Origin of the sequence: Wolbachia endosymbiont (group B) of Philonthus cognatus, from assembly GCF_947179345.1 — a bacterium.
GTDB lineage: Bacteria > Pseudomonadota > Alphaproteobacteria > Rickettsiales > Anaplasmataceae > Wolbachia.
The window spans coordinates 173,014-230,684 of the sequence record NZ_CAMXBG010000001.1 but is presented as its reverse complement, the minus strand read 5'-3'; the positions used below and the strand labels follow the sequence as shown (position 1 = coordinate 230,684).

General features: G+C 33.8%; 44 protein-coding genes, 1 tRNA gene, 1 other RNA gene and 2 pseudogenes (1 of these 48 running past the window's edge). 20 read left to right on the top strand and 28 right to left on the bottom strand.

Going from position 1 to position 57,671, the window contains the following annotated elements:
• Nucleotides 1-262 precede the first annotated feature (262 nt).
• Nucleotides 263-1,036, bottom strand: coding sequence for a uracil-DNA glycosylase (locus tag ONG78_RS01000; RefSeq protein WP_264377472.1), 774 nt, complete (start codon nucleotides 1,034-1,036; stop codon nucleotides 263-265).
• On the bottom strand, nucleotides 1,026-1,565 hold the full coding sequence (def, locus tag ONG78_RS00995; protein ID WP_264377471.1) for a peptide deformylase: 540 nt from the start codon (nucleotides 1,563-1,565) through the stop codon (nucleotides 1,026-1,028). Before def ends, ONG78_RS01000 begins: the two co-directional genes overlap by 11 nt.
• A 137-nt stretch (nucleotides 1,566-1,702) precedes the next feature.
• On the opposite strand from def, the gene ftsA reads away from it, so the two are divergent.
• Nucleotides 1,703-2,941: a cell division protein FtsA gene (ftsA, locus tag ONG78_RS00990; RefSeq protein WP_010403853.1), complete on the top strand. Its 1,239-nt coding sequence runs from the start codon at nucleotides 1,703-1,705 to the stop codon at nucleotides 2,939-2,941.
• A 285-nt stretch (nucleotides 2,942-3,226) separates the two neighbouring features.
• Nucleotides 3,227-4,128 (top strand): annotated as a pseudogene (locus ONG78_RS08075) (IS5 family transposase).
• 149 nt (nucleotides 4,129-4,277) lie between these two features.
• Here ONG78_RS08075 and ONG78_RS00975 read toward each other — a convergent pair.
• The 9 genes from ONG78_RS00975 to ONG78_RS00935 all read right to left on the bottom strand — a co-directional run bounded on the left by ONG78_RS00975 (nucleotide 4,278) and on the right by ONG78_RS00935 (nucleotide 12,722).
• Nucleotides 4,278-4,829, bottom strand: a complete 552-nt coding sequence (locus ONG78_RS00975) for a 5-formyltetrahydrofolate cyclo-ligase (RefSeq protein ID WP_010403418.1) — start codon at nucleotides 4,827-4,829, stop codon at nucleotides 4,278-4,280.
• Nucleotides 4,813-5,442: a ferredoxin reductase domain-containing protein gene (locus tag ONG78_RS00970; protein WP_264377469.1), complete on the bottom strand. Its 630-nt coding sequence runs from the start codon at nucleotides 5,440-5,442 to the stop codon at nucleotides 4,813-4,815. Before ONG78_RS00970 ends, ONG78_RS00975 begins: the two co-directional genes overlap by 17 nt.
• Before the next feature lie 33 nt (nucleotides 5,443-5,475).
• Nucleotides 5,476-6,603, bottom strand: a complete 1,128-nt coding sequence (locus ONG78_RS00965) for a SurA N-terminal domain-containing protein (RefSeq protein WP_264377468.1) — start codon at nucleotides 6,601-6,603, stop codon at nucleotides 5,476-5,478.
• A gap of 118 nt (nucleotides 6,604-6,721) precedes the next feature.
• Nucleotides 6,722-6,812 (bottom strand) — tRNA-Ser (locus ONG78_RS00960).
• Nucleotides 6,813-6,910: 98 nt separating this feature from the next.
• Complete coding sequence (gene ppa, locus ONG78_RS00955; protein ID WP_264377467.1) at nucleotides 6,911-7,417, bottom strand: inorganic diphosphatase; 507 nt, start codon at nucleotides 7,415-7,417, stop codon at nucleotides 6,911-6,913.
• A gap of 59 nt (nucleotides 7,418-7,476) precedes the next feature.
• Nucleotides 7,477-8,769 carry a WD1261 family protein gene (locus tag ONG78_RS00950; RefSeq protein ID WP_264377466.1) on the bottom strand — a complete coding sequence of 431 codons (1,293 nt, stop codon included), beginning with the start codon at nucleotides 8,767-8,769 and terminating at the stop codon, nucleotides 7,477-7,479.
• Between the two features lie 112 nt (nucleotides 8,770-8,881).
• On the bottom strand, nucleotides 8,882-9,988 hold the full coding sequence (gene mnmA / locus ONG78_RS00945; RefSeq protein ID WP_264377465.1) for a tRNA 2-thiouridine(34) synthase MnmA: 1,107 nt from the start codon (nucleotides 9,986-9,988) through the stop codon (nucleotides 8,882-8,884).
• 227 nt (nucleotides 9,989-10,215) lie between these two features.
• Entirely contained in the window at nucleotides 10,216-11,283 is a 1,068-nt protein-coding gene (locus tag ONG78_RS00940) for a rod shape-determining protein (protein ID WP_019236777.1), read from the bottom strand.
• Nucleotides 11,284-11,303: 20 nt separating this feature from the next.
• Complete coding sequence (locus ONG78_RS00935) at nucleotides 11,304-12,722, bottom strand: gluzincin family metallopeptidase (RefSeq protein WP_264375088.1); 1,419 nt, start codon at nucleotides 12,720-12,722, stop codon at nucleotides 11,304-11,306.
• A 274-nt stretch (nucleotides 12,723-12,996) separates the two neighbouring features.
• Here ONG78_RS00935 and ONG78_RS00930 point away from each other — a divergent pair, with 274 nt between their 5' ends.
• From ONG78_RS00930 to ftsH, 3 genes are all read left to right on the top strand, one after another.
• A complete protein-coding gene (locus tag ONG78_RS00930) occupies nucleotides 12,997-13,476 on the top strand; it encodes an OmpA family protein (protein ID WP_007302208.1) in 480 nt (159 codons plus the stop codon).
• Nucleotides 13,477-13,618: 142 nt separating this feature from the next.
• The gene (gene tilS / locus ONG78_RS00925; protein WP_264377464.1) at nucleotides 13,619-14,911 is read left to right on the top strand and encodes a tRNA lysidine(34) synthetase TilS; all 1,293 of its coding nucleotides are present in this window, start codon (nucleotides 13,619-13,621) and stop codon (nucleotides 14,909-14,911) included.
• A gap of 12 nt (nucleotides 14,912-14,923) precedes the next feature.
• Complete coding sequence (ftsH, locus tag ONG78_RS00920; RefSeq protein WP_264377463.1) at nucleotides 14,924-16,753, top strand: ATP-dependent zinc metalloprotease FtsH; 1,830 nt, start codon at nucleotides 14,924-14,926, stop codon at nucleotides 16,751-16,753.
• Between the two features lie 124 nt (nucleotides 16,754-16,877).
• Here ftsH and ONG78_RS00915 read toward each other — a convergent pair whose 3' ends face one another.
• Entirely contained in the window at nucleotides 16,878-17,738 is an 861-nt protein-coding gene (locus tag ONG78_RS00915; protein ID WP_264377462.1) for a hypothetical protein, read from the bottom strand.
• A 236-nt stretch (nucleotides 17,739-17,974) separates the two neighbouring features.
• Here ONG78_RS00915 and ONG78_RS00910 point away from each other — a divergent pair, with 236 nt between their 5' ends.
• From ONG78_RS00910 to ONG78_RS00900, 3 genes are all read left to right on the top strand, one after another.
• Nucleotides 17,975-18,469, top strand: coding sequence for a WBM0748 family T4SS-associated protein (locus ONG78_RS00910; RefSeq protein WP_149168710.1), 495 nt, complete (start codon nucleotides 17,975-17,977; stop codon nucleotides 18,467-18,469).
• 284 nt (nucleotides 18,470-18,753) lie between these two features.
• Entirely contained in the window at nucleotides 18,754-20,016 is a 1,263-nt protein-coding gene (locus tag ONG78_RS00905; RefSeq protein ID WP_007302203.1) for a pyruvate dehydrogenase complex dihydrolipoamide acetyltransferase, read from the top strand.
• Nucleotides 20,017-20,073: 57 nt separating this feature from the next.
• Nucleotides 20,074-20,835 (top strand): hypothetical protein, encoded by a 762-nt coding sequence (locus tag ONG78_RS00900; protein ID WP_264377461.1) that lies wholly within the window; start codon nucleotides 20,074-20,076, stop codon nucleotides 20,833-20,835.
• Between the two features lie 99 nt (nucleotides 20,836-20,934).
• On the opposite strand, the gene ONG78_RS00895 is transcribed toward ONG78_RS00900, so the two are convergent.
• The 5 genes from ONG78_RS00895 to ONG78_RS00875 form a co-directional block, all read right to left on the bottom strand.
• A complete protein-coding gene (locus ONG78_RS00895; protein WP_264377460.1) occupies nucleotides 20,935-22,680 on the bottom strand; it encodes a type I secretion system permease/ATPase in 1,746 nt (581 codons plus the stop codon).
• 294 nt (nucleotides 22,681-22,974) lie between these two features.
• The gene (locus ONG78_RS00890; protein ID WP_264377459.1) at nucleotides 22,975-26,598 is read right to left on the bottom strand and encodes an ankyrin repeat domain-containing protein; all 3,624 of its coding nucleotides are present in this window, start codon (nucleotides 26,596-26,598) and stop codon (nucleotides 22,975-22,977) included.
• Nucleotides 26,599-26,716: 118 nt separating this feature from the next.
• Nucleotides 26,717-27,727: a tRNA (adenosine(37)-N6)-threonylcarbamoyltransferase complex transferase subunit TsaD gene (gene tsaD, locus ONG78_RS00885; RefSeq protein ID WP_264375081.1), complete on the bottom strand. Its 1,011-nt coding sequence runs from the start codon at nucleotides 27,725-27,727 to the stop codon at nucleotides 26,717-26,719.
• A 71-nt stretch (nucleotides 27,728-27,798) separates the two neighbouring features.
• The gene (locus tag ONG78_RS00880; RefSeq protein ID WP_010403278.1) at nucleotides 27,799-28,536 is read right to left on the bottom strand and encodes a WD_0702 family putative metalloprotease; all 738 of its coding nucleotides are present in this window, start codon (nucleotides 28,534-28,536) and stop codon (nucleotides 27,799-27,801) included.
• A gap of 176 nt (nucleotides 28,537-28,712) precedes the next feature.
• On the bottom strand, nucleotides 28,713-30,140 hold the full coding sequence (locus ONG78_RS00875) for a sensor histidine kinase (protein WP_010403276.1): 1,428 nt from the start codon (nucleotides 30,138-30,140) through the stop codon (nucleotides 28,713-28,715).
• Nucleotides 30,141-30,204: 64 nt separating this feature from the next.
• Here ONG78_RS00875 and ONG78_RS00870 point away from each other — a divergent pair, with 64 nt between their 5' ends.
• Nucleotides 30,205-31,374 carry an aspartate aminotransferase family protein gene (locus ONG78_RS00870; RefSeq protein ID WP_264375080.1) on the top strand — a complete coding sequence of 390 codons (1,170 nt, stop codon included), beginning with the start codon at nucleotides 30,205-30,207 and terminating at the stop codon, nucleotides 31,372-31,374.
• Here ONG78_RS00870 and ONG78_RS00865 read toward each other — a convergent pair.
• Together ONG78_RS00865 and ONG78_RS00860 are read right to left on the bottom strand one after the other, a co-directional pair.
• The gene (locus tag ONG78_RS00865; protein WP_264377458.1) at nucleotides 31,371-34,139 is read right to left on the bottom strand and encodes a hypothetical protein; all 2,769 of its coding nucleotides are present in this window, start codon (nucleotides 34,137-34,139) and stop codon (nucleotides 31,371-31,373) included. The genes ONG78_RS00870 and ONG78_RS00865 overlap by 4 nt on opposite strands.
• Before the next feature lie 63 nt (nucleotides 34,140-34,202).
• Nucleotides 34,203-35,021, bottom strand: coding sequence for a DEAD/DEAH box helicase (locus ONG78_RS00860; RefSeq protein ID WP_264377457.1), 819 nt, complete (start codon nucleotides 35,019-35,021; stop codon nucleotides 34,203-34,205).
• Between the two features lie 97 nt (nucleotides 35,022-35,118).
• Here ONG78_RS00860 and rimM point away from each other — a divergent pair, with 97 nt between their 5' ends.
• Genes rimM through ONG78_RS00845 form a run of 3 tightly spaced genes read left to right on the top strand, consistent with a single transcriptional unit; the run spans nucleotide 35,119 to nucleotide 36,938 of the window.
• Nucleotides 35,119-35,619, top strand: a complete 501-nt coding sequence (rimM, locus tag ONG78_RS00855; protein ID WP_264375077.1) for a ribosome maturation factor RimM — start codon at nucleotides 35,119-35,121, stop codon at nucleotides 35,617-35,619.
• 59 nt (nucleotides 35,620-35,678) lie between these two features.
• Nucleotides 35,679-36,245, top strand: coding sequence for an elongation factor P (gene efp, locus ONG78_RS00850; protein ID WP_010403241.1), 567 nt, complete (start codon nucleotides 35,679-35,681; stop codon nucleotides 36,243-36,245).
• Entirely contained in the window at nucleotides 36,246-36,938 is a 693-nt protein-coding gene (locus ONG78_RS00845; RefSeq protein ID WP_007302192.1) for an inositol monophosphatase family protein, read from the top strand. It begins immediately after the preceding gene.
• 321 nt (nucleotides 36,939-37,259) lie between these two features.
• Here the strand turns inward: ONG78_RS00845 and hemA are convergent, their stop codons facing one another.
• From hemA to ONG78_RS00800, 9 genes are all read right to left on the bottom strand, one after another.
• Complete coding sequence (gene hemA / locus ONG78_RS00840; RefSeq protein WP_264377551.1) at nucleotides 37,260-38,456, bottom strand: 5-aminolevulinate synthase; 1,197 nt, start codon at nucleotides 38,454-38,456, stop codon at nucleotides 37,260-37,262.
• Nucleotides 38,457-38,520: 64 nt separating this feature from the next.
• Nucleotides 38,521-39,516, bottom strand: coding sequence for an ankyrin repeat domain-containing protein (locus ONG78_RS00835; protein ID WP_264377550.1), 996 nt, complete (start codon nucleotides 39,514-39,516; stop codon nucleotides 38,521-38,523).
• 325 nt (nucleotides 39,517-39,841) lie between these two features.
• Nucleotides 39,842-40,786 carry an IS110 family RNA-guided transposase gene (locus ONG78_RS00830; RefSeq protein ID WP_264377456.1) on the bottom strand — a complete coding sequence of 315 codons (945 nt, stop codon included), beginning with the start codon at nucleotides 40,784-40,786 and terminating at the stop codon, nucleotides 39,842-39,844.
• A gap of 204 nt (nucleotides 40,787-40,990) precedes the next feature.
• Entirely contained in the window at nucleotides 40,991-41,740 is a 750-nt protein-coding gene (locus ONG78_RS00825) for a hypothetical protein (protein WP_264377455.1), read from the bottom strand.
• Nucleotides 41,741-41,889: 149 nt separating this feature from the next.
• Nucleotides 41,890-45,042, bottom strand: coding sequence for an ankyrin repeat domain-containing protein (locus ONG78_RS00820; protein WP_264377454.1), 3,153 nt, complete (start codon nucleotides 45,040-45,042; stop codon nucleotides 41,890-41,892).
• Between the two features lie 38 nt (nucleotides 45,043-45,080).
• Nucleotides 45,081-46,985 (bottom strand): molecular chaperone HtpG, encoded by a 1,905-nt coding sequence (htpG, locus tag ONG78_RS00815; protein ID WP_264377453.1) that lies wholly within the window; start codon nucleotides 46,983-46,985, stop codon nucleotides 45,081-45,083.
• Between the two features lie 150 nt (nucleotides 46,986-47,135).
• Nucleotides 47,136-48,338 carry a KAP family P-loop NTPase fold protein gene (locus tag ONG78_RS00810; RefSeq protein WP_264377452.1) on the bottom strand — a complete coding sequence of 401 codons (1,203 nt, stop codon included), beginning with the start codon at nucleotides 48,336-48,338 and terminating at the stop codon, nucleotides 47,136-47,138.
• Nucleotides 48,339-48,341: 3 nt separating this feature from the next.
• Nucleotides 48,342-48,941: a recombination mediator RecR gene (gene recR / locus ONG78_RS00805; RefSeq protein ID WP_264375250.1), complete on the bottom strand. Its 600-nt coding sequence runs from the start codon at nucleotides 48,939-48,941 to the stop codon at nucleotides 48,342-48,344.
• 133 nt (nucleotides 48,942-49,074) lie between these two features.
• Nucleotides 49,075-50,466, bottom strand: a complete 1,392-nt coding sequence (locus tag ONG78_RS00800) for an ankyrin repeat domain-containing protein (RefSeq protein WP_264377451.1) — start codon at nucleotides 50,464-50,466, stop codon at nucleotides 49,075-49,077.
• Between the two features lie 594 nt (nucleotides 50,467-51,060).
• On the opposite strand from ONG78_RS00800, the pseudogene ONG78_RS08070 reads away from it, so the two are divergent.
• From ONG78_RS08070 to dnaN, 8 genes and pseudogenes are all read left to right on the top strand, one after another.
• Nucleotides 51,061-51,970 (top strand): annotated as a pseudogene (locus tag ONG78_RS08070) (transposase).
• 184 nt (nucleotides 51,971-52,154) lie between these two features.
• Nucleotides 52,155-52,253, top strand: an RNA gene (gene ffs, locus ONG78_RS00785) — signal recognition particle sRNA small type.
• A gap of 16 nt (nucleotides 52,254-52,269) precedes the next feature.
• The gene (gene dnaX, locus ONG78_RS00780) at nucleotides 52,270-53,853 is read left to right on the top strand and encodes a DNA polymerase III subunit gamma/tau (RefSeq protein ID WP_264377448.1); all 1,584 of its coding nucleotides are present in this window, start codon (nucleotides 52,270-52,272) and stop codon (nucleotides 53,851-53,853) included.
• 21 nt (nucleotides 53,854-53,874) lie between these two features.
• A complete protein-coding gene (locus ONG78_RS00775; protein ID WP_006013488.1) occupies nucleotides 53,875-54,189 on the top strand; it encodes a YbaB/EbfC family nucleoid-associated protein in 315 nt (104 codons plus the stop codon).
• Nucleotides 54,190-54,525: 336 nt separating this feature from the next.
• Nucleotides 54,526-55,206: a P44/Msp2 family outer membrane protein gene (locus ONG78_RS00770; protein WP_010407060.1), complete on the top strand. Its 681-nt coding sequence runs from the start codon at nucleotides 54,526-54,528 to the stop codon at nucleotides 55,204-55,206.
• Between the two features lie 291 nt (nucleotides 55,207-55,497).
• Nucleotides 55,498-56,391, top strand: a complete 894-nt coding sequence (locus ONG78_RS00765) for an RNA polymerase factor sigma-32 (protein WP_012481951.1) — start codon at nucleotides 55,498-55,500, stop codon at nucleotides 56,389-56,391.
• On the top strand, nucleotides 56,384-56,881 hold the full coding sequence (locus ONG78_RS00760) for an invasion associated locus B family protein (protein ID WP_019078627.1): 498 nt from the start codon (nucleotides 56,384-56,386) through the stop codon (nucleotides 56,879-56,881). Before ONG78_RS00765 ends, ONG78_RS00760 begins: the two co-directional genes overlap by 8 nt.
• Before the next feature lie 111 nt (nucleotides 56,882-56,992).
• A protein-coding gene (gene dnaN / locus ONG78_RS00755; protein WP_264377447.1) for a DNA polymerase III subunit beta crosses the window boundary here: on the top strand, nucleotides 56,993-57,671 show its 5' portion. The gene runs 473 nt beyond the window's last position; only the first 679 of its 1,152 coding nucleotides appear in the window; its start codon is at nucleotides 56,993-56,995; its stop codon lies beyond the right edge, outside the window.

Sequence of the window (57,671 nt, the reverse complement as noted above, 5' to 3'; positions counted from 1 at the left end):
ATCTTCAGTCTGTGCAGATAAAACGACAAAAAGCTCAATATACTTGATGTTTAATTTTTTGCACTATGTGCACTCTATGTCTTTATAAAACTTTTACCCACATAAGCTAAAATGCGCTTATCAAAGCATTTAATACAATGAAAAACGCCAATTAAAAAAATAGGTAGTAGCTGATAGATTTTCTTTTGCCTTTTTCTCTGTTTAGTAAATTTTTCAATATTTAATGCAATTAGCCGGTACTAAGATGATAACGAGTAGTAAGCTAAACATCCGTGTGGTTATTAGTATTATCAAGATATTCTCTAATCTTCTTTAAATCTTCCCAAGCTAAGCGTTTTTGTGCTGGTTGACGAAGTAGATAGGCTGGATGAAATATAGCGGCTGTGGTAATTGCATGAGATAAATATTGGTTAGTATAAGTATGAAATTTGCCACGCAAGTTCGATATAGTCTTTGTGTTATCAAGAAGGCTATAACATGCAATTCCTCCAACTAAAATTAGAATCTGCGGTAAAACAAGAGCAATATGCTTCTCAACAAATGGTCTGCACATATCAAGCTCTAGATCAGTTGGTTTTCTATTACCTGGTGGACGCCAAAACACGGTGTTGCTTATATATACCTTAGTGCGGTCCAGATTAATTGCACCGAGCATCTTATCGAGCAGCATTCCGCTTGCACCACAAAATGGTATGCCTTTCAGGTCTTCATTTGCTCCTGGTGCTTCACCAACAAGCATGATTTTTGCATTTGGATTACCATCGGAAAAAACAGTATTAGTTGCAGTTTTTTTTATTTCACAACCCTCAAATGACTTAACTGCACTTCTTAGTTCATCTACACTACCACATTCACTTGCAAGCTTCCTTGCTTCAATGATCCAGTCACTTGGGAACATGGCTTTTTTCTGCTCGATGACAGAAGACTGTGCAGCTCTCTCATTTTCCACTTTTTTTTCCTCTTCACCTTCAGTTAGCGTGCAGTCAACACCCACTTCATGATAGAACTTCAACAATTCTAGATCTTCATTGTTCATAGTGCCTCTTAACCTTTTGAGCTTTTTTCATAGCCATATCGTACTTCAATTTAGACAAATGTCTAACGTATAATATACCATTTAAATGATCTAACTCATGCTGAATACACCTTGCAAGCCAACCACTAGCTTTTAGCGTCTGTTCTTCGTTATTTAAATTTTTATATTTCACAGTTAAATATTTTGGACGCTTAATTTCATGGCTTTGCTCTGGAATTGAAAGGCACCCTTCTTTGAGAATTACTTGTTCACCCGATAATTCTGTAATTTCAGGGTTAATCATACAAAACTTGCCAACTGAGTCATACCCTGCTAGCTCATCTCCAACCTTTTCTGGCTGAACGTCCATGATAAAAATTCTCTTCAGCACTCCAACTTGTACTGCAGCAAGACCAAGACCTTCTGCATCGTACATAGTTTCGAACATGTCGTTTACTAATTCTTTAATTTTATCGGTTATATCTATTACTTCACTGGCACGTGTAGTTAACCTTTCATCAGGGGCAATTACAATTGGCAATTTAGACATAAAATTAAAATTTTATGTTTTATTTTTTCCTTTGTACAGTATTTTGGGTATATTAAAATGTTGCTGTATTTTTAATAGAAATATAAATTATTAAAGGAAGCTACAATTTTAATGGAATTGTGTCATAAGGTCAACTAATGTACTCTGCAGTAATAATAAAACCAAAGCGAAATGTTTTTGCCGTTTTAGACGTAGGTACAACAAAAATTATCTGTCTCATTGTTAAGATCAATAGCAACTTCAGCTATAAAATAATAGGAACGGGTTATAAAAGTGCAGAAGGTATAAGCGGTGGATCAATAACTGATGCAAAGCATGCAAGTTACTCTATTTCATCAACTATAGGTTTAGCTGAGCAAGTATCAGAAGAGACTATAGACCAGATATATGTGAATGTAGCCGGATGTGGAGTCTCATCTTTTAACGTATATAACGAAATTATTGCAGCTAATCACGAAATTTCAGACCGAGATATAAAACGTGTAGTCTTTCAGACGTTTGAGAAATATATCGAAGAAAATGTTATCATTCACAATATACCACTGAAATATCACTTGGATGACATGACTGATATAAAAGAGGTTGGTGGATTGTACGGAAAAAGACTATCTGCTGATGTTAATGTCGTCACTGCTTCGCGTCCAGCGCTTACCAACATTGAAAATTGTATAACTAATAATAGCGGGATAAGTATGGCTGGTTGTATTGCTTCCGCATATTCTGCAGGCCTTGCCTGTCTAAGTGAAGATGAAAAAGAGCTAGGAACTGCCATTGTTGACATAGGGGGTGGGTGTACTGCAATTGGAATTTTTAAGAGAGGGAAGCTTATATACACAAGCAGCATTCCAATTGGCGGCATTCACATCACTCGAGATATAGCTTATGGACTATGCACAAGTATAGAGCATGCTGAACGCATAAAAATACTATACGGTAGCACTGTCGTAACTTCAATAGATGAGAACGAATATATTACACTGCAAAACAGTGAAAATGATGAACCGACTCGAGTACCCAAGTCCGAACTTATTGACATCATAAGACCTAGAGTTGAGGAGATATTTGAACTGGTAAGAGAACAATTTCAAGAACAAAAAGATCCAATCAATAAAGTAGTGCTCACAGGTGGAACCAGTCAACTCACAAGCATGAAAGAGATTGCAAGCTATATATTCAACAAACAAGTCCGCATTGGATGCCCTGAGTCTCTCAGTGGCCTTGATGGCGAGTATGATAAAAATCCCGTATTTTCTGCTGCCATAGGCTCTATCAAGCTAATAGTTGACACTTTTTATAAAAATAACTCTGGAATGCTCGGTCAAGATGGTAAAATGAGTAAATTGTATAATTGGGTTAAATCGAAAGTCACGGTTTGATTTTACCAAATAAAGTTTTGATATCCGTCAAAGGAAGTATAAAGAAAATTATTTCAAGATTGATAAATTGATTCGTGATCATACACCTGAAATTATGCGCTCCCATGGAATGATTGTTTATGATATGGTAATGGAAAAAGATGAATATGCTGAACGTCTCATTCTATGATAAAAGATAAAACAGGCTGGATCCCAGTGGGCTTTGTTGAATCGCTCAAGTGAAAAGAACTGGCAGTTACTGACAAAATTCATTATAAATAGCCATTTAACTGTTGAAGAAAAAATATGCCACAAAAAATGAGAGTCAGTAACTGCCATGAATATAACAAATTTCTCCAAGAAAGAGGAAGCATTTTTTGTTATATCAATGACGCCATAGAAAATTGGTACGAGAATTGTCCAAAAATGCAGGGCGGCAACTATATTTATAGTGATAAAGTTGTGATTTTGGTGCATATAATCGTTAATCTTTTTAGAATTGGCTTAAGACAAACGGTAGGGTTTGTAAAAGGATATCTGCAACAAATAGGAAAAAATTTGCAGCTATTCACAAGCATCAAAAAAAACTTAATATTAAGATAAATGATTGCAGAAAATAATATAGAAGATATCGAAATTGCTATAGACAGTACAGGAATTAGTATATACAACAACACACAGCAAGGAAAATAGCACTGACAGAGTGGCTATGAGCAAACGAGAAAATTGCACGTAATGTTGAATATAAACAACAAAAAAGCCATAGCTGTAAAATACAGTAACGGTGTCTACTCTGATCACTTGTGATTTGCTAAAAGAAGTTGATTTTCAGCATGCCATAAAAGCACTATATGCAGATAGAGCATGTGATAGGCACAAGTTTTATAAGTTGTGTAACGAATATGATATAAAGACAAAAATTCCACCAATAAACAATGCAGCAGAACATCCAGAAATAGATTATATGTCTGACAGGAATGCTGCTATTAGGTTAATAAAATTATACGGTGAAGATGGCATGAAAGAATGGAAAAAGAAGTAAATTATGGGAAAAGATCTTATATTGAAGGTTTTTTCTCAAGATTAAAGCAAATATTCGGATTTAGTTTTAGGAATAAATCTGAGATAAATCGAGAAAAAGAACTAAATGCTATTTGCTTAATAAATTCACTGATATTGGTATGGCTAAATTTGAGATAGTTACATGAATTTAACATAAATCACCATCTCATAAAGTGTGATGCAATAAAGCCATCCCAGTGTCAGCTACTCGGATGACAAGAAAGGGAGTACAGGTTTCAATATTTGCATGCATCTGAACAGATAAGCAATTACTATCAGAAAGAGGGAGACTATGCTACTCCTTTCTATCCACTTTTTTGAGCAATCCACTTCTACATCTAACACACATCTCAGTGATTATAATATCCAATTTTTGATCATGTTTTTCTACAGGTAAATTTTTACAATATTGCTTCTCATAGGCTACACCTATAAATATTTTTCCAAGTGGCCGTAATTTTTTTATCATTTCATCATACCAACCACCGCCAAAACCTAACCTATTAAAATGATCATCAAAAGCAACAATAGGGGTAATGATTGTGTCGGGAATTATATCTTCATCTGCTTTATTCCATTCCTCAAATTTTAATAACTTATTTTTATTAGGAATTGCTACTTTATATCCTAAATCGAGTAAATGATGCATCAAAGGCACAACATTAATTTCTCCGTCTGTTGGAATGTACGCTGCTATTGTTTTACCTTTAACGCAACTTAAGTTTTTGTTAAAGAGATTAATAAGAGAATTTGCTGCATAACTAGAATAACTTTCATCAACATCTTTTCTTATGGTTCTATATTGCTTCCTTAGTTCCTCTTTGTGCTGTTTAGTGTCTTTGAACATGTTCTATCCATTTTGCAGTGAGCTTTTCTTGTAAACTATTTTGCTTCAAGCGCTCACTTAAAAAATCAAAGTCAACAAGCTCCATATCCTGGTCTTGATTATTGCAACTATAAACAAAACTTATTTCTCCTGTTTCCTTATTTATGTGTTGCTGAATACATTGAGCGCAGATTTCTTTCATCATGCACTGCATAGGAGAGTTAACTGATGATATTGCTATGTGTTTTGGTTTTAGATATGGCTTTAAAATTGTTTTTCTAGCTTCATTTATAGCTTTCATCATTTTATCAGAACCAATAGTGATGATTTTATCTATAGTGTTTAAACTAATAGTAATTTTACCTAACTTTCCTTGCTGATATGAGATTATTGCATCAACTATATTACCATGAAAGGATTTATCCTGTTCTCTGCTTGTTTCTATCAATCCTTCTTCACATGCCCAAATTACTGCACTTGATGCACGTTCTATCAGTGCTCGTTTAAATACATCACTTAATTTTTTATAGCCAGCGAAATATAAAACCTTATGATTGTTTTCAAGACATGCCTTCCCTATCGAAAATAACACTGCATTTCCAACTCCACCGCCAATGAGCATTATATTCTTCATAAACTTTTTATGGAGTAGAAAACCTCTCTAACTTCAATTAAACTGATAACTAACAGCTGCATTTTTACGCATATTATCCAATAACAGGTTGCTTTGTATCATAATCTTTTGTTGATACATTTCCTGTTTGATTGCTTCTATATCCATTGCATTATTTTTGATATCACATAACATCATCAACTTTGCAGTGCTATTTTCTCTTAATTCTACTATTTCATTCATATTTGTTTTACTAAATAAAATCTGTAAATCAGGATTTAAATTTCGCATTTTTATTTCAAACTCTTTTACGCTTGGCAACTTGAAATCATCTGCTAACTTGTCAAAATTTAAACAACTGACCTTTTGCTCCTTAAAACTAGAGAGTAAACTTTCTGAACCTTCAACTACAACCTGTTTCAGTTTTAAAGTACTTTTCAGCATTGTATGATTAAGCTGTACTTTATCTATGACTTTTATAACAGAGTAACCTTCGCTTAAACTAACCGGACCTGCTACATCACTGATTTCTAATCCTTCCAAAACGTCCTTGAGTTTACCTTTTAGCTGACTTAAATTAACGGTTGCTTTGCTCATCTTTATTGAAGATTCTGGATTATTACTGCTACGTAATTGTTTTATTAAATCTTCAGCCATCTTCTGATCAGGAATTACAAACTCCTGAAATGTAATAAGGTAGTCAGGTTTCTCTTTTTGTTTTCTTACATCGTCCACTTCTTTATCGCTGATATTGACAAGTGGCACAATTCCTACTTCAATAATCTTGTTCCACAGTAGCTGACACTTTACTTGTTTTTTTAGGGTATTGAGATCTATATTATGCTTTTTTACGTATTGATCAACTTCATCAGCCTCAAGTTTTAAACTTTGAGTTAAGAATAACGTGACAGCATTATTTAACTCCTCGTTACTCAATTCTATATTCATCTTCTGTGCTTCGCTGACAATGATAATTTCGTCTATTAACTGTCTTAGAATTTGAGATTTTACCTCTTTTTGATTAATCTTCTGAGTGCCAAGCAATGAATTTATGAAGTTTATACGTCTTTCGATATCTAAATTTGAAATTGGCTCACCATTTACATCTGCAACAATTTCAATCTCAGTTGCAAGTAACCTAAGCGGCAGCATTATTAATATCAAAATTAGTATTTTATGCATATAAAATTATTTAGCTAATAACTAATTCTATAATAAATACTGAATAAACGCTAGCTAACTTTTTAATAATTAAAAAAGAGGATGAAATTACTGTAATGAATACCTAAACAATAATATACGGAAGGAGAGGGATTCGAACCCTCGATACGACTTTTCAATCGTATAACGGTTTAGCAAACCGCCGCCTTCAGCCGCTCGGCCACCCTTCCAAATTATTACTATAATATCAAGACCTTTACTGCCTGTCTAATGCTTTTAACCGCAACATAAAAAACAACAATATTTTTCTGAGCAGCTCTAATGCAAACTAATTTCTACTTTTTTCAATGATTTTTTTTGCTTCTTCTACATCAGCCCATTCTCCAACTGTCACTGTTTTTCCCTTTTCTAGATCTTTATAATGAGAAAAGAAATGAACAATTTTATCTAATAGATTTTTAGGTAAGTCAGAATAGTTCTTTATATTGTCATAATAGCTGTCAACACTGGAAATGGGCACCGCTAATATCTTTTCATCCTCTCCTTTTTCATCTTTAGTGAGTAATGCACCTACTGGACGCACCGATATCAAAACTCCAGGCGCTAAAGGAAATTGAGTTAGTACCAAAATATCCACAGGATCACCATCACCTGAACAGGTGTTTGGTACAAATCCATAATTGCAAGGATAAGTCATTGAAGTAGACAAAAATCTGTCAACTTGTAATAATCCGAGCTCTTTATTAAATTCATACTTTACAGGCTCAGCATTTGCGCCTATTTCAATTACCACATTCACCGCATTTGGTCCCGCTGTTATTTTACTTAAATCCATGGATTACCTCTTAACTTAAGAATAAGCATTATACAATATGTGCTTTTAAGTTGCCACATTTATGTAGTTCTGAGCTTATTTGCATGGAGCGGTTCTAATTTTTTCTTCCGCACATCATCGACTGTTGAAAGTGGTGGTTCCTGTGGTGGTTTCAATAATTGAGATAAGGCATATATTACCACAATAGTCAGCACTGCAGCAATTATTAGATTAGTTTGTGGATTCATTGAGTTAAACAATTTTTGTTCCATAAGGAAATAGTCAGCAGCATATAATCCAACAGATAATATAAACATGCCTAAAGCTAATTTACAAAATGTGTTTTTATGATTTTTGTTTTTTTTGTTATTGATAGTAGAGTTTAGTCTGCATTCACTTTGTGGCACTGAGTAATACGTATTCTCAGGGTTTGTTACTAATTGTTCAAATGCATCACTATTTTGGTTTTTTAGTAGTTGCTCTAGAGTACGTTTGATATTTTTAGGATATAGAGAATCTTGACTGTCTTGCTCTCTTGCAGCTGTAAATGTCCCGTTCAATTCACTTATACCTCTATAATTAAGTGTATACTTGGTGAATCCATTTCTATACGGTAACTCAATTTTTCTTAATACGTTTATTAACTGTAAGATGTAACTGTAATACAGTGGTGTGTTGATTACTCTAGCTTTCTCATTAATATATTGATTGAGTGATAAAATATCTCCATTTCCAGTACATGTAGAAAATATACCATAACTAGAAAATAGTAATGCTATGTCTTTATCTATTTTTATACTGTGAATCGAGTAATAATGATTTATTACCTCTTTACATAAGCTAAACTCTTTATCAAATTCATTTGCATAGCTTATTTTGAGTAACTTTTTAACATTATTGAGTACTTGTTTCTCAAAGTCATCATTATTGTTAAATAGAGCTTCACCTTTCGGATTTGCTAGAATATTAAAAAGCTTTAGTTTTTTTTGATCTTCTGTCAATTCTACTTGATCTACAATTTCCCTTAGCAGTTTCTTCGAAGTGTCACAAAGAGTAGGTATTTTTTTACTTTCAACTGCAGCATATATTTTATCAATTACTTCTTGAGTATTGAACTGAGCATTTTCTGCAAGAACTCTATAAGCTTGAACATAAATTAAAAACAATCCTTGTAGACTAAATTTTAAGTTAAAATATTTATCTAATGGCTCTTGTTCTTTTTTATTAATGAATTCGAATAGACCTATATGATTTCTGCAATCCATGCAATGATGTAAGTCAGCATGTTGAAAACTGCCCAAACGAATAAATGCGGCTTCTAGTAAATTGCCCTTACCAACAATTTTTATTAACTCTTCAACTTCTTTAACCATCCCTCTAGTCCACAATATAATAATTATCTTTATAGTATAAAGAATATAGGATAAAACAGCAATAAATTTTATTGTATGTTTACATTCTGCATTAAAAAATTAAACCACCAAGTTAGGAGCATATCCAACCTCCACCTATAACTTGTTCGCCCTTATATGCTACACAGGCTTGACCTGGACTGATGCCAAAGTAATCGTCGTTTAAAATTACACAGGCTTTGTTCTTTTCGTCAGTTGAATATATTGTCGCTAAGCTTCCTGCATGTGATGACCTAAGCTTCACAGTTACTTCCATGCCTTCTTTTGGTTGTTCTAACCAATTTAACTCTTTGACCAATATCTTTTTTTGCATTAGAGCATTGATCGGGCCTACTACAACTTCATTATTTTCTGTATTAATTTTTATCACGTAAAGAGGCTCATTGTGTGCGATGCAGAGGCCTCTTCTCTGTCCCACTGTAAAATTTACTATGCCGCTGTGCTCACCTAGCACTTTTCCATGAATATCTACTATTTTACCTTTCTGTACAGATTGTGGAGCTAATTTAGCTATTGTTTTACTATAGCTTTCGGAAACAAAGCATATATCTTGACTATCCGGCTTTTCAGAGATTTGTAAGCTAAAATATTTTGCTAATTTTCTTATATCACTTTTATAGAACTCACCTAGTGGAAATCGCAAAAGCTTTAACTGCTCCTCAGTTGTAGCAAACAAAAAATAACTTTGATCTTTACTTTTATCAATACTTCTGCACAACTTTACCTCACCATTTTCTTCTAATCTTCTTACGTAATGTCCTGTTACGAGCACATCCGCACCAAGATTTTTTGTGACTTGCAATAGATCACGGAATTTTACTGTTTGGTTACATCTTACACATGGTATGGGGGTTTCCCCACGCATATAGGTATTTGCAAAATCCTCTATTACTTCCTTTTTGAATATTTCCTCGTAGTTTAAAATATAGTGGGGAAAGCCAACACTTTCAGCCACGTATTTGGCATCATAAATATCCTGTCCAGCGCAGCATGCACCCTTTCTCGCATTACCATCACTGCCATAGAGCTGAAGAGTCACACCTATCACTTCGTACCCAAGGTTATACAGCAGTGCTGCAGCAACGGAGCTATCAACTCCCCCGGACATTGCAACAATAGCCTTAGTTTGATGCGGAGCTTTATCTTTTAATAAAGGTTCAATTTCAAATTCTTTTAGCATATAATTTATAAACACAAACCTGGTGTCAAGCACTGGAATCGAGTTTCTATTACACAATTTCATCGAAACAGCGTACTTATTTGTAGTCAAGTTCCAGTGTCAAGCGCTGGGATGACACCCCTTCCTGCTGGAAGTTGCCTTTAAATTACTTGGTGCGTGGCACTGGGATCTCATTTATATTACATAATTCCATCAAAACAATTCGATAAACTGCCTTCAAAAACAATTTAATCTTGCTTGAATAAAACATGGCCAAAATAGTCCATGTTTTCAAGTACTTTTCCGCTACCCAGGGCAACACAACAAAGTGGATCATCTGCAACACGAACTGGTAATTTTGTTGTTTCACTAATAACTTTACTCAAGTTGCGCAATAACCCACCTCCACCAGATAAAATTATTCCTCTATCAACTATATCAGAAGAAAGTTCAGGTGGAGTACTCTCCAGTGCAGTTCTAATAGCAGAAATTATCTGATGTACAGGCTCTATTAGGCTCTCTGCAACTTGATATTCTGATAAAAGCATTTCTTTTGGCATACCACTCACTAAATCCCTGCCTTTAATTATCATTCCCTCTTTGTTGTTTTCAACTGGCAGACTGGCTGAACCGACGTTTTTCTTAATTTTTTCAGCAGTTGTTTCGCCAATCAATAACTTATGATTTTCACGAATGTATGACTTTATTGCCTCATCCATAATATCGCCACCTACTCTGGCAGAACGTGAATAAACAATTCCACCTAAAGAAATAATTGCAACTTCAGTTGTACCACCTCCTATGTCAACAATCATAGAACCTTCAGGTTCGGTAACTGGAAGTCCAGCCCCAATTGCTGCAGCCATTGGTTCTTCAATTAAGAATACTTCATTTGCACCAGCACTTTCTGCTGCATCTTGTATAGCACGCCTTTCAACTGGGGTAGATCCAGATGGAACACATATGATAATACTAGGCTTATTAACAGTGAATCTTGTGTTTGCGCTGCGTATGAAATATTTTAACATTTCTTCCGCGCTTTTAAAATCAGCAATAACTCCGTCTTTCAAGGGCCTTATCGCTTCTATTTCTCCAGGTGTTTTTCCGAGCATCATCTTAGCTTTTTTGCCAAAAGCATAAGGAACGTAACTTCCTTTTTCTTTTACTCTTGCTACAACTGAGGGTTCATCAAGCACTATCCCCTGATTTTTCTGATAAACTAAAGTATTTGCAGTACCAAGATCTATAGCAATATCGCTAGCAAATAAACCTTTGAAAGTAAAAAAATTTCTGATTAAATTCTGAACAAAACTCATACACAACTCAAGAAAACCATTTATTGAGACAAATTATACTTTTCAGATAAGTAACTAGTGTAGCACTCAATATCTAAATCCCTACCTGTTACCTTTTTTAGCTGTTCCAAAAAGCCATAATTTGCACTATATACATTTTTAGAGAACCAATCGATAAGTAAACTGAAATCTCCTTTTACTATAGAATCTAAAAATTCGTAATGATTTTTCTTAATGAAAGAAAAAAACTGCACAGCAGCGATTAACGCTATGACTTTAATAGGAAAGTAGCCTATAACACCACTTATCCAATACTCATCTTGAAAATAAGTGTCTAGCTCATTTTTAGCTTTTACTGAAATCTTGTAATGCTTCATACCTTCCAACCATTTATCGTGTAGATCTTTAACTTCTAACGTACCATTTATTAGATCTTGTTCTAATTTAGTTCTTAGCATAATGTGAGCCAATAAACTAAATTCATCCGCATTCTTCAAAAAAGATGAAAGATTTACTTTATTGAAAATCAAATACAAATTTTCAACACTACTATTAATTTTGCCTTTTGTAGAAAGTTTCTCCTTTATGTGTGGTTGAATGAACTCAATAAATTCTCTGGATGTTCCAATGATCCTTTCCATGAATAACCCTTGAGTTTCATACATAATATGTTTTGTAATTGAGCTCTTTATAGAATTTTGCGCTAAACATTTTTGATGAATTGCATAACCAGTATGCCGTAAAAGTAAAAATAAACCATAACAAAGGTCAGATTCATCATAATCGATAGAATCGTAATAAGAAATGGAAATCTCATTTGGTGTAACACTCATTTGCTGTAAGAATAAGGAACCAAGTTCAATCTGTCTCTGAACCGTAACTTTTTGTATATTAGTAACCTTATCCTTCTTCTGCTTTTGAGTTACTTTCTCTACATTTTCACTAAAAAATTTACCTAGCTTAGGAAATATTTCCTTTATGTTCTTTTCTGTGATATTAGAGTCATAGTCAGCAAGCAATGACTCATAGTTTGAGCGCTTTAATTGCTGCGATTTTATAGAAGCTGCTTCACGAGTAAGCTTAATTAGGTTAGTAAAGCATTCTTTCAGCTTTTCTAAGTTACTAATTTCAGAATTAGTTAGCCTCCATAAGTTTTGGCATTCAATCTTAGCTTTGGACAAAGATTTTACTAAATCAACAGGAATAGCACTGCTGCTTTTGTGTATCCCCTCTATTAACTTTAGCTGCTGAATATTAGCACTCTTTTTATTCCTAAGAGCATTCGCTAATGATTCCTTTATTGCATCATGAGAGATAATTTCATGTCTGATTTCCTCTAGAAGACACATTTGTTCAACTTTGTCCTCTACATTCAATTGGCTTTTGCTTAGTAGTTTTAGTGTGTTTTCGATATTCCTTACCTTATGTAATACTTCCTCTAAAAACTTATAAGATCTCATTTTTATTCATTGCTTTGAAACATCTGCTTAATATCGTAATAGATTAATAATAAAGTTAAAAGTATATTTGCTTAAAGTACAATAAAAAATTGTATTTTTATTCTTTTATTGTACTTCATTGCTAAGAATTGAGCATCTTATCAGAAAATTAATTATAAGATTGTAAAGAAAACATTTAGTATTTTATTTCCCTTGACTCTATTCTAGTATAGAGGGATTATTAGTACTAAAATTAAAATTACGCACTATATTTTAAATTTATGGAGGTTTAGTGATGTGGAGTAGACTGATTATAATGTGTTGTTTTTGTTTACTGCTTACTGGTGTAAGTTCTTGCCCTAAAAAAGGAGTAAATACGACAAATAAAATGAATGCTGTTGTTAAGCAGATAGGTGATAAAAGAGTTTTCTTTGGTTATGATGAATCTAGTATCAGTGAAGTGAGTGCAGATGCATTACTTGACGTGATGGAAGTGTTACAAAATAATCCTGACGCAAAGGTCACTTTAACTGGTCATACTGACAATCGTGGTTCTCACGAGTATAATCTTGCACTAGGAGCTAGAAGAGCAGATGCAGCTAAAAAATTTATGGTCAGCTGTACACCTTATCTAGAAAATAGAATAAAAACTGCTTCTAAAGGTGAAACTGAGCCTTTGGTTAATGTAAAAGATGATTCTAGAAATTCTAAATATGAAAAAGAGCATGCTAAAAATCGTAGAGTGGAATTTTCATTTTCTGGAATAAAGAAGTAGTTTCTTGCATTAAAACCTGGATCCCAGTGTCAAGCACTGGGATGACAAAAGAGAGCAATTCCGCTGCTTGTTAGCGGGATCTATATATACCACAAATAAGTCGCTGTATGACGTAGAGACTATCTGGCCATCAAGAAACATAATGAAATTAGAGTTATTATTTCAAAATATAGCTAATAGTTTTGCTTTCCATAACCAAATCGCAGTTGCAGTATCAGGTGGTGTAGATAGTATAGTCTTACTGCATTTAATGACTAACTGGGCAAAAAAAAACAAGCTTTCACTTCCTATAGCATTAACAGTAAATCATGGGTTACGTTCAGAGTCTCAAAAAGAAGCTGATTTTATTATAAGTTATGCAAAAGAACTTGGAGCAAAGGAATCGTTCATATTAAATTGGGAGAAGCAAAATATTAAAGGTAATATTCAGTTACAGGCACGAAAAGCACGATATAAGTTACTAGCAGAGTGGTGTAAAAACAATAATGTTAAATGTTTGCTCGTTGCTCATCACAAAGATGATCAAGCAGAAACGTTCTTATTAAGATTGGAGCGAGGTAGTGGAGTAGATGGATTATCATCAATGGATTACAAATCTTTCTTAAATGGTATTTATATATTTAGGCCGTTGTTAAATTTTAGTCGTAGTGAAATAGAAAAGTACGCTAATCTTCACCGGTTAAAATGGATCGAAGATAGAAGCAATTATGACTTAAAATACAGACGAACTTTATACCGTAACTTACTTAAAGCAAGTGACAATCAAGAGATTTTAACAGAGCGAATATGCCTCACAGCCCTTCATATGAAAAGAGCTGCAAAAGCGTTGATGCACTACACACGCCTTGCACTTAATGACTGCGTTAATATTCATGATCTTGGTTATATTGAAATTAAACTAGATGAACTTTATAAACTGCCAGAGGAAATAGCTTTAAGACTTCTTCTTTATTCTATAATGGCAATTGTCAACAAGCACTATAAACCAAGGTACCGTAGCCTTATCGCAATATTTAATAGAATATTGCAACAAAATAGTGATGTTAATTGCACACTCTATGGATGCAAAATAAGAAAATATGGAGAAAGTATTCTGATAATGAGAGAATCGTCAAAGATACAGGAAATTACTGTACACTTACCATTAAATGGTTCTATTGAATGGGATAACAGGTTTAGCTGCACAATATTTGGAGATCAGGAGTGTTCAGTAACTATTGCTCCACTAAAGAAAACACAAAAAATCCCTGAATTTCTAAAAAATTATGATTATTGCTCTGAAGTTTACTATTCTTTGCCTACAGTACAAAAAGATGGAAAGATGCTTGCTTATCCTGATGTAAATTATAACGGAAAAAATACCGATGATGATAAGGTTCGATTCATTATTAATAGCACGATAAAACAAAATTTGGTAAGCTTGATTAGTATTTAATTAGAAATGTAAATGAAAAAATTTTTAGAAGGCTTATTGATCTGGTTAGTGATTATTGTTCTTATTTCAGTTGCTTATATTCAATTTAGCGGAAGTATAGGTAAGAGTAAAACAACCATACCTTTTTCAGAATTTTTAACTAGACTAGAAGAGAATGATATAGAAAATATTACAATAAGAAACCAAAGCATCGAAGGGAAGTTTAGGGATGGGTCAGCCTTTAACTCAAGTGGTGTTATATATAGTGACTTAATAAAAAGTTTGCATGATAGGAAAGTGAAGTTCTCCTTTTCAATTGGAGACTCTGCAATAGGTATCATTGGTGGATTACTTATTCAATGGGTTCCGACGCTTATCTTTATCGGTTTATTACTTTTCCTTTTTAAACAAACGCAAGCAGGAGGTAATAGAACTATAAGCTTTGGCAAATCAAAAGCTAGACTTATGACTACTGGAAAAAAAGTGACATTTGATGATGTTGCTGGGATTGATGAAGCAAAAGAAGAGTTGGTTGAAATTGTTGATTTTCTTAAACAAAGGCAAAAATTTCAAGTGTTAGGTGGGAAGATACCAAAAGGATGTCTTTTAATTGGTTCCCCTGGAACTGGTAAAACTCTACTTGCTCGTGCAATTGCAGGTGAAGCTAATGTACCGTTTTTTAGTATTTCTGGATCTGATTTCGTTGAAATGTTTGTCGGTGTTGGTGCAAGCCGTGTTCGTGATATGTTTGATCAAGGTAAGAAAAATGCTCCTTGTATAATTTTCATAGACGAAATAGATGCAGTGGGTAGGCATCGCGGCATTGGTCTTGGTGGCGGTAATGATGAAAGGGAACAAACATTAAATCAATTACTGGTTGAAATGGATGGTTTCGAGTCTAATGAAGGTGTGATAATAGTTGCTGCAACTAACCGTCCAGACGTCCTAGATCCAGCACTACTTAGACCTGGTCGTTTTGACCGACAGATTACTATTTCTTTACCTGATATAAATGGGCGTGAGAGAATATTAAATACGCATATAAAGAAAATATCGATAGCACCAGATGTAAACGTAAAAACAGTTGCGAGGGGAACGCCAGGTTTTTCAGGGGCTGATCTAGCAAATTTAGTGAATGAGTCTGCGCTTATTGCTGCAAGAAGAAATAAGAAAATTGTTACCATGGATGATTTTGAGTATGCACGTGATAAAGTGATGATGGGCATGGAAAGAAGGTCCTTAGTCATTACAGAAGAAGAAAAAAAGCTTACTGCTTACCATGAAGCTGGTCATGCAGTAGTTTCAGTTAATATGCCTGCTTCTGATCCTATACACAAAGCAACAATTATTCCACGTGGTAGAGCACTCGGTTTAGTTATGAGACTACCAGAAACAGATAGAGTGTCCCTCACAAGAGAAAAGATGCTAGCAGATATAACTGTTGCAATGGGTGGACGTGTGGCAGAAGAGCTAATTTTTGGCTATGATAAAGTCACAAGCGGTGCATCTTCAGATATAAAACTAGCATCAGATTTATCACGTTCTATGGTGACAAAATGGGGAATGAGCGACAAAATAGGTCCGATCTATCATAATCGCGAACAAATCACACATGATTCTGAGACAATTTCTGAAGATACGTTAAGACTTATAGATGAGGAAGTAAAGAAAGTCGTATTTTCTTGCTATGAAAAAGCAAAAGACATTTTAACCAAGCGTAGGAAAGACTTGGAGCTCATTGCTGAAAATCTACTGGAGTTTGAAACTTTAACAGGAGATGAAATAAGAGACATATTAAGTGGAAAAAAAATTGTTAGAAATGAAAATGAAGGTAAGGAAGAGGTAAGGAGATCCTCTCTCTAATCAGATCTGGCTTTATTTAACCGCTAAAACAAAAATTTTTAATTAATTAGCTTAAGTTATAAGATCATAGTTAAGCCGATGTATTTTATAAATGGACTTTTCTGAACATTCTTCCAATTTTTTTCTAAATAACTCTTTGCCTATTTAAATAAGTATGTTCAGTATTAGAGCTTTCCAGACCGCTACTAGGAGAAAGATTAGGTTCTTGCATCTCTATTAGCTTTAATACAGGAGCAGTTCCTGCTACAATAGCTCCTATAACAGCAGTAGCACCCATGATGAGAAGAATCGGTTCTGCAGTGGTGATTACACAAAGCTCAATACATAAACCAGCAATGACCATACCAACCATTATACCAATGAAAGCACCTACAATTATGGATGAAACTACACCAATTAATTCTCCTATTTTTGAACTAAGTGGTACTTCTCTTTCACGTCTAATACGCCTAATATAGCGTGACCTCATTTGTCCTCTCATTATTACATTTTCATCCCTGTTTCCAAAGAGATTCAATGACGCTTCTCTTTCTCTAATAAAATTTGGCCGCATTTGTTGTTCTCTTGCCCTTCTTCGCTCTCTCATTATTATGTTTTCCTCAAAGAGGTTTAGTGGTACTTCTCTCTCACCTCTAATTCTAACATGATTTAGCTGTGCTTGTTCTACTAATAACCTTATTGTACTTTTTATTTCATTTAGCGGTGCTCTTCCTCCAATATCCTTAATTGCCTTCTCAAATTTTAATAGCGACTTGTTATTTAGTCTGACATTATTCTGAGAATCACAAACAATAACCCAATCTAAAATTGGCTTTTTTTGACCACCATACTCTATATAATCATTAATGTGTTCCTTTAGTTTTTTAATTATCTCTACTGCTCTTGTTTCCATAGCTTCTATGGCGCTATCTTCACTTTCTATGAGTATATTGAAAACAATTCCTAATAACTCCTGTTGTAAATCCTTTCCTTCTTTAATATTCATAATTAGCCTCAACTTTTATATGCTATTTTGCCAAAATAATTTTACCAAATAAGTAATATATATACAATAATTCTCGTTTAAAAATTTTTTTACATTGGCTTATCTCAGTTATGTTTTAGGATGTAAAAGCTTCTTACTTTAATAATTTATTAAAGTAAACCATATATGGATTGCTATTTAGGAGCAGCTGTTGTACTTTAATCAGAAGGTACAGTAATGTAAGAAGGAGGTACTTTATGTCTTTAAAAAATGAAATTTCTGAATTGATAGAGCAACAGCTTGGCATTAAATATCATGACAATTGCTTAGCTTACACTATCCATAATTCGGCTGCAGGTGAAATATCCGATTCTATTGCTCTTTGCATAGTTGGCTGTGGCGATTGTGAGATTAAGTATCAAGGTATTGCTAATTCATTTAACATAACGAAAGAAGAAATTAACCAAAGTAATATAGAAAGCATAAAAAATAAGATAGAAAGTGAAGCTAGAAAAGAAGGTAGTGAATTTTCCGAGTTGATTTCTAGAATGGATCAATCGCTGAAAGAACAAAGTGAAAAGTCTATTATACAGATTTTAAATTCATCTGCTGAAGAGATGTTAAGGAGTTTTTGTGGTAGTTCTATACAGAGAACAGAGGATAAAGAAGTTAGTCTGTCCTCTGCTTCACATGAAGAGCCTGCTACAGAAGATTCGGAAACTACTATTAATTCTGATCTTTTATCAATTTAACCAGCTCCTCATATAAATTTTTTCTGTACCCAAGCTATATGTTTGTGAGAGGATAGTAAGCACTACATTTTTCTATTTCCATTATAACAGATTCGTCTATTTTCATGATGATCTTACTATTTGTACTCTGTCTAGGACTAAGCAATAGAAATAGTAGGATAACAGTAGTCAACCAAGATTCCAGCATCACGTACTAGGATGATATAAGTATCATAATTTACGATTAGATTGACATAGGGTAAAGAGTAAATTAAAAATTAAATAGATCTTTTAATACAGAATAAATGCCTATAGAAATATTGATGCCTGCTCTTTCCCCAACAATGAGTAAAACTGGAGGAAAAATTGTAAAGTGGTGTAAAAAAGAACAAGATAAAGTTGAAATAGGTGATGTAATCGCTGAAATTGAGACTGATAAAGCCATAATGGAGTTTGAATCTGTCGATGAAGGAGTTTTGGCAAAAATTTTAGTGTCGGAAGGAACAAGTGGCGTGCCTGTAAATCAACTGATAGCTCTAATGTTAGAGGAAGGGGAAGATAAAAGCGCACTTGATTTAGCTTCTGCCATCAATACCAAGGTTGAGAAGGAGGTTGAAGCCGATTTTTCAGTATCATCCAACCCTTCGATTTCATCTAGCTCTTTAATGTCATCCCAGTGCGTGACACTGGGATCTAAAAAAGAGGATAGAGCAACAGAAAATAGAATAAAAGTAAGCCCCTTAGCTAAAAAAATAGCTCAAAATGAAGGTGTTGATATAAAGCGATTAAAAGGTACAGGTCCATATGGTCGTATCATCAAAGCTGATGTATTAGAATTTTTAGATCAAACTAAAAGCTATGAGAGATTTGAGGAAAATACAACAGTTGAAGTAAGTAATATGCGCCAAGTGATAGCGCAGCGCCTAGTTGAATCTAAGCAAAATATTCCACACTTTTATTTAACTGTAGACTGCCACGTTGATAAGCTAATATCGCTCAAAAATGAGGTTAATTCAGCAAATGAGAACAATAAAGTAACAATTAATGACTTAATTATAAAAGCTGTGGCTTTCAGCATGAAAAAATTTCCTGATATAAACTCATCGTGGATAGATACTAAAATAGTAAGATACTCAAATATAGATATCTCAATTGCTGTAGCGCTTGAGGATGGACTGATTACTCCTATAGTAAAAAATGCTGATGAAAAAAGTGTTTTATCTATATCAAAAGAAGTGAAAGATTTAGTAAATAGAGCAAGATCTGGAAAATTAAGGCCTGAAGAATTTCAAGGAGGAGGGTTTACCATTTCTAATTTAGGCATGTTTGGTATAAAAACTTTCAGTGCTATAATCAATCCACCACAGTCTTGCATTATGGCTGTCGGCGCATCTAAAAAACAACCAGTTGTCATAAGTGAAAAAATAGAGATAGCAGAGGTAATGACAGTTACTCTCTCTGTTGACCACAGAGCAGTTGATGGAGCACTCGGAGCAAAATTTTTAAATGCCTTTAAGTACTATATAGAAAACCCTACGGTGATGCTTCTTGAGCCTTTATTATTATAATAAAATTAATACCTCTTAGTTTATACTTTTATTAGTTAATAGGTTTAGAGGTAAAATATGACTTATAAAAAGATAGAAAAACGTAGTATATCTTTTGATGCTACAAAATCAAAATTTTCAAACGATAGGTTTCAAATAGATTCCTCATCTAATGAGTCAATAGATACCATTGGTAAAAAATTTAAGTATGAAGTGAAACTTCCAGGTGTTATTCACACTACAACAAGAAAAAATAATGTTGGAAGCGGATTAAATGAGTTTGATCTAAGAAAGAAAAATGAAAACTCTTTCAAGACACCAATAAAGAATATTGAAGAATCAGATAGTAAGAGAAACCAAAGTCATTTGCTGTTTCAGGAGGACTCATTTCCAGAACTACCAGCATGTGCATATAAGCCAGCACTGCTGCCAAAACCATCAAAAGAAAAAATAAAGGAAGCTGTAGATAAAATGCGCAATAATAGAAAAGCTCATAATTCTGCAAGTGTTGAAAATGGTGTTAGTTCAGACAGGTTCAAAGTGCGCCCGTTCTTATGTAGTGATATAGATGGATATGTAGCTCCTGACAAACGTGACCGTAATCTAGAAAGGTGTAGGGTTACACATGATAGCAGTAAGCTTGAAGCACAAATGGAAAGAAAGCATGGGTTTCAATCAGATCCAAGTGTTAAGCATGTAAAGGCTGATACTGTAGTATGTTCTATTACTAAAGGTCATGACAAAAAAGGCGTTAAATCTGATGTCTCATATACACAAGAGCCTACATCAGAAATGTCTAAGGTTAATGTGAGAGAATTAGCAAATAGGTTCCGCGGCTAATCATTATTGGATTTTTCGAATAACAATTGCTTAAGATTTTATAAACTGTGCATATAGTACTCTATAAGAGAAAGAGAAGTGTGACAACTTCTCTCTTTCTTAACCACTTGCTGAAGAACGTTTATCTTCTGTGGCATCTGGTGATGGAGCAACTAATCTGCTCAAAATCTCATCTTTTGGTCCCATAGCATAAATAACACCATCTGACATGATAATCACTTTATCAACTACGGATAGTAATGGTAGCTTATGAGTGATGATAACAGTGGTAGTATTTTGCTCTCTTGCAACATTGATTGCATTAATCAAGCGCGCCTCTCCATTACTGTCTAAGTTAGCATTCGGTTCATCAAGCACTAAAAGCTTAGTATTACCATAAAAAGCCCTTGCAAGTCCAAGAAGCTGTTTTTGGCCACCAGAGAGTATTACTCCTCCAGGTCCTCCTATTGTTGTATCATACCCATTTGGTAAGCTCAGTATTAATTCATGTATTCCTGCAATTTTTGCTGCTTTGATTATTTCTTCAGGATTTGGGTCTGGTCTCATGCGAGCAATATTAGCTTTAACACTAGTGTTGAACAACTCAATATCTTGAGGTAAGTAGCCAACATAATTACCAAAATTTTCTCGATTCCAAGTGTATACATCAGCACCATCTAGTCTGACTACACCAGATATGGGTTTCCATACACCAACAATTAGCTTGGCAATGGTGGACTTACCAGAAGCGCTTGCGCCAATAACACCAACTACATCCCCTGGTTCTATTAAAAATGATATTCCTTTTACTGTTGGCTTATTACTCCCATAAGGAGTAAAGAATACTCTATCAAATTCCAACTTCCCTTCAGGCTCTGGTAGAGCCATAGTTTGCTCTCTTTTTGGTGATGTTAGGATAAGTCTTTGCAGCCTGCCATATGACATTTTGGCTTGATTTAAAAATTTCCAAGTATAAACTGCTGCATCAAATGGAGCCAATACTCTACCCATCAAAATTGAGGCAGCAATGATACTACCAGCAGTTTTGTGAGCTGTGATTGCGAGTAATGCACCTGTTCCAATTACTGAAATTTGGAGAGTCGAGCGTAAAAACTTAGTAATCCCAGTAATCACATTAGAACGATTCTGCGCTGTAACTTGCATTGCACGATTTTGATCATTCCGTTTACACCAATCAGAAACTATAAATTCTGACATACCCATAGCTTCAACCACCTCTGCATTTCGTGTTGCAACATCTATAGCATTAATATTACGTATAGTTTCTTCATTGGTTTCTCTCAATATACGCTTAGTAGCAAGTTCATTCCATACTGCCATTGAAACTAATATAATAATTCCGGCAATAGCTATAAACCCTGTAGAGGTATGTATCATAAAGATGAAAACAAGGTAAATTAACGACCATGGAGTATCAAATAGTGAAAATATACCATTTCCTGTAATGAAATTTTTTATTACCCCAAGATCTCGTATTGCTTCACCGCTGGAAGTTGAGCTCTGCACTGATGTTAGCCTAATTGACCTTACTATTAGGTCTGGTGTTGCAGTTTTATCAATCCAGTCGCCAATTTTTGCCATGGCTAAATATCGACAAGTTTCAAGCATTGCAGAACATGCAAACGCAGATAAAGTAATAATCGTCAGCATAACTAATGTTGATACACTCTCGCTCGATATCACTCGATCAAGTACCTGAGAAGTATAGAGTGGCAAAAATAACATCAACGCATTAATCCCTGAACTAAACCAGAAAATGAACCAAAACGCACTCTTGCATTTCTCTAGACAAGTGTATAGTATACTTTGCTTTAATTCTTTTTTTATTGATGGAGTAATTTCCACAATCTTCCTTTTAACTTAACTATATGCACCATATATAACTTTTATTTCAAAAGTATTAACAGCTATTGCCTTACCCTATCGTTAATATAATAAAATGTTAACATATGCGAATAGGAAAACATAAACTTTTTTATAGCAAGACTATCTAATTCCTTCTCTACTATAATCTTATACGATAGCCTTGCCAATTGTTCTATGTTTTCCTTATCTACTACTCAATGACAGTTTACTAGAATGCTTACTATCACTCCTCTGAAAGTTGATGCTATCAGAGTCAGTGATTACAATCTGCATCTATTTTCCTCTTTCTATATGATCAGGAAGTATTACATATTCCAATGATCTAGCTGTAATTGCTCTTTTTCTCACACAAGATGGACTTGAATATACCCTTGGTCTATATCTTTCGAATTTAAAACAGTCAACAGTAATCCCCTCCTCAAAGTTAGAAAGTATTAGAGATGGAGATTTACTAACTTCCTTATCACTTACAGGATTATTTGCACTACCATAACTCACATGACGCGCTGCACTATGATTGTTACCACACTCTTCTCTTGAGGTTGAATCGCTTGGATTAAAAGGAGTCGAAAATGTTGAATACCCATTGGTATCACCAAATAGTTTTATCAACCCACAGTTTTCTTCATTCATTTTTGTAATATTCTCTTGATTAGCACCTTCTGATAAGCTTGATGAAGCAATAAGATCTTCTTTTTTCTTACTAAAGATATTGCCTATTTTTAGCTTGGTTGCAACATTCTTGAATTTGTTTTTCGGAGCTTTTGGTTTAATTTCTGGATGCTCATTTATAGTAATTACACATGATGGATTATCTAACTTGTCCATTGTATTTTGTACTCTACTGTTGCGTCTTGAATACAGACTAAGTTTTGCTGTTAAATCATTCAAAACAGGTGAACTTTTTCTACCTTCTAAAGACTTATTCGAACATGGTACTGCACTACCACCCCTACTCATTTTCTGAGGAGAAATATTGAGTTTGTCTTTACTCTCTAATCTAGTTTCATGCGTAAACTTGTAAAGTTCATTTTCCAATCGTGAAATATCTTCTGCATTCTTTATTAATAGTTCCAATATTGAGTTGTATTCCTCCAAATCATGATCCCCTACTTTTGTCTTAGCTAACTTTCCTGTAGCCTCTTCAATTCTGTTCATTTTTTCAGTATAGTTTTCTATCTTACGTTTAACAGGTTCTTTTTGAAGGCCAATCACTAAGTTGTATAAGATAAGTAAAAATGATATCGAAGAAAATGCAATGGAAATCCAGGTAAGAATTTCTTCCTTTTCAGGTTTTGCATTATTATACTTAACGCAAACAGAAATAATCACACTTGATATTGACATGGCCAGATTATAGTAATCTAGAAGCTTTTTGCTTCTTTCTTGATCTTCCATATTAAGTCTATCATATTTCTTTTTTTTGTTTTCCCTTATTTCATAAAAGAAATCTAAAAATAACCTCAAGATATTTGTGTCGCCATGTTTAAAAGCATAATCTAAAGCTGTTTTTTTTGCATTATCCTTTATATCAAAATTTATCTTCTTATTTACAGTTTTCTCTCCGGTGCTGATTGTTAGGTAGAATAAGGCTTTAATAGCTTTTTCCCTTAAGCGCTCATTTTGTTTACGCTTTTCTAAAACCAACTTTTTCAAAAATTGACCTTGCTTAAAATCCTCATTTATAGTTTTTTCAAAATCATTATCACTCATTACAAGATAGTGTAATGCTGTTCTTCCAGATTTAGATACAACATTTAACATTTTCTTATTATAGGGGTAATGATTATCTGTCATAAAATATTCTATTAACTCAGCATTAAGGCTCATGGCAGCTAAATGTAGAGGTATAAGCCCTTGACTGTTTGTGTTAAAAAGTGGTACTGTGTTCCTAATAATTGACTTAGCAATACTTTCAATAACATACTGAGAGAGTCCTATGTCGTCGGCAAGAGCAGCCATGTGTAACGGTGTATTGTCATTTTCATCATATAACACTTTGATGCTAGCAGCCACCTTTTTACCTACAAGTTCTTTTGACACAAATTCAAGACATTCCTTATTGCCGCTCAAAATAGCTGCAAATAACAACTTTTTTTGTGTATTTTGTTCTAAAAAAATATCCTTTGGGCTTTTTTTTACCAAATACTTAACGCATTCTACTCTTCCACTGAGGATAGATAAGTGTAGTAAAGTTTGTCCATCCTTATTTTTCTTACTTAATATTTCTCCCACTCTCTCTTTTTTAAAAAGGTGCTCAAGGCATGATTTATTACCAACACTTGCTGCCATATGAAAGACGGTGTCACCGTTGCTATTCTCACGCAAAACCTCTTGATAAACGTCAAATTTCTTCTCTTCCAACTTTTTTTCTATCATGCTTAAAAACGATAAATCAAGTTGGGCAGCAAAATGTAAAGGGGTGTTTCCTTCATTATTACTCTTATTTACTTGCATGCTTCTGTCTATTAATAGACTCACACATTTTTTTCTTAGTTCTGTTTCTGTATTACTCGATAGAGCTAAGTGTAGGGCCACATTTCCTTTACGTGTTTCTGTGCTTAAATCGTAATCAGGAAATTTATTGAGTAAAAATGTTAGACAATCATACTTCCCGTACATTGCAGCTAAATGTACAAGATCTCTTCCATACTCACCTTTGGATTGAAGTATGCTATTTCCTATATTTTCATAAAATAGCTCTATACAATATGTATTACCATGTATAATAGCAATATGTAAGGGGGTATTACCTTGTTTATTCTGAACAATTTTTGCACCTGATTTAATAAACAATTCTATTAGCTGTTTATTTCCATGTTTTGCAGCTATATGCAATGGGGTGTTACCATCTACATTTTCTTGATTAATTTTACTTTTTAGTCTACCTAAAAATTTTAGATGCTCTATAAGAAAATTTATGGCATTTTCTTGAGTTTCTGAGTTACCTGCAATCTTATGAAAAGGATTCTCATTATATTTATTTTTTAAAAATTGTACTTGATTATCAATGAAGAATTTTATGCACTCAGCATTTCCAGATTGCACAGCATAGTGTAATGCGTTATTTCCATATTTATCTGTTTTAATTTTCTCCCTATCAAAAATTCCTTTTGCTGTCAATATTTCTTTTAAATATTCTAGGAGGTTAGGACTTCCGCTTCTGGCAGCATAGTGTAACTCAGTTTTATTATTGGTAGTGCAACTAAAATCTGCTTCATTTTCTATGAGAATTTTCAAGCATTCTTTATTGCCAGATTTAGCCGCATAGTGTAGTAGTGTTTTGCCATCTCTATCTTTATTCCTTAATGCTTCTTCAATGTCAAAATTAGAATTTTCTATCACAAAACGTAAAATATCTTCTTTACCCAACTCAGCTAAATAATGTAGAAGTGTTTTATCATTACTATCTGCAAAATTCTCCAGTTTTGTAATCAATTCTTTCTTCATACCAAGAATTAGAGATACAGCCATTTTAATATCACAATCCCTATTTTTCTTTTGTTGTCTTTCCCTAATTCTTTCAATAGCCACTGTTAATAGCGAAGAACCATCATTACTTATTATATTCCATCCATCTTGACAAAATTTTTCAGCTAATGAATCACTTATATTTTCTTCTAAAATCCTGCTTTTTATATAATCAAGATTATTAGTACATATATTATAGTTTTCTTCTTGAGTTACTTTATTAATATAATCATATATGATTATTAGGTCTTGCTTATTGACTTTATCTTCTGAATTGCCTTGTAATAAAGAGAGGTCTATCTCACTAATTGCTCTGGCCATACCAATGGTTCCCGCAACAAATAAACCCGACCTGAGTGTCTTTGCGCTTGTACTAGATTTAGCTTTGAAAACATTAGTAACTGTGTCAAATTTATTTTTGAACATACTGTACCTCATAAATAATAATGCCGGTAGTGAATAAGGCTTTAGTAGATACCACTGTAATTTTTAAGCCTACAAAAATTCACCAGCGGCCGCATTATATAGTAGATAATTTTTTGTGCTAGTAATATTTTTCTAATTCCCACTTTGGCCTTGGTGCAAAGTCAAGAGAGTCTATATAATTTTTCTGTAACCTTTCAATTCCTGTCCATCCAACCATTACCGCATTGTCTGTACATAGGTTGCTTGGAGGAGAAAGCACGTTCAAATCTATGTATTTTTTCAATCTCTCCTTCAGAAAATTATTTGCTGCAACTCCACCGGTAATTACAAAATCATTGATTTTAATATTTAAAGATGCAGTGATATCAATAGCATTTCTGACTCTATCGAGTAATATGTCGCTAATACACTCTTGAAACGAAGCACACATATCGCAAACATCTTGCTTGCTCATTGCAAGCTCTTTAACTAAGTTTTTTACTGCTGTTTTAATTCCAGAAAATGAGAAGTCACATCCAGAACGTTTTATCATTGCTCTTGGCAGCTTAAATCTCATACCATCACCTTTTTTAGCTAACTCTTCAATCAATGGACCTCCAGGATAGCTTAGATCCAGCATCTTAGCAATTTTATCAAACGCTTCACCCAGCGAGTCATCAAGTGTTTTTCCAAGTTTAATATACTTACCTACATCCTGTGCAATTAAAAATTGACAATGGCCACCCGATATAAGTAGGACTAGAAATGGAAATTTAACCTCATATAGCAGCCTAATAACTAATGTGTGTGCCTCTAAGTGATTAACTGCAATAAACGGTTTTTGTGCTACATGCGCAATTGCTTTAGCCATCATTGTACCAACTATTAGTCCACCTATGAGTCCTGGTCCTGATGTTGCTGCAATTGCATCTAGATCACAAAAGTTAAGGTTAGATTTTTCTATAGCGCTTTTTACTAGACCACTTAAATGCTTCATATGAGCACGTGACGCTATTTCAGGTATTACCCCACCGCGTTTTTTGTGCTCTTCCTGAGAAAGAATTTCGTGAGCAAGGACTTGCTTATTACTATTTACAATTGCTGCTGCAGTTTCATCACAGCTTGTTTCAACAGCTAATATAGTTTTCATATATATTTGAACTCTTTAATTGTGAGAACTATAACTTGAAATGTTGAAGAAGTGAACTTTGTTCTGTTAAGCTAATTATCATCTCCAAATATAGAACCAATTTTTTTACTCCCAGAGGAAAATTTATTAGTCCAACTGCTTTGTACTTTGTTTATATCTTTAAAGGCAGTTTTATTGCTATACTCCTTTACTTCTTTATCTATTATCTTCATTATTTGTGGATCCAGGCATCTCTTTTTCCATTGGTTAGTAGCAAGAAATACTTTATTTAAATCTTGAGTGCGAATTAGATATTCTTTATCTTTAGGATAAACTTCCTGAGCCCAAGCAAACAGCTCAAAATAGCGTGCGAATAACTCAGACGCACGTGATTTTGGAGTTTGGTAAACTTGTATCTCCTTAAATATAATTTGACCAATAATTTTTTGTACCAGAATATTTGACTGCTTTAAGTTCTGCTCAATATCCTGATAAACTTTATAGAGAAATTCTTGCTCTAAGCTTAAGTTCAGTTCATTTTCAACCATATGTGAAAGTTCATGTACTATGATGTAAGGATTTGACCTTCTTAGCACAATAACATACTTATTTAAACCAGAAGAACGAATTGTCTTACACACTCCCTCTTCCATATCCACTAATCCTTCTTGATATATTTCAAACGAGAGTCTAGTTTGCTTTATTAGTGACAAAGTGAGGTTTAATGTATTTCTAAACTTCTCAAATTGATAGAGATATTTGACATATTGTATTACGTTTTCACTATTTCCTACTTGAGTTGCTTGTTTTATTAAGTTCCTGATTAGCATGCTTCATTCTTAAAGGAATTTTCTTTATGCTCAAGAATTATAAAGTGTTTTCAGGAAGTATAGCTAAAAAAGTTTAATTTACTTACATTCCGCTACTTATTATTAGCCAAGAGGTATCACGTCAGTATGACTTAGGAATGTACTAGATATAAAAGTGCAATATCAAATATATTTTACTAAAAATCAATCAACTTTTCACATGTTTGCTCTTCATAAAAGAAGCTCAATGTTATCGTAGTACCAAGTTTTGCTTCACTTTGAATGTTGAAAGTCCCACCCATTAACTCTACTAATTTCTTGCTTAGAGGTAATCCGATACCTGTGCCTTCGTTTCTATATCCCGAATCTGCTTGGCCAAAAACGGACATAACTTTATATATGTCCTGCTGCATTATCCCTATTCCATTATCATGAAACTCAATAGTTAATAAATTTTTTTCTATATTCTCTTTAATAATCATTCTTATTAAACCACCTTGAGGAGTGAACTTGATTGCATTTGATAACAAATTTATTATAACTTGCTTCATTCTTTTGGGATCGGCGATAACTAATAATTGTTTATCAGATATCTCTTTCTTTAAACTAATACCTGTTTCTTTTAGTTTAGGTGATAACATTTTTAAGCACGAATCTATTATCTTATTCAGATTAAACTTCACTTTCTCTACTGTTAAACTACTTGATTCAGCTTTAGAAAAATCGAGCACATCATTAATCAAAGCAAGTAAATGTGTACCAGCATTATATATATCGTCTACGTATTCCTTGTATTTAGAGTGATCTACCGAACCTAAAGTTTCATTTTTGATCAACTTTGCAAATCCAATAATAGCATTAAGAGGTGTACGCAACTCATGTGTAACACTTGCAAAAAATTTTATCTTATTTGCATTTTCTTGCTCTAATGCCTCTTTAACCCTTTGTAATTCAATATTAGTTTTATGCTGCTTGGCTAGCATTTGGGTATTGGAAAAGTGCAAATAAAGCATTATTAGTATTAAGATAACCAGTAATAAGCCCATTAATATTGAAAATAGACTATATACCATAATATAAGAGTCATTATAGCTTTGAATGATCTTCAAAAAAAATGAAGGCTTAATGTCATCTTCATGAAATATAGGGAAAGTAGAAGTTAATGTATTTCCTGTAGCGTAAAATATTTCTTGATTGCTTAGCAATTTATCAATTTCATCATTTGTAAGCAACTGCTCATAGTCATGACCTTGAGTATTAAAATTACTGAAAATTACTCTGGCATTTTGATCATACAGTATTAAGCTAAAATTTCTTACTTTGCTTACTGATTGTAACAATTCAGCACGCAATTTTACCAACTGGTTTATGTAATCAAAACTGTTATATTTAATATGATGTTTTTCTATTAGTAAATAATGATATTTTTTTATTATACTATTTTCCAATAGATCTTTTAAGTTTGCATTTGAATTACGGTAAAAAGAAAGAAAATTATTCTTTAATGAATAACTGCGGTATATTGTGCCCAATAAAACCACAAAAATTAATAAGAATAGCGAGATAATTTTTGTATATCTATTTGTTTTTAGTGTAGTAAAAATTAATTTACTTAATTTATACATATTCTTCTCATTGTGAAATAACGTCTTTTATGGTATTAATAAAAAATTAGCATATCATACTTTTATGACAATTTCTCCTATCTTGCCAGTTTATTCTCCTATTAACATAAATTTTTCTTATGGCAAAGGTATTTACTTGTATGATATCGATAATAAGCGCTATATAGATTTTCACTCTGGAATAGCTGTTAGCAGTTTAGGTCATGCCAACCCACGATTAACTGATGTCCTAAAATTACAAGGAGAAAAACTATGGCATATATCAAATACCTATAATATATCTACTGCCAACAAATTTGCAGAAAATTTAATAAACAACAGCTTTGCTAATACTGTATTTTTTGCAAATTCTGGATCAGAAGCAGTGGAATGTGGACTTAAAATCGCTAGGGCCTATCAAAATGGAAAAGGTAATAAAAATCGCTATAGAATTCTAACATTTCATGGTGCATTTCATGGAAGGACATTTTTAACTTGTGCAACAAACGATAGACAGAAATTTTCTGAATTACTGAATCCTTATATTGACTGGTGTGATAACATAGAGCCCAATATTGAGAGTGTAAAGAAAGCAATTTCTAATGGCATAGGTGTTATATTAATAGAACCAATACAGGGACAAGGTGGTATTAAAGTAATGAGTGAAGTCTTCATGAAAGAGCTAAGAGAACTATGTAACGAAAACGACATACTGCTATTTTTTGATTGCGTTCAGTGCGGTGCTGGCAGGACAGGAAAGTTATTTGCATATGAACACATAGGAATTAAGCCTGACATATGTGCTCTTGCAAAAGGAATAGGAGGAGGTTTCCCTCTGGGGGCTTGTCTTGCAACTGAAAAGGTTGCTAAGTACATGGCGGTCGGTATGCATGGTTCTACTTTTGGTGGTAATCCACTTGCAACTTCAGTAGGTAATGCTGTATTGGATGAATTGCTCGGCCCTGGCTTCTTAGAAAATGTTGAAGTTAGAGGTAAGTCTTTAAAAAACAAACTAGAGGACTTAGCAAGCAAGTTTCCAATGATAGAAGAAGTGAGAGGAAAAGGGTTGATGCTAGGAATAAAAGTAAAAATGAATAACCAAAAATTTGCAGAAGAGCTAAGTCACCGTGGTTTACTTACTGTTGGAGTAACATCAGATAACGTTCTAAGAATCTTGCCTCCACTCATTATCACTGAAAAAGAGATTGATGAAGGCATTGAAATCCTCACTCAGTATTTATCTGAAAAGTTCTAGTTAAAAACTAAACCTTCCTGCTCGTTAGTTGTTGATTGTATAAAAATTGCAGACAAATCAGTAGCTACAACTTTATCAGCTACTTCATTTGTACACTTTGCCTTTTCCTGTTCTCTTATCAGTGTAAGCTCATTTATATCACTTAGTGAGTCAAATTTTGTTATATCCTCAAATATAAACGATTGCACGATTTCTTTCGGAATATTGAAAAAAGCCGAGTTACCAAGCGATAATGTCATATCTAACAAACTTTTCATTGAGCCGTTTCTCAAAACACATTTAGACAGTTCTCCTAAAAGAATTGGCACTCCAAAAATAAAAAATGCTCCTCTCACTAAATAGGTCGTTATTTCATATAACAATGCACCACACAAGAGTGCCAGTGGTCCAAATACTATAAAACCGCAAAGTAAAGGCAATGGCATGGTCTGACCTGATGATATTCTACCTATAAGCTCCATTGAAATTATAAACCCAATAAGTAACATAGCTCTACCTAGATATGTCCTTTCTTTAGAGCGTTTGTTAAAGTTTTTCTCACGTAACTTAGAAAAATCATTGTTAACTCTGACTTCAAAAATATTATGATTGGTTTTCAATTTGAGCTCCCAGTCCTCTATTCCATGATGCCACTTATGACACCTTACAATTTCATCAATTATCGTACTAACTTGATTATTGATTTTGTATAATTTGCTTTCTTGATATAAGTTACCTTGATAATATTTTTCTCTCAAGTCTACACAATTTAAATTCTTTAAATCACATAAAAAATCTTTGATTTCTTGTGCCATTTTATTAGCATCATCTTCGTAGCCTACAGCTTTCAAAATTGTTACCAAGTGTTTATTTTCAATTTGAGCAATTGTTCTATCTAATGCACGTATATATTGCTTGGATTGAAAATATGAGATGATTTTTTCTTTACATCTATCCTCATTGCCTTCGTACAAACTATTTCTTTTGAAACTGCTGTCATGTTCTTTGGCAATTTCTAATGCATGAACCAATACATTTTGCGCCTTCACACTACTTTCACAGTGACAGTTTCTGATTATGTGTACATACGCTCTTGCACTGGTATCTCCAGATTTATCTATATTGTACGCTTTAGCCAAAAAGACTAAATAGTCAAACCCTGCCCAAAGATAATACATTACCTTTGTTATAGCACTCCCCACAGAAAATAAAGCTGAGCGTGTGCAAGATAATTTACCGTTGTTTTTAATTCTGTTCTCATATGAACGAAGGTATGCCTCTGTACTTTTTAAAATCCTATGTAAATCTTGTTCTGTCTTTTTGACATCAAAATCATTTATATCATGAACTTTTTCATACGTTTCTTTTATCAAATCACTAGAAAACTTCTTCAGAGCTGAATCATCAATATTTCCTAATGCATCAATATTTTTACTAATATAGATTTCTATTTTTCTTCCAAGTTCTTCTCCCATTCTATTTTTTAGCAACTTATTGTATTTATTAGTAGCTGGAAACAAAACTTTCTCACAAAATTTCTGTGGTTCGTTTTGAAAATTTGCTAAGATCTTATTCACAAATAGCTCAACTTTTTCACCTGCAGCAGCGAAAAACCATGATTGTCTGCTCTCATTACGCTCTCTATTTCTTCCAAGATTCTGTAGGGCTTCAGATGGATTATTGAACTGACTAACCGAATCTGCAAATATTGATGCAACATGATTATATTCACTATCAAATCCACGACCTTTCGATCCATCTATAACCGTTGTCAACGCATATTTAGCCAATGAATCAAAATCTCTTTTTTCATAATCACAATAAAGAGTTCGATATCCACCTATCTGATTACGTATTATCGTTGAAAAGAGTCTGTTTTCTCCAATACCAAGATCATTTTTCCCAATTCCTGCAAAGATACATTTATTTTGTTTGCAGAAATCAATGAGACTATGTAGTATACCTTCCTCTCTTTCCATGAGGTCATGGAGCTCTTTGCTTAAGCGCCAATTATCAACTATTAAGCTGCATTGCTCATTATCACTTTTACTCAGTGCTTCAATTACTGTCTTTATTTGCAGTAAGAGCTCATCTCTAGCAAATTGCTCACTAAAGCCTTTTTCCTCTAGGTAGCTTATAATATTATTATCATTAGTGGTGCTAACATTCTTTTTAACATCTTCTATCAATCCAATCAAACCTTCTCTTCTTTTTTTATCTAAGGTAATATTATCACACTTCATTAAATATAAGAGAGTAAGATCGATCATTGAATGCATTACTCTATATTTTAGATATTCAGCAGTACTACTGAAATCCACCTTTTCTTTTAATTCAGATATCTGCTCTTCTGTCAAACTAGGATGTTGCTTTTTAACGCAGTTTATAAAGTTTAATTGACGTAATTGGAGCCTGTAGTCTTGATATGACATTCCTTCAGGCTGAAATTTATTATACACTTTATAACGTGTACTACCTTCATATACTAAATTATCTCTACCCTGCAACGCAAAGTTAAGATTAACTATACTATTTACATCATCAGCTAAAAGCAGAGCACTTTCTCCAATTGGGCTTTGCACATTCCATCTTATAGAAGTTAATAAATCATTGTTATCGACAAGTTTACTGTAATTAAAAACTTCTTCGCTTTCTTCAACATACTCATGAGCTGGACTGGATTTTTCTCTAGTAAATAAGCTACGCACGTTAGCAAGAAATCTAGAGAGCAGTTCTCTTGATTCCACTCCAGTTGCTTTAGTTAGCACCCACCAAACTGGCAACATTACCATACCAAATATAAACATAGAAATTGTATAGTATAGCTGCCCAATCAAAGCAGAATACAGCTAATAATCTGAAGTGAGACCAATTACGGCAGCAACATTACTATTTATAATAGGAAACAATATAGCTAAAGATATTATGGAGGTAGTAACATTAACTGCAAACGCTTGATTGAAATTTGCTCTTCTATTGGTTTTTGCAATAACACTTGCTGTTTCGATAGCGTTTGCAATACAACGTCTACTCAATCTTGTCGGGCTGATAACTTTTCCGCATCTATTTAAAATCCTTCTCTTTGGTGTTGCAGTGAGGTAAGTCGTAGGATATTTCTCATCAAGCTTGCACATGTTCTCAAAATCCTGCTGCTTGTTAATACTGTCTGCTTCATCAACACTAATCCACAACTTGGTATTTTGGTCTTTAAATTTACGATCATTTTCTTGCTGTAATAACAGGTCATGTGTCACTATAATTGTTGTAGGTTTAGTTGCCTTCAGTGCATTTTTAATTTCCTCAGCAGTTTTAGGTGTCCTAATGTTTACAGTAAATGCACTACTCATCATTTTTTTAGCTTGGTTTACTAGATCACTGCTTGGTACTGCAACCAGATGATGAAACTCTGCTTGGGCTAGTACATGACTCCACATTCCAATATCGTAAGTCTTGCCAAACCCAGTTTCTGCATCGATCATAACATTACAGTTAGTAGTGGAAGAGTTGCTTAAATGTTCTAATACCCCTTCAACAACAGGTTTACGACGTGCTACTATTATAGATTCCTTTGTATCATCAAGTTTTATAGATTCACCTTTTAGCTTGCAGTTGATTTTTTCTAAGCTACTTATAATACTTTGCTTTTCTTGATTACTGATAGAACTCACACATTACCCACTATAATTATCACAATATTAATTGTATGTTAATTCAGTAAATTGTCAATTCTATGGACAAAAAGCTGATTTCAACTATCATATTAATATGAATATATGCCTCGGAATAATTACTTCTCCCCATGGAATCAAAGGAGCTGTCAAAATAAAAACCTTTACTGAAAAGCCCGAAAATATTTTCCTATATGGTGAACTAATAATCGGAAGTGAAAATTATAAAATAAGCTTGGTGTCTGTTGTCAGTAATAATTTAGTAATAGCAACAATTAGCGGTGTGAATTCCCGTAATGAAGCAGAGCTTTTAAGAAATAAAAAGTTATATATAGAAAGAGATAAGCTACCACAGTTAAATGATGAGGATGAATTTTACCAAGATGATCTTGTGAATATGGAAGTAAGACTAGAGAGTAATGAATTATATGGCTATGTGAAGTCTGTGAATAATTTCGGCTCGGGGGATATATTAGAAATTTTGGTTATCAGCACAAAAAAAAACATTATGCTATCTTTCACTAAAGAAACATTTCCACATATAAATATAAAGGAAAGGTATATAGTAATCAACATGCCAGAATTCATTGGCCAATAAAAATTTTGATATTTGTATAAAGTTATTTATAATAATCAGACCAAATTAAAAGTGTAATTATGGCAGAAAGGGCTAATGATATCAGGCCAGGTCAGGTACTAGAACATAACGGTGGTTTATTTTCGGTTATAAGTATTATGCATACTCAACCTGGTAAGGGTGGTGCATATATACAAGCTGAAATGAAAAATATCCAAACAGGAGCAAAGTACTATGAGAGGTTTCGCTCTGATGCAACAATCAGAAGGGCAATTTTAGATGAAGAGGAATATGTTTATCTCTTTACTGAAGGGAATATCGTAAATCTTATGCATCCAAGTAGTTACGAGCAGATTGTTATAAATTTAGACTTATTAGGGGAAAAGAAGGCTTATTTGCAAGATAATATGAAAATTAAAGTAGTAACTTATCAAGATAAAATAATTTCTGCACATGTGCCTGATCACGTTACACTAACTGTAAAAGGAACAGAGTCTGTTATCAAAGGGCAGACTGTTACTGCTTCTTATAAGCCTGCAATTTTGGAAAACGGAATACGTGTTAACGTGCCTCAATTTATAAAAGAAGGGGATAAAATTGTAGTACATACTCCTGATAACAGCTATTACGAAAGAGTAAAAGAGTAAATGGCCATTTCATCACCACGAATCAATGTGATGCTTGATTCTGTACGCAGTGCCTCCAAGCAGCTTATACGTGATTTTAATGAATTGCAAATTTCAAGCGTTAAGTCAGCAGACTTTATCAATAAAACTTATTCAAAATCCAAGCAACTTATATACGATTGCTTGAAGAACTACAACCAGAACTATGACTTTATTTTTGAAGACGATGTGGGCCAAGATCTAAAAGACGGCGGTTATACTTGGTTTATTATGCCTATAGAAGGCAAGGAAAACCTTTTTAGTTGTATGGTTTATTTTGCAGTATCAGTTTGTCTCATTCATAAAAACAGAGTTGTAGCAGCTGTGATCGATGCTCCAGCGCTTAGAGAAACTTTCTGGGCAGAGGAAAAGAAAGGAGCTTTTCTTGAAGATTTCAAATCTCGCCATGTAAAAATGCGGATGAAAGCTCGTGAAGGGGGAATAATAGACATAAGTGGTAATTTGTTAAATAAATTACCACTTGACAATAATAATCTACGCTCCCTTGGCTCAACGGTACTAGGTTTTGCATATCTTGCTGCCGGAAGATACAATGGAATAATTTACTCTGGAATTAATAAATATAAAACTTCACTCGGTAGGCTTTTTCTGCAAGAAAGCGGTGGGAGATTAAGGGAAGATAACGCGCTTGTCATTGCTGGAGATATAAACTAAAGTTCATTCAAAAGAGCAAAAGTCACGTAGTGAAAATAATAAATGGTCTTACCTACCCCTCATTGCAGCAGGGTGGCAAAATAAGATAGACGAGAAAAGACAACTATAGGAACAAATAGGTGTCATTCCAGCACGTGACACTAGAATCCAGATTGTTTAGACTGGATCCTATGGTCAAGCCATAGGATGACAAAAGAGTAAACTTTACCTGTGTGAGCTATAGATCCCAGTGTTAGCTACTTTCATGACAAGAAATAAAGCACTGATTTTGTACATTAACCATGCTTTTAAATAGATACCTTATTCTTGGCAACTTTAAACTCAACAACAGACACAAACAGACAATTTCTCAAAAACTTTTACAAGAGATTTTGTTAAATGCTCTATCATTTCATTTGTATGGTAAGGCGTAGGAGTAATACGGAAGCGCTCAGTCCCCTTTGAAACTGTTGGGTAATTTATATGTTGTACATATATTCCATACTCATCAAATAACAATTTTGATGCTTTTTTGGACAACTCAGGATCGCCAATTATGATTGGAATTATATGAGTTTCTGTTTGCATAAAATTCACTCCTGCGTTTCTCAGTGAGTCTTTTACCTTTTCAACAGACTGCTTTTGCTTCTCTCTTTTAACATTGCTCGATTTTAAATGCTCAACGCTTGCCTTTGCTGCTGCTGCTAAAACGGGTGACATAGCAGTAGTAAAAATAAATCCTGGGGCTGAACTTCTTATTACATCCACCAAGCTCTTTGAAGACGCTATATATCCACCCATCACTCCAAAAGCCTTTGATAATGTACCCTGAATAACAGTTATTCTATCCATCAAACCTTCTCTTTCTGCAATTCCGCCACCGCGCGGTCCATACATGCCAACTGCGTGTACCTCATCCAAATAGGTAATTGCATTATACTGATCTGCTAGATCACATATCGCTTCAAGCGGTGCTACATCACCATCCATTGAGTATACAGATTCAAGTGCTATTATTTTCGGCGTTTTTATATCTATAGACTTTAGCAACTGCTCTAAGTGATCAACATCATTATGCCTAAATATGTGCTTCGGTCTTTTTCCTGATTTTATACCTTCTATCATTGAAGAGTGATTTTTCTCATCTGAAAAAATTACCACGCCCGGAATAACAGACGATAAAGTACTAAGTGTAGTTTGGTTGGCAAGATAGCCACAAGCAAAAGTTAAAGCAGCTTCTTTTTGATGCAAGTCAGCCAAAGACTTCTCGAGCTCAACAACTTCCTTTGTTGTACCTGATATATTTCTTGTTCCTCCAGCACCAACAGATGAATTTTGAATAGCAGCAATGACACTATCGTTTTGTGACATTCCCAGATAATTATTACTGCACCAGACAATAACCTCTCTATTTCTTTCATAATCCATAATATAGGGAAGTTTGCCAGGTAATGACGCAAAATGCGTAAATTCACGATAGCGCCCTTCTTCTTTTATATCTTTGATTTTATTTAAGAATATTTTTTCGTAGTCTACCAAGTTTTTATCTATTAACAATCAATATAATTATAATAAATTATTAAATGATAGACTACTATATTTATTACTTAGACTGACATTCTTCTGTCTGCATAACCTTTTTGACCTGATTATCCTCAACTAAGCTTTTAGGCCTATAGCAGTACATAATTTTAGCTGCAATAAGACAACAAACTGCAACTGCTATTCCTATTGCTAACATTTCCAAGTAAACTGCAACAGCTGCTCCTAAGGCAATACCAGTTATTGCAAGCGCAGAAGCAGCTACGACATACTTTTTTGTGTTTTGTGGATCATTCTTTGAATTGCTTGGTACGGTTGCTGAATAGCCTAAAGATGACATAAATTCCAAAAATCCCTTATTTCCTCGTTTTTTTGCCATATCTAAAGAGTTTCCTTTCAAAAGAGTATCTGATGGTTTATTAATAATTGGATCGTTTTCTAAATACGGGCTTGTACCATTGTCTATTAGCAATTTTGCAGATTTTTTATGCCCTTCATTTATTTCTCGATTATAAGCTATAACATGTAGCGCAGTACCAATATTATTGCTTTGCATATTAACATACTTTTTTTTATCTTTTGCTGCACTTATTAAGATGGCAACTACATCAGAATGACCATTATCAGCAGCTAAGTGCAATGCAGTTTCACCATTATGATGTTGTAAATAAAGATCTGCCTTTTTTTTTAAAAGCAATTCCACCATTGCTGAATTACCTTGTGTAGAAGCATACATCAAAGGAGTAAGATTATATCGTTCTTTAGCATCAACTGTTGCGCCACGATCTATTAGCAATTCCGCAACATCTAAATGTCCATAATACACTGCTTCATGTAAAGGAGTTACTCTGCTGCCTGTACTGCTTACTGAATTAACATTTGCACCGCTATCAAGTAAAAGCTTCACAAAATCTTTATGACCATTTCTAGCAGCTAAATGAAGTGCAGTGTCACCACCTACTTTTGTTTTTGATTTAATCTCAATATTTGCACCACATTCTAGTAAACGCCTGCCAAGCTCAACATCACCTTTTTGTGCTGCAACGTGTAAACGAATAAATCCATCATTATCATAATCTGTGAAACGTTCATTAATATCGTCTAGTAAACTTTCCCTACCAGCTTTTAATTCCTCAGGAATGATAAGTGTTACTTTACCATCAACTATGTTTTTTAAAATTTTTTGAGTTTAGTCTCATTTGTTCATAATTTTGCATTTTTATTCAATTGAAAAATGTATTTTGGCAACAAAGATCCCAGTTTATACAGAAAGAAATTTATATCAAACAGCAACCACTGCTTAGATTTTATGGTTAACGAATATGTGCTTTAAATGTGTGTAGACGCACATATCCGTTAACCTATTTTCTATGCAGATTTTTTTATTTCATATTAATTGCTTCTTTAAGTCTTGCATTGGCAATTACTATGATTTTTCGCATTAGAGCTGTTATAGCTACCATCTTCTTTTTACCTCTACCAATAAGATTAGAGTAAAAAGCACCAAGTGCAGATTTAGATCTTGCAGCGGCCATAGCAGCTGTAAAAAGCTTTGCACGAACATTGCTTCTACCACCTGTTATCCTTCGGTAACCAATAGTTTTACCGCTTTCTTTTGGATGTGGAGCAACCCCAGCAAGACTTGCAACTTCTTTTTTGTTTAGGTAGCCAAGTTCTGGCATTAGACACACAAAAACTTGAGATAGCTTGAGACCTATTCCTGGCACTGTTCTCAGGATCTTTTGACGCTTTTGTAACTCTGGATTTTTATCAATAATTCTTTGTATGGCATCGTTGAACTCATTTATCTGATTGGTAAAAAAGTCTATTGTTTTTTGGCAACTTTCCTTTATATAGTCGTTTTCAGGTGCTGCAAGCCTACATTTCTCTTGAGTTCTCATTTGCGTAATGTCATCACGACGTTGACAGAGTGCAACTAAGGCAGTTTGTTCTTTTGACATAGGCACAAATAGAGATAGAGCACTATAGCGTTCAAAACCATATTGAGCAAGGGCTTTTGCATCTGATTGATCAGTTTTTGCTAAAGTTCCATGTGATATGATAAAACTTTTTACTTTACGAGTATTAGCTCGATGCACAGCAACATTCATATCAACAAGAGAACGTGCTAAACCAAGCTCATATTTTCCTGTATTTTCTAAAGTTACAAAAGAATTAGGTAGAATATTTGAAAATTCTTGAAACAATTGTTGCCAACCAGCATCATTATTATTGAACTTGATAGTGTTTTTTTGGTTGTACACTGCAGCAACATTTTTGAATTTTCCAATATCAATGCCAATAAAATTTTGATAAGATGCAATCATAATAACCTCGATAGTTTAATTAATTTAAGATTGTAAACGGGTGCACATATATGTCCCACACAACTATTCAAACGTATCGAGGGATAGGGCTAGTGTACCTTGATGGCTACGGTTGTAATACCAATTTTCATTCGGTCGCACACGCCCGTGATAGCCCTATTCCTATAGTGAGTAGGGTTATCTTTCCCTCTTATCTCTTTTATATCACATTTTTAACTTACAATTTTCATACTCTACTTCACCGTTATGAAATTTAAGTGTGAATCTAAGTAAACTGTCTAATTCACATATCTCCTTCTCTGGCTCATCAGGATTGCGTGCCACCATTGATGACTTATAGTTAATGCGTACATAATTCTCATCAGAACAATCGATGTACATGATCTTCTTGTCAGAATCGCTAGAAAGTACCTGATATTTTATTAATATACTATGTATTCGGATAGCAAGGAAAGCCATATACCCCGCTTGATTGCAGCTAGTAATTAATTCTTCTAATAGATTATCATTTGGAATTTCTGCTTTAGCATGTTCAAACATTTTTGTAAAAACATGTTTTGCGATTTGGCGTTGGTCATTTTGATTACATTTATCACGAAGCTGGCTAACGAAATTCTTGTCTATAACTTGACCATTAATTACAAAATCCATTCTAGGTAGGTCTTTATAAGCTACTTCACCAGACTTTACATCTTCATTATTCTCATTTGCCTTTACTTGACCCAGCAGAGATTGTGTTAGCTGAAATTCTAACGTAGTTACTGCACTAGATTTAGTATCAGAATTATTAACGCCAGATTCCTCTTGACTTTCATTACCTGAATCCTCAGAACGACGGCGCTCTTTTTCCTCTCGTTCTAAAATTTCAAACCCTTCTTCAGTTCCCGAATCCCTAGAATCTGATTTCTTTAAAATTTTGTTTGATTCCTGTGATACAAAATCTGAACCTAACATGTTTTTCCTCTTAATTAGTAGCTAAGCTAAGTGTAGCATTAAATGGCAATTTTGTCAACTTAGCAAGCATCTCTTCGTAGTCTACCAAGTTTTTATCTATTAACAATCAATATAATTATAATAAATTATTAAATGATAGACTACTATATTTAGTATACAGACCTTTCCTTGAACACAATCTCTGCAGGCTCACCATTCTCAATTAAGCTTTTAGGTCTACAGCAGTATGTAACTGTAGCTGCAATAAGACAACAAGCTGCAACTGCTATTCCTACCGCTAACATTTCCAAGTAAACTGCAACAGCCACCCCTGAAACAATACCAGCTATTGCAAGCGCAGAAGCAGCTACAACATACTTCTTTGTATTTTGTGGATTTTTTTTGAGGCCACTTTTGCTGCTTTGCTCATTAATTCTTGGCAATTCTGTTTTTGGCTGTCCATTTCCGTTAGCAACTTGTTCTACATGCTCAGTAGGTTGATTAACGTTAATATCATTATTAACATCTTCAATTTCAATCGAAAGGAATTCATCTTCATCATCACTTGTTAATTCTTCTCTTAAAGTACAAGGAACAGAATTACTAGAAACAGTACCATTAGCTGTTGCTTCAGCTTCCACTGTGTCAATTACAGATATTCTTGTTTCATGACCTTCTTCACTAATTTTTTCAAATGGAGAATTACTATTAGAGTCTGAGGAAGTTCCGGCAGAGCAATCACTTTTATTACCTTCAAGGTTAGAAAAATCATCCTCCTCAGAACTCAGTGATGGTGAGCTTTCTTTAGACTCTACCAAAGGAGCTTCTTGGCTACTTGCAGTAGCTTCTACATCATTGCCTACTGATAATTGCTCGAACTCGTTTTTAAGAAATGCTATTATTTGTGCAAGATCCTCTTTCTGATTACCCTCTCCCAAACTTGTCATCTTGTCATTTGCTTGACCTAAGAGCTTCTGTAAAGTGGATTTATATACACTATCATCTACTTTTCTTAATAAATCCATCACATCAGCAAGATCAATGCTACTGACAGCACTAGATAATTTTTCTTCTATATTTTTAGGCATTTTACCCTCCTCACAATTATTACCTATAGCTTCTTCTATTGAAGCCTCTTCATTATTCATAATATTCTCTACTTTATCAACAACGTTTCTTTGCGGCTGTTGATTATCAATATTTTTGGATTCTGGATCTTTTTTAATATTTAAATGCAAAGGTGTTTTATCATCTAAACCTTCAAGAAATTTTGTGATTTTTGATTCACTAGAAGATTTTTCCCTGTTTTCTTCCTTTACCAAATATAAACTTTTCGTTCCTACCAGATCTAAAGCTGTTTTGCCATCTCTATCTTGAATGTTCCAATCAGCTCCCTTGTTTACAAGTAATTTTACTATTTCAAATTTATCATGGTAAGTAGCCCAATGTAAAGCTGTTCTGCCATGCCTCTCATCTTGAATATCAATCTCAGCGCCATTTCCAATAAGCAAGCCCATTAATTCTAAATTATCACGTGCTACAGCATAATGCAAAGGTGCAATTCCAGAATTATCTATACTATTAATATCAACAACTTTACGATTAACAATTACCTCTGCCGCTTTACTTTCAGGAGCTAAGTGTATAGCATAGTGCAAAAGTTTAGATGAAAAAATAATTCTACCTTCAGCCTCAGTATTCTTAAACCTATTTAGTATCACTTCCACGCATTTCTGATTACCAACAAAAGATGCCCTTTCAAGTTTTTTACATATATCATCCAAAAACATAGTATGATTCGGCTTATCCAAATGCTCTAATAAAAACTTAATATAGCATTGTCCACCAACACCAATAAGTAGCCTATCGAGCTCTTCATCTTGCGTAAATAATATACTTTTATGCGTTTCTGCATATCTTTCCACAAGCGTATCATTAGCTGCAATGGCTAGTAGTGAAAGCTCTTTTACTGAATAATTATAATAACCATTTGTTTCATCATAGCTATTATTCAACAGCACATTGTGCATATGATCAGTCAAATTAAGCTGTTGAGAGCAAAAATCCTTCAAATTACCACAATTCAAATCAGTAATAAATCTATCGCTTTCCTCTATATTATTTATAGTTTTATCTAAATCTGTGTAATCACCATAATTTTTTGCTTTATTTATAACGTCTATTAATCCATCAAAGGTTAAATTTTTAGGGATAATGGTAAATTCTTCTTCATTATGCCTTGGTTCTATATTAACCTGATCTTGAGGCCAAAATAACTCTGTTGCTACAACTGCTGTAACTTCTGCAACACCTACCAATACATTCGCAACATTACCTAAAATGCCTGGATCAGTAACTACTTTGTTTGCTACTTCACTACTATCAGATGAACTCTCAGTAATAGACAAGTCTTCAGCAGCAAATGACTTAGGTCCTTCATTCATATTTTTCTCAAGAGTCTCTGTAATTCTATTATCCTCATCTTCGAAATGCCTATTTATTTCATCTAACAAACTTTTGCCATCAACTTTGTAATTCTCTAATTGTTCAGGAATAGCAAGTGTTACTTTGCCGTTTTCATACTCTACCTTACTATCTCGAAACTTAAGGGTGAACTCTAAAATAGCATCAACCCTGCATATTTCCTTATTCGTATCAAGTTCTCTAACAGGCATACTTGGACAATACTGAATATTGAGAGAACCTTGGCTATTATATACAATACTTATCTTTCTATCGTTGGCATGAGGCAAGCTTAGTTTATGCTTAGAGAATATAGGAGAGAGCTGCATTAACAAAGAGCCATCATACCCAGCCTGATTGCAATTAGTAATTAACTCTTCTAATATATTGTCATTTGGAGTTTCTGCCTTAGCATATTTAAACATTTCTGTGAAAACTTGCTTAGCAAACAGGCGGTAATTTGCATTTTCACTCGAAATTAAGTGATTGTGCTGGCAATATGACTCGTGAACATACGCTTTGCTTATTGTTTGCCCATTAATTACAAAATCCATTCTTTCCAAATCAAGTTGTGCTTGCTTGCCAGAATTTGCATTCCTATTATTCTCACCTGCCTTTACTTGACTTAGCAAAGATTGTGTTAGCTGAAATTCCAATTCAATTGCTCTGTTAGTATTTTGTCCTTCCTCAACCTCTGAACAATTGCCTGAATCTCCAGAATGACGATGCTCCTTAATTTCTTCTTGTTCTAAAACTTCAAATTCTTCTTCAGCACCTGAATCTCTGGAATGGCGACGCTCCCTTTCTTCTGCAGTATCTACTGCTGGCGGCATGAGCCCACCAAGTAAATTCCACCCCATGTTTTACCCCCTAATTATTAGCTAAACTAAGTATAGCATTAAATAGAAATTTTGCCAAGCAAGTTATTGAGCCTTTTAGCAAATAGACTTACGTCTTCCATCTCTTCACCTTCCACTATACAAGCTTGATAGAACAATAAGTAAATCATATCTCCAAGTGTTGGATTTTCACCATTTTCAGCGTGAGATTCCATTATGTTTCTTATCAAAGGATGCTTAATGTTAATTTCAAGTACTTTTGGCGTGCGGTAATTTAGCTGCTTCTGTTCACGTAAAAAACGCTCCATACGGAGATCCATAGTTCCTTCATCAACTGCTAGACACACAGGACTATCGGTTAATTTCTTAGAGATCTTTACACTTTTTACTAAGCTTCCAAGAACCTTGGTGAAGTATTCGAGTATAGAATCCGCGTTTTCTTCGCTTTTGTTTTCATCTGATTTATTTTCTTCATCTTTCTTACCTTCTTCTGAAGAGAATTTTTCTAAATCAACATCTGCACGAGTTACAGACTTAAATTTTTGATCTTTATATTCATGAATCACGCTAGTCCAGAAATCATCAACTGGATCAACAAATAGAAGCACTTCCAATCCTTTGCTGACGAATCCTTCAAGTTGTGGACTGTTTTTTACTGAATCGAGACTATTTCCTGTGAGATAGTAGATATGTTCCTGTTCAGGCTTCATTCTGCTTATATAATCATCAATACTAACTAGCTTATCATCACTGGTGCTATGAAATCTGCAAATGGAAAGCAATGCTTCTCTTTCATCAGTTGGCATAGCTTCGCAAAGACCTTCTTTTAACACCGCACCAAAATTGCCCCAGAATTTTGTGTATTCCTCTAAATTATCTTTTGCTTTTTTGCTGAGCTCTGATACCGCGCGTTTAGTTAGGGATTTCCTAATCTGCTCAACAACGCGATTATTCTGCAGTGTTTCTCTGCTGATGTTAAGAGGCAAATCTGGTGAATCAACCACACCTTTCAAGAAACGCAGGTATTGTGGTATAATTTGTACATTATCTTCAGTAATAAATACTTTATTGACATATAACTTTACAGAGCAGCGTCTATCTGGATGAAACAAATCATAAGGCTTGATAGAAGGAATATAAAGCAAATTCGTATATTCTATTGCACCTTCATTTTTATTATGCAGTATCATCCAAGGCTCACCACCTACATGCGCAACACCGCGGAAGAAGTCGTTGTGCTCTTCTTGAGTAACGTCATTTTTTGGCTTAGTCCAAATTGCAGCTTTGCTGTTTAATTTTTCACTTTTTCCCTCTTCATTTACAAACTCAACGGGAAAATTTATGTGGTCAGAGTAAGTAGTAACAATGTTTTCAATACGGAATTTGTCTAAAAATTCGCTTTCTTCAGGACGCATGATGAGCGTAATTTTTGTGCCACGAGAGATTTGACCATCTAATTTGCTGATTGAATACTCTCCATCTCCTTTAGATTTCCACACCCAAGACTCTTCTTCTCCGGCTTTCCTTGATTCTACTATAACTTCTGAAGCAACCATGAAGCTTGAATAAAAACCAACACCAAACTTTCCAATCAGCTCTACAGCTTGGCTCGAATCTTTATTATTCTTAATTGCATCCAAGAATTTTTGCGTACCAGAACTTGCAATCGTGCCAAGATTATCTATTAAATCTTGCCTGTTCATGCCAATTCCATTGTCGGTTATATACAGCTCATTCTTATCTTTATTGGAGCTAATAGTAATCTTCAACTCATCACTTGAATCTAATAAATCAGCATTTAATTGTGATTCATAGCGCAATTTATCACATGCATCTGATGCATTTGATATTAACTCACGCAAGAAAATATCCTTATTAGTATAAAGTGAATGAATTACTATATTTAGTACTTTGCCTACTTCAGCGTCAAATTTTAAACTTTCAGTTTCTTGTATGTTGTGCATTTTGAGCTCCATTATTAGCCTGCTATTCTAATAATTTAAGTATTGCACAGCGATCTTTCAAGGTCATATATGCTAAAATTTATGTGAGCCAATTTGTCATGCAAGCTGAAATGATAAGAAGAGGGTTCTGTTCCACAATTCTCTTTATTCTTAGAATAAGATATCTCTTATTTGCTTCAAAGATTTGTGAGTCTTTGATTCTTTTTCTTTAAAAGTAGTCTCAAGAGAAGTTTTAAGCTTTTCCCATTCTTCCTGACCGTTTAGAATCAAAGCGCTCTCAATCTTCTCCAGTGCTTTTTGAGGTGATGAATATAATTCCTCATACAAATTAGTGTTTACTGACTGTAGTATTACTAAAAATGTAAATAAATTCGGATCAATTTTCGTATAACATAGCTTTATTTTCTTTACGCAGTATTCTATTGCCTGCAATGATAATGAGAAGCTTTCTGCATAAAATATAAAGCTATCTATAATTAAGCTCTTTGATTTTTTCGGCAATTCAATATTTTGAAACAGCTTTCTTGTAAATTTCTCTATTGGCTGTTTTGGCAAATGCAAAGAGAGATCAGTAAAAGATTTTAGGCTGAAATTTGGTCCAAGTATTGTGCTGATTGCTCTTTGCACGTTACTTTTATCTTGACTAACAGAGATAATGAAAACCAGTCCCTCAACATCAAGCATGTACTTTATGGATTCTAAAAAATCGACAATGAATTTAGGACGGCATATATCAAGATTATCGACCATTATATAAATGTTTTTACCTTTTCTGATTTTGTTAACCACATCTGCTAGTTGTATTTTAAAATCTCTAATGTTCTCTTTTCTCCTTTGGAGAAGATTTAATTCACCCAAGACAAAACCTATGTCTTTCTTATCAGCCTCTTTTGCAGCATCGAGAAATACTGAAAGCATAGCGAGTGGAGATTTACTGATTAGTTTTCCTAATGTATTGAGAGAAAATAGTTCTTGGTTTATGTTTTTAAATTGCTGTATAACACTTCTTTTTACTTCGTATGATGCAAATAGATCCTCAAACAGGAAATGTAAAAAAGAAGGCAATGGTTGATCTAGCGCACTAATATCCCATGCGCTGTAATAAGCTGCAATTTCATTTTGCTGCTCTAGATCCTTTACCCATTCTTTCAAAAAAAATGTCTTACCCCACTTATCATATCCTTCTAAGGATACGATTGAAAAAGACTGATCAATTGTCTTAATTATATTACTAAATCTACTTGCAACTTGCTTATAGCCTAAGCAATCACCTTCCCAAGTTGTTACCTTGGGTAGATGTTCCGTTTCTTTTTTTCTGAAGGTTATTAGGGATGTAAGTTTTTTTAAGCACATACCTTACTTTATATTTAACTCATACTCTTGTCTTGACGTAAGCGCTATCTTCAGCGTCCCTTCATCTAGGTAGTCAATTTCTCCACCTATCGGTATACCGCAAGCAAGGCGCGATATTTTTACATTCAAATTCTTTAGCAATTCAATTATATATTGCGCAGTAACTTGGCCTTCTAATGTCGGATTGATTGCAATAATGACCTCTTCAATTTTAAATTCTGTAACTCTTTTGGGAATGTTATCAAGATTCAGTTCTTTTGGACCTATGCCATTTATTGCTGATAGCCTTCCACCCAAAACATGATACATACCTGAATATATATTCCCTTTTTCAAATGCCCATAGATCACCCAATTCTTCTACTACACACATTAACTTGGTGTCACGCTTTGGGTTAGTACAAATAGAACACGGCGATTTAGTATCTAGGTTTCCACAAATTTTGCACTCTATTATAAGATCCGCTAGCTCTCTAATCAAAGATGCAAGTGGTAGCATGACTCTCTCTTTGTTCTGGAGCAAATGTATAACTAACCTTCGTGATGATGATGGACCTAAACTTGGCAATTTAGAAAAAGCATGAACTAAATTCTTTATATTAATGTTCATTTAACAAATTCAGGATATAGTTTATAAAATGATAACATCAAACCTTTCGTAAAGAAAGCTTAGTTTGATTGGCTATGAAAAAGATTTCCCACTTTTTTTTAGAACTGTCTTGAAAAAATTAATGTAATCACAATCTACTGTAACCTAACTCTGATTCAGGTATAACTGAAATTATCTCACACATTTGCGTAGTTACTACGGTACTTCCTTTTTGAAAATGACGTAATTTATTTTTCAACATATTTCTTTCTTCCACATAACTGTCCGATTCTTTATTCAAATTAGAATTTTTTTCTTCATACTTGGAAAGTATTGTATCGATCAAATAATTAAAAAATAATATTAGACCTGTAGTGTTGGAGAGCAATTCAAGAGAATAATATAACATATCTTCACTCACTTCTTCATTTATTATGTCATGAGAATTTTTATACATTCTAAAACAAGAGCCGAAGGCTGCTAAGCATACGCAAGTAAGTTTTGTTTTGTTTAGGACGCACTTAATTCGCGCTAGTTTTTTATTATTATCTTCTAATTTTATACGCAACTCACTAATTTTATTACTATAGTGCTTAATAAATAATTCTATTGCCTCTTTGTTATTAGCATAATTATATGCTTTGTAAGATTCCTTATCCATAAATTCAGTATCTATATCTCTTGATTTTAGAAGCTCTTTGATTACTTCATTCTTGCCAAGAAGCACAGCTTCGTGTAGAGGTGTGTACTCACTTTCAACATCTTTCCTTCTGTTAATATGTTCACGAGTTAAGTAGTCGAAAAGAACTGAAACGCATTTTGAATTATTACCTTCAATAGCCAGAGTAATTACATCTCTTTCGTCTTTGTTCTTAGTATTAATAACTTTAGAAAGCGGCTTTTCATTCTCTTGCTTACGTTCAAAATATTTGTGCTTGTAAAACTCATTCGAACAGTATGGTTCCTTAAGAATAGACAAAAGCTTTTTTACAAAATCAGCACGATTTTTTTTTATGGCCAAATGTAAAGGTGTGTCCTGATTTTTCTTATCTTGCAACAATAAGGCATCATACAAACAGCCCTCTTTATATAGAGAATCAATCTCTTGGTCAAAATAGATATCTTCTTCTTCTCCTTCACAGATATTTAATAGCCGTGACCCTATACTTTCTGTAGTACTGTAATCAATTGCAGAGCTACGTTTCACTTTAGATTGATAAAGGTTTATGTTCATACTACCCCTGCCTTTAAACAACCCAGCTATACCTCTAAACAGTTCAGCTATACCTGATTCACTCCGAGTGGCACAAGGTGTTTCATCTGGAATGTTAATCTCAACATTTTCACTAGAAAAAAGTTCTAAAACATGCGAGCTGCTTCTTCTACTGGAAAAAGGCACATCGTTCTTTTTATCTTTAATCTCAGCACTCTTTGCATTCAAAGAATTTAGAGAGTGAGCTAAACAATCAAGATCTGTAGCATTTTTAGACTCAAGGTCTTCTGCTTGAAAATTTGCTGCAGTGTTTATTTCACCTTTCATATTTCTTTATTTTACAGGGGTTGCATTTCAGGTAGGGTATCTCATCTTTAAAATTTTTCAACTCTATTTAAATTTTTTTAAAATAGTTTTTGATAAAAATATTTATGACACTAACTTTTTGGTTCTCTTGTTAAACTTTTACAAGACAGAATTATTTTATAGCTAAAAAAATTACTTCCGCGTATTTTGAATCCAATTATAATTACAATTAGAGATATTTATTGAGCTCAAAAATCTATCTTTGTCTGCAGACCTTTTTATTAAACTCATAAAAAATGTATTCTTCAGTGTATACTTAATTTCTGTCATGTGTGCGCTGCATTTTTTTTCTAATCTTTTTTACAGGGGGATTTTATGTCCAGAATTCCAGATATTTGACCTTTACTTTAGCTAATAAAAACCAACTGGTACCTGCGGTTTTTATAGCTACGTTTCTCAAACGAGTTTCAAATGAATAGATTTCTTGCATAACTGGAATTCAAAAGTTGATGTCATTCTAGCGCGTGACGCTAGAATCCAGTCCTTTTGTGCGAAAAACGTTGTAAAGTAACTTAGTTGGATCCCAGTGGGCTTTTTAACTGTTGAAGAAAAAATATGCCACAGAAAATGAAAGTCAGTAACCAAAACGAATATAACAAATTCCTTGAAAAAAGGGGGAATATTTTTCGTTACATCGATGAAGCTATCGAAAATTGGTATGAAAATAGTCCAAAAATGCAGGGCGGCAACTATATTTATAGTGATAAAGTTGTGATTTTGGTGCATATAATCGTTAATCTTTTTAGAATTGGCTTAAGACAAACAGTCGGGTTTATAAAAGGGTATTTGCAACAAATAGGAAAAAATTTGCAGCTATTCACAAGCATCAAAAAAAACTTAATATTAAGATAAATGATTGCAGGATTGATAAAAGCAACATGGAAAATATTGAAATTATCATAGATAGCACAAATTTACAGTAACACTCCTGGCCACAGTAAGGAAAACAGTGCAGATAGAAAGTACCGAAGCTACGAGCAAGTAAGAAAGTTACATGTTATGTTAAGTGTGAATAGTAAAAAAGCTATAGATGCAAGATACAGTAATGGCGTCTACTCTGACCACTTGCGATTTGCTTGAAGAAGTTAATTTTCAGCACAAAATAAAAGCATTATATGCAGATAGGGCATACGATAGGCAAAAACTTTATAAATTGTGTAAGAAATACGATATAAAGACAAAAGTTCTACCAAAAAAGGATGCAGCAGAACATTCAAAAATAGATTATATGTCTGACAGAAATGCTGCTATTAGGTTAATAAAATTATATGGACAAGATGGTGTAAAAGAGTGGAAAAAGGAAGCAATTTATGGAAAAAGATCTTACATAGAAGGATTTTTCTCAAGGTTGAAGCAAGTATTTGTTTAGGAATAAATCTGAGATAAATCGAGAAAAAGAACTAAATGCTATTTGCTCAACAAATTCACTGGTATTGGTATGGCTAAATTTGAAATCATTACATAAATTTGTCGTAAACCATCACTGCTTAAGGTGCTATCCAACAAAGCCATCCTAGACTGGGATGACAGAAGAAGAGTATTTTAGGTAACAGCTGTTTACTCCAAAGTAATGTTGCAAAAGGTCTAACATATAAATTATAAGACTAATATAGAATATACCTTGCTAAAAAAAAAAAAAAGTATAACCTTTGATAAGGTATGCAGGCAAAAGTTCTGTAACTTGGTCAGGTCAGAAATGAAGCAACCATATCAGAATCTTTTTGGGTTGCATACCTATTTGTACTATTTGTTTTATTCTAGGCTATGAACATAGCATTAAAATATCGTCCTAGTAGCTTTAAAGATTTAGTAGGTCAAGATATATTGGTGCGTATACTAGAAAATGCTTTTACTCTCAACAAAATTCCACAATCTATACTGCTTTCTGGTAGCAGTGGAATTGGTAAAACCACCACTGCAAGAATAATAGCTTTATGTTTGAACTGCTCATTGGGGCCAACTTTTGAACCTTGTGGATCATGTACAAGTTGTCTGGCAATAAAAAATTCAAGCCATCCAGATGTAGTTGAAATCGATGCGGCAAGTCACACTAGTGTTGAGGATGTTAGAGCGATCTTGGGAGATATTTGCTATTTACCAATAAGTTCTAAATTTAAAGTTTACATTATAGATGAAGTACACATGTTATCCAGTAATGCATTTAATGCATTACTTAAAACTCTAGAAGAACCACCATCTAGCGTAAAGTTTATTCTAGCAACTACAGAAATAAAAAAGATACCAATAACTGTTATTGCACGTTGTCAAAGGTTTGACTTACATAACATTCCTTCAGCTAAGATAATGGAGCGTTTAAATGATATTGCACAAAAAGAAAATTATTTTATTGAAAAAGAAGCATCGGAATTAATTGCGCACCACTGTAGCAATTCAATGCGTAACGCTTTATTTTTGATGAATCAAGCAGTGCTATATAGCAAAGATGGTACAATATCCACTCAAAGTGTTACAGACATACTTGGTCTAGTAGATAGAAACGTTATATTTGATCTACTGGAAGCAGTATTAGACAGTGATTTACAGAAGGCTTTGTTAGTATTCGACAATGTGGTAAAAACAGCAAATCCGCTCAATATTTTTGAAGATCTACTGCAAACAATCCAGTTAATATGCCGTTTTTTAATTACAAAAGAGATTGATACAGAATATGAGAAGAGCAGAGTAAAAGATTTGAGTGCAAAAAAGTCTTTAATATTTTTTTCGAGATTGTGGAAGGTGCTGCTTAAGGGTATTCAAGATATAAAGGTTTCAACATGCAATGAAATTGCCGCTGAAATGATATTAATTAGCCTTTGTTATCTTTCTGATTTGCCTTCTCCGGAACAGGTGATCAAAAAAATTCTTTCACAGAATGTAGAGCAAGGAAATAGACAGGGCAGACCTGTTGCACCTTCCCCCCCTGTCATCCAAGTAGCTGACTACTCGGATCCAAAAAAATATGTGGAAAAACCCCACTCTGTCATCCCAGTGCGTGACACTGGGATCCATGTGAAAAATAAACAACAAAATTACGATTTTGATAAGATTTTGCAACTATTAAGGCGGAGTAACCAAATTTATCTTTACAAACAACTGTGTAGTAATCTAAAATTAATAGATTGTAAATTTGGGTATTTAAAATTAAAAGCTGTATCTAACTTGAACAGTAATTTTTGTAATGACTTGAAAAGTTACTTAAATCAAGCTACTAATCAGGAGTGGGTTATTATAGTTGATACGAGTTATATGAATAGGGAAGTGAGTAATTTAAATTATGCACCTGTAGTTAAGGATATATTAAATACGTTTAAAGGTGCAAAGGTAGTTAATATAGAAAATAAGGAGTAGGTTGTGGATTTCAGTCAAATAATGAAGCAAGCGCAAGAAATGCAAAAAAAGCTTGCGGAAGCCCAAGAAAAATATATTGGAAAAGAGTTTCAAGGTATTTCTGGTGGTGGCAAAGTTTCTGTATTAGTGGAAGTTATAAAAATAGGTGGCTATAAAGCTAAAAAGGTAAACATAGACTTAGAGCTTATGAGAAATGAAGAAAAAGACATAGTAGAAGATTTAGTGACAGCAGCGTTTAATGATGCCATTAAAAAAGCAGAAGAAGATATGGCAAATGCAACCTCTGATCTTGCAGGTATGATGGGGTTACCACCTGGATTTAAACTTCCTTTTTAAATTTACTACTGAAGTTTGACTTAATGCAGTAACTAAGTGTTTTCCTTTTATACTAGTACTTCCATGAAGTACATTCATATTACTGCATGAATATGCAGCAATTCACAATGATGAATGCAGATCAGAAGATAAAAAGACATTAGTGAAATAGGTGTCAGAAGATCAAGAGTAAAAAAAGTAGAGTAACTCTATTTATTAATTAATAAAATCTTTGTATTTTCCTAAAAGTTAGTTAAGATACAGAAGGTTTTGTGTTATTAAGTTAGCACTTGACTTAACTTTAGTTATTATTTAGACTGCTAAAGTGGAATTTTAATTTTTTTAACGAGGGCAATTATGCATTATAAAAAGTTTTTTTCGGCAGCTGCTTTAGTGACGTTGCTAAGCCTATCAAACTCTGCTTTTTCATCAGACCCTATTGGTCCAATAAGTGATGAAGAAACTAGCTACTATGTTCGTTTGCAATATAATGGTGAAGTTTTACCTTTTAAAACAAAGATTGATGGTGTTACATATAAATCAGGTAAGGACAACAATAGTCCCTTAAAAGCATCTTTTCTAGCTGGAGGTGGTGCATTTGGTTATAAAATGGATGATATTAGGGTTGATGTTGAAGGACTTTACTCACAATTGAGTAAAGATGCAGATGTAGTAGATACTTCTCCAGCAGTTGTAGAAAGTTTAACAGCATTTTCAGGACTAGTTAATGTTTATTACGATATAGCAATTGAAGATATGCCTATCACTCCATATGTTGGTGTTGGTGTTGGTGCAGCGTATGTAAGCAATCCTTTAGTAACAGAGGTTACTGGTGATAAAAAATCTGGATTTGGTTTTGCTTATCAAGCAAAAGCTGGTGTTAGTTATGATGTAACCCCAGAAATCAAGCTTTATGCTGGTGCTCGTTATTTTGGTTCTTATGGTGCTAATTTTGGTAAGACAGCTAAAGATGATGGCGGAATCAAAGTTCTTTACAGCACTGTTGGTGCAGAAGCTGGAGTAGCGTTTAATTTCTAGTCTATCTTTGTCTTATTATCCCAGTGGGTTTTTCTTGTCATTCAAGTAGCATGACACTGGGATCTAGAAAAAAGAAATGTGAATTCCAGTGTTTGAGCACTGGAATAACACATTATTTATTTAATGTAGTTTTTATCGTTACACGCTAGCAATGTTAATCAGGTAGCTGATACTGAAGTGTATTGCTACTAAGATCTCAATTAGATGTAAAATTGTGCTTTTTTAATTAAAGCTTGAATTTTTCACTGAAAATCAATATATTATATGTATAGAGTTTTAATTTAAGTTATTATGTTGACCCCAGTAGCAAATTTATGTGTTAATAGTAGCACTAATCTCATGCAATATATTGCTGAAGTGCGAAAATTTCCTATGCTTTCCCAAGAAGAGGAAGTGCGATTAGCAAAAAATTGGCAAGAATACCAGGATATTTCTTCTGCTCACAGGTTGATTACTAGCCATTTGAATTTGGTAGTAAAAATTGCAATGAAATTTAAGAATTACGGTCTATTGTTGATGGACCTGGTCATGGAAGGAAATATGGGTTTAATGCATGCAGTGAAAAAGTTCAATCCTGACTTGGGATTTCGTTTTTCAACTTATGCAGTATGGTGGATTGAAGCTTCAATGAAAGACTTTATATTAAAATCTTGGTCACTTGTAAAAATAGGTACAACGCAAGCACAAAGGAGATTGTTTTTTAGTTTACGTAAAATAAAAAAAAGAATTTTACAATACACAAACAGAGAAACTTTGAGTAAAGAAGAAATAAAAGCAATATCAAATGAGCTTTCTGTATCTGAAGAAGATGTTGTACAGATGAGCTATCGTCTGGCTTGTAAGGATCAGTCGTTAAATAATTGTATAAAAATAGGTGATGACTCTAAAAAGGAGTTACAAGATATGATTCCGTGTAATTTAGTTAGTCAAGAAGTAGCTTACCAGAATCATGAAGAAAAGGCATTAAAAGAAACAATCTTAAGCAATGCATTAGCAAGTCTTAATGAAAGATCAAGAGACATTTTCATTAGCAGATACTTGTCTGAGAATACTCAGACTTTGGATGAGCTTAGCAAAAAATATTGTGTTTCAAGAGAAAGAATAAGACAGCTGGCTGAGCAAGCGATGAGTAAGGTAAAACAACATATAAAATCAGAGAGTTTGAAATTCGGTTTACATGCGTAGTCTTTTCGTATTTCTAATATTTCTTTCAATAGACACTCTTGCATCGGTTAGTAATGTACAACTGAGCGAAAAATATAAAGACTGGTTTGTTTATACTGCATTGGAAGATGGTGAAAAAGTGTGTTATATTGTATCTCATCCTAAGAAAAAAAGTGAACATTATACAGCCGATCGCAAGCCGTATGTAATGGTCAGTTACGTTGATAAAAAAGCAGATGAGGTGAGCGTCACTTCTGGCTTTCAGTATAATAATGAGCCTGTAGTTCTCAATATCGATAAAAAAATTAAATATCAATTGCCAATAATACAGGGAAGTCTTGCGTGGACAGATGATACAAAAATGGACCAAGATTTGATTCTAAAAATGAAGCAGGGATTATCAATGGTAGTTAATGGAAAAGTAAAAACAGCAAATGTTGATGATACTTATTCCTTGCTTGGGTTTCAAAAAGCTTACCAAAAAATGCACGACTTATGCCATACAAAGTAAATTATTGATCACTAAAGTATAAGATAGGCTGTTTTGTCTCTCAGACAAAAATATGGATATCACTTTACATAGAATATGAATATCATTTAAAATATATTTTTGAGAATTAATATGTCAAAAATTGTAGATATAGGAATCAAAGAACAAAGTTCTGTGTGTGAACAAATGCGTTTTAGTGTAAGTCGTGCAAGTCTTTTAAATACGCTATCCAGAGTGAGCGGGGTGGTTGAAAGGCGCAACGCGATAGACGTTTTAGCGTGTATAAATATCAAAGCACAACATGGCAGCATAAAACTAAAGGCTACTGATCTTGACATTTCAATATTTGCCTCACTTACTGCAAATGTATCAGCAGAAGGAGAAGTGAAAATCTCAGCACATACTTTACATGACATAGTGAAAAAATTGCCAACTAATTTGGATGTCAATTTCGAAATGAATAATCAAGGAAAATTATTGATATCCTGTGGAAATGCAAATTTTTCTTTACCGAACGTAGTTTCAAATAACTTCCCTGTTCTTGAAGAAGGTGATCATCAATACGATTTCACTCTACTAAGTGCAGATTTGGTAGACTTGTTGACTAAAACGAAGTTTGCTGTGTCGCTGGATGATACAAGGTATAATTTAAACGGGATATATCTGCATACAGATGAGCAATTTCTGTACTGCGTTGCAACTGATGGCCACCGTTTATCATGTATAAAAAGGCCTAAACCTGAAGATATCAACGGCGAATTTGGGGTGATCATTCCACGTAAAACTATCATGGAATTATTGAAAGTATTGT

Excerpts from the sequence above, each read along its gene's own strand:
- ONG78_RS01000 (WP_264377472.1), bottom strand. The coding sequence starts at position 1,036 with ATGAACAATGAAGATCTAGAATTGTTGAAGTTCTATCATGAAGTGGGT.
- def (WP_264377471.1), bottom strand. The coding sequence starts at position 1,565 with ATGTCTAAATTGCCAATTGTAATTGCCCCTGATGAAAGGTTAACTACA.
- ftsA (WP_010403853.1), top strand. The coding sequence starts at position 1,703 with ATGTACTCTGCAGTAATAATAAAACCAAAGCGAAATGTTTTTGCCGTT.
- ONG78_RS00975 (WP_010403418.1), bottom strand. The coding sequence starts at position 4,829 with ATGTTCAAAGACACTAAACAGCACAAAGAGGAACTAAGGAAGCAATAT.
- ONG78_RS00970 (WP_264377469.1), bottom strand. The coding sequence starts at position 5,442 with ATGAAGAATATAATGCTCATTGGCGGTGGAGTTGGAAATGCAGTGTTA.
- ONG78_RS00965 (WP_264377468.1), bottom strand. The coding sequence starts at position 6,603 with ATGCATAAAATACTAATTTTGATATTAATAATGCTGCCGCTTAGGTTA.
- ppa (WP_264377467.1), bottom strand. The coding sequence starts at position 7,417 with ATGGATTTAAGTAAAATAACAGCGGGACCAAATGCGGTGAATGTGGTA.
- ONG78_RS00950 (WP_264377466.1), bottom strand. The coding sequence starts at position 8,769 with ATGGTTAAAGAAGTTGAAGAGTTAATAAAAATTGTTGGTAAGGGCAAT.
- mnmA (WP_264377465.1), bottom strand. The coding sequence starts at position 9,988 with ATGCTAAAAGAATTTGAAATTGAACCTTTATTAAAAGATAAAGCTCCG.
- ONG78_RS00940 (WP_019236777.1), bottom strand. The coding sequence starts at position 11,283 with ATGAGTTTTGTTCAGAATTTAATCAGAAATTTTTTTACTTTCAAAGGT.
- ONG78_RS00935 (WP_264375088.1), bottom strand. The coding sequence starts at position 12,722 with ATGAGATCTTATAAGTTTTTAGAGGAAGTATTACATAAGGTAAGGAAT.
- ONG78_RS00930 (WP_007302208.1), top strand. The coding sequence starts at position 12,997 with ATGTGGAGTAGACTGATTATAATGTGTTGTTTTTGTTTACTGCTTACT.
- tilS (WP_264377464.1), top strand. The coding sequence starts at position 13,619 with ATGAAATTAGAGTTATTATTTCAAAATATAGCTAATAGTTTTGCTTTC.
- ftsH (WP_264377463.1), top strand. The coding sequence starts at position 14,924 with ATGAAAAAATTTTTAGAAGGCTTATTGATCTGGTTAGTGATTATTGTT.
- ONG78_RS00915 (WP_264377462.1), bottom strand. The coding sequence starts at position 17,738 with ATGAATATTAAAGAAGGAAAGGATTTACAACAGGAGTTATTAGGAATT.
- ONG78_RS00910 (WP_149168710.1), top strand. The coding sequence starts at position 17,975 with ATGTCTTTAAAAAATGAAATTTCTGAATTGATAGAGCAACAGCTTGGC.
- ONG78_RS00905 (WP_007302203.1), top strand. The coding sequence starts at position 18,754 with ATGCCTATAGAAATATTGATGCCTGCTCTTTCCCCAACAATGAGTAAA.
- ONG78_RS00900 (WP_264377461.1), top strand. The coding sequence starts at position 20,074 with ATGACTTATAAAAAGATAGAAAAACGTAGTATATCTTTTGATGCTACA.
- ONG78_RS00890 (WP_264377459.1), bottom strand. The coding sequence starts at position 26,598 with ATGTTCAAAAATAAATTTGACACAGTTACTAATGTTTTCAAAGCTAAA.
- tsaD (WP_264375081.1), bottom strand. The coding sequence starts at position 27,727 with ATGAAAACTATATTAGCTGTTGAAACAAGCTGTGATGAAACTGCAGCA.
- ONG78_RS00880 (WP_010403278.1), bottom strand. The coding sequence starts at position 28,536 with ATGCTAATCAGGAACTTAATAAAACAAGCAACTCAAGTAGGAAATAGT.
- ONG78_RS00875 (WP_010403276.1), bottom strand. The coding sequence starts at position 30,140 with ATGTATAAATTAAGTAAATTAATTTTTACTACACTAAAAACAAATAGA.
- ONG78_RS00870 (WP_264375080.1), top strand. The coding sequence starts at position 30,205 with ATGACAATTTCTCCTATCTTGCCAGTTTATTCTCCTATTAACATAAAT.
- ONG78_RS00865 (WP_264377458.1), bottom strand. The coding sequence starts at position 34,139 with ATGTTGCCAGTTTGGTGGGTGCTAACTAAAGCAACTGGAGTGGAATCA.
- rimM (WP_264375077.1), top strand. The coding sequence starts at position 35,119 with ATGAATATATGCCTCGGAATAATTACTTCTCCCCATGGAATCAAAGGA.
- efp (WP_010403241.1), top strand. The coding sequence starts at position 35,679 with ATGGCAGAAAGGGCTAATGATATCAGGCCAGGTCAGGTACTAGAACAT.
- ONG78_RS00845 (WP_007302192.1), top strand. The coding sequence starts at position 36,246 with ATGGCCATTTCATCACCACGAATCAATGTGATGCTTGATTCTGTACGC.
- ONG78_RS00830 (WP_264377456.1), bottom strand. The coding sequence starts at position 40,786 with ATGATTGCATCTTATCAAAATTTTATTGGCATTGATATTGGAAAATTC.
- ONG78_RS00825 (WP_264377455.1), bottom strand. The coding sequence starts at position 41,740 with ATGTTAGGTTCAGATTTTGTATCACAGGAATCAAACAAAATTTTAAAG.
- ONG78_RS00820 (WP_264377454.1), bottom strand. The coding sequence starts at position 45,042 with ATGGGGTGGAATTTACTTGGTGGGCTCATGCCGCCAGCAGTAGATACT.
- htpG (WP_264377453.1), bottom strand. The coding sequence starts at position 46,985 with ATGCACAACATACAAGAAACTGAAAGTTTAAAATTTGACGCTGAAGTA.
- ONG78_RS00810 (WP_264377452.1), bottom strand. The coding sequence starts at position 48,338 with ATGTGCTTAAAAAAACTTACATCCCTAATAACCTTCAGAAAAAAAGAA.
- ONG78_RS00800 (WP_264377451.1), bottom strand. The coding sequence starts at position 50,466 with ATGAAAGGTGAAATAAACACTGCAGCAAATTTTCAAGCAGAAGACCTT.
- dnaX (WP_264377448.1), top strand. The coding sequence starts at position 52,270 with ATGAACATAGCATTAAAATATCGTCCTAGTAGCTTTAAAGATTTAGTA.
- ONG78_RS00775 (WP_006013488.1), top strand. The coding sequence starts at position 53,875 with ATGAAGCAAGCGCAAGAAATGCAAAAAAAGCTTGCGGAAGCCCAAGAA.
- ONG78_RS00770 (WP_010407060.1), top strand. The coding sequence starts at position 54,526 with ATGCATTATAAAAAGTTTTTTTCGGCAGCTGCTTTAGTGACGTTGCTA.
- ONG78_RS00765 (WP_012481951.1), top strand. The coding sequence starts at position 55,498 with ATGTTGACCCCAGTAGCAAATTTATGTGTTAATAGTAGCACTAATCTC.
- ONG78_RS00760 (WP_019078627.1), top strand. The coding sequence starts at position 56,384 with ATGCGTAGTCTTTTCGTATTTCTAATATTTCTTTCAATAGACACTCTT.